This window comes from Nocardiopsis eucommiae (assembly GCF_965344335.1).
In the GTDB taxonomy this organism is placed as follows: Bacteria; Actinomycetota; Actinomycetes; order Streptosporangiales; family Streptosporangiaceae; genus Nocardiopsis; species Nocardiopsis eucommiae.
On sequence record NZ_CBDRIY010000023.1, the window covers coordinates 1 to 56,524 of the forward strand.

51 protein-coding genes, 1 other RNA gene and 1 pseudogene (1 of these 53 cut by a window edge) are annotated in these 56,524 nt (G+C 72.8%); 21 read left to right on the forward strand and 32 right to left on the reverse strand.

Annotated features, from left to right (window positions below):
• Positions 1-45: 45 nt before the first annotated feature.
• The 11 genes from ACRWK8_RS16045 to ACRWK8_RS16095 all read right to left on the reverse strand — a co-directional run bounded on the left by ACRWK8_RS16045 (position 46) and on the right by ACRWK8_RS16095 (position 13,261).
• Positions 46-1,146, reverse strand: a complete 1,101-nt coding sequence (locus tag ACRWK8_RS16045; protein ID WP_378739337.1) for a cytochrome P450 family protein — start codon at positions 1,144-1,146, stop codon at positions 46-48.
• Positions 1,128-2,459 carry a cytochrome P450 family protein gene (locus ACRWK8_RS16050; protein WP_378739339.1) on the reverse strand — a complete coding sequence of 444 codons (1,332 nt, stop codon included), beginning with the start codon at positions 2,457-2,459 and terminating at the stop codon, positions 1,128-1,130. The genes ACRWK8_RS16045 and ACRWK8_RS16050 overlap by 19 nt, the downstream gene beginning before the upstream one ends.
• Positions 2,460-3,088: 629 nt before the next feature.
• Entirely contained in the window at positions 3,089-4,159 is a 1,071-nt protein-coding gene (locus ACRWK8_RS16055; protein WP_431871216.1) for a peptidase C39 family protein, read from the reverse strand.
• A gap of 55 nt (positions 4,160-4,214) precedes the next feature.
• Entirely contained in the window at positions 4,215-6,338 is a 2,124-nt protein-coding gene (locus tag ACRWK8_RS16060; RefSeq protein ID WP_431871218.1) for an iron ABC transporter permease, read from the reverse strand.
• The gene (locus ACRWK8_RS16065) at positions 6,335-7,390 is read right to left on the reverse strand and encodes an iron-siderophore ABC transporter substrate-binding protein (RefSeq protein ID WP_431871220.1); all 1,056 of its coding nucleotides are present in this window, start codon (positions 7,388-7,390) and stop codon (positions 6,335-6,337) included. Before ACRWK8_RS16065 ends, ACRWK8_RS16060 begins: the two co-directional genes overlap by 4 nt.
• An 89-nt stretch (positions 7,391-7,479) precedes the next feature.
• On the reverse strand, positions 7,480-8,292 hold the full coding sequence (locus ACRWK8_RS16070; RefSeq protein WP_378739347.1) for an ABC transporter ATP-binding protein: 813 nt from the start codon (positions 8,290-8,292) through the stop codon (positions 7,480-7,482).
• A 165-nt stretch (positions 8,293-8,457) separates the two neighbouring features.
• A complete protein-coding gene (locus ACRWK8_RS16075) occupies positions 8,458-9,303 on the reverse strand; it encodes a helix-turn-helix domain-containing protein (RefSeq protein WP_378739349.1) in 846 nt (281 codons plus the stop codon).
• A gap of 125 nt (positions 9,304-9,428) precedes the next feature.
• Positions 9,429-10,403 (reverse strand): arsenic resistance protein, encoded by a 975-nt coding sequence (locus ACRWK8_RS16080; protein ID WP_431871223.1) that lies wholly within the window; start codon positions 10,401-10,403, stop codon positions 9,429-9,431.
• 49 nt (positions 10,404-10,452) lie between these two features.
• Positions 10,453-11,409 carry an alpha/beta fold hydrolase gene (locus ACRWK8_RS16085; protein WP_378739353.1) on the reverse strand — a complete coding sequence of 319 codons (957 nt, stop codon included), beginning with the start codon at positions 11,407-11,409 and terminating at the stop codon, positions 10,453-10,455.
• Positions 11,410-11,504: 95 nt separating this feature from the next.
• A complete protein-coding gene (locus tag ACRWK8_RS16090; protein WP_431871225.1) occupies positions 11,505-12,302 on the reverse strand; it encodes an ABC transporter permease in 798 nt (265 codons plus the stop codon).
• Positions 12,299-13,261 carry an ATP-binding cassette domain-containing protein gene (locus tag ACRWK8_RS16095; protein ID WP_431871227.1) on the reverse strand — a complete coding sequence of 321 codons (963 nt, stop codon included), beginning with the start codon at positions 13,259-13,261 and terminating at the stop codon, positions 12,299-12,301. Before ACRWK8_RS16095 ends, ACRWK8_RS16090 begins: the two co-directional genes overlap by 4 nt.
• Positions 13,262-13,373: 112 nt before the next feature.
• Here ACRWK8_RS16095 and ACRWK8_RS16100 point away from each other — a divergent pair, with 112 nt between their 5' ends.
• A complete protein-coding gene (locus tag ACRWK8_RS16100; protein ID WP_431871229.1) occupies positions 13,374-14,474 on the forward strand; it encodes a TetR/AcrR family transcriptional regulator in 1,101 nt (366 codons plus the stop codon).
• Positions 14,475-14,875: 401 nt separating this feature from the next.
• Positions 14,876-16,096, forward strand: a complete 1,221-nt coding sequence (locus ACRWK8_RS16105; RefSeq protein ID WP_431871231.1) for a PP2C family protein-serine/threonine phosphatase — start codon at positions 14,876-14,878, stop codon at positions 16,094-16,096.
• A 13-nt stretch (positions 16,097-16,109) separates the two neighbouring features.
• Here ACRWK8_RS16105 and ACRWK8_RS16110 read toward each other — a convergent pair whose 3' ends face one another.
• Both ACRWK8_RS16110 and ACRWK8_RS16115 read right to left on the reverse strand, forming a co-directional pair.
• Positions 16,110-16,910 (reverse strand): cyclase family protein, encoded by an 801-nt coding sequence (locus ACRWK8_RS16110; protein WP_431871233.1) that lies wholly within the window; start codon positions 16,908-16,910, stop codon positions 16,110-16,112.
• 156 nt (positions 16,911-17,066) lie between these two features.
• Positions 17,067-18,341: an MFS transporter gene (locus tag ACRWK8_RS16115; protein ID WP_431871235.1), complete on the reverse strand. Its 1,275-nt coding sequence runs from the start codon at positions 18,339-18,341 to the stop codon at positions 17,067-17,069.
• A gap of 183 nt (positions 18,342-18,524) precedes the next feature.
• Between ACRWK8_RS16115 and ACRWK8_RS16120 the strand changes: the two genes are divergently transcribed.
• From ACRWK8_RS16120 to ACRWK8_RS16145, 6 genes and pseudogenes are all read left to right on the forward strand, one after another.
• Positions 18,525-20,198 carry a glycoside hydrolase family 13 protein gene (locus ACRWK8_RS16120; protein WP_431871237.1) on the forward strand — a complete coding sequence of 558 codons (1,674 nt, stop codon included), beginning with the start codon at positions 18,525-18,527 and terminating at the stop codon, positions 20,196-20,198.
• A gap of 80 nt (positions 20,199-20,278) precedes the next feature.
• A complete protein-coding gene (locus tag ACRWK8_RS16125) occupies positions 20,279-21,430 on the forward strand; it encodes an FAD-dependent oxidoreductase (protein ID WP_378739369.1) in 1,152 nt (383 codons plus the stop codon).
• 412 nt (positions 21,431-21,842) lie between these two features.
• Positions 21,843-22,868, forward strand: a complete 1,026-nt coding sequence (locus tag ACRWK8_RS16130; RefSeq protein WP_431871240.1) for an iron-siderophore ABC transporter substrate-binding protein — start codon at positions 21,843-21,845, stop codon at positions 22,866-22,868.
• Positions 22,869-22,882: 14 nt separating this feature from the next.
• Positions 22,883-23,905, forward strand: coding sequence for a FecCD family ABC transporter permease (locus ACRWK8_RS16135; RefSeq protein WP_431871242.1), 1,023 nt, complete (start codon positions 22,883-22,885; stop codon positions 23,903-23,905).
• An 86-nt stretch (positions 23,906-23,991) separates the two neighbouring features.
• Positions 23,992-25,008, forward strand: coding sequence for a FecCD family ABC transporter permease (locus ACRWK8_RS16140; RefSeq protein WP_378739769.1), 1,017 nt, complete (start codon positions 23,992-23,994; stop codon positions 25,006-25,008).
• A pseudogene (locus ACRWK8_RS16145) lies at positions 24,987-25,810 on the forward strand (ABC transporter ATP-binding protein). Before ACRWK8_RS16140 ends, ACRWK8_RS16145 begins: the two are co-directional and overlap by 22 nt.
• Before the next feature lie 2 nt (positions 25,811-25,812).
• Here the strand turns inward: ACRWK8_RS16145 and ACRWK8_RS16150 are convergent.
• Together ACRWK8_RS16150 and ACRWK8_RS16155 are read right to left on the reverse strand one after the other, a co-directional pair.
• Complete coding sequence (locus ACRWK8_RS16150) at positions 25,813-26,397, reverse strand: GbsR/MarR family transcriptional regulator (protein WP_378739377.1); 585 nt, start codon at positions 26,395-26,397, stop codon at positions 25,813-25,815.
• A gap of 55 nt (positions 26,398-26,452) precedes the next feature.
• Positions 26,453-27,052, reverse strand: coding sequence for a TetR/AcrR family transcriptional regulator (locus tag ACRWK8_RS16155; protein ID WP_378739379.1), 600 nt, complete (start codon positions 27,050-27,052; stop codon positions 26,453-26,455).
• Between the two features lie 75 nt (positions 27,053-27,127).
• Here ACRWK8_RS16155 and ACRWK8_RS16160 point away from each other — a divergent pair, with 75 nt between their 5' ends.
• Both ACRWK8_RS16160 and ACRWK8_RS16165 read left to right on the forward strand, forming a co-directional pair.
• Positions 27,128-27,544 carry a VOC family protein gene (locus ACRWK8_RS16160; protein WP_378739382.1) on the forward strand — a complete coding sequence of 139 codons (417 nt, stop codon included), beginning with the start codon at positions 27,128-27,130 and terminating at the stop codon, positions 27,542-27,544.
• 145 nt (positions 27,545-27,689) lie between these two features.
• The gene (locus tag ACRWK8_RS16165; RefSeq protein WP_431871245.1) at positions 27,690-28,304 is read left to right on the forward strand and encodes a TetR/AcrR family transcriptional regulator; all 615 of its coding nucleotides are present in this window, start codon (positions 27,690-27,692) and stop codon (positions 28,302-28,304) included.
• A gap of 97 nt (positions 28,305-28,401) precedes the next feature.
• Here the strand turns inward: ACRWK8_RS16165 and ACRWK8_RS16170 are convergent, their stop codons facing one another.
• From ACRWK8_RS16170 to ACRWK8_RS16185, 4 genes are read right to left on the reverse strand one after another with little or no spacing between them, the layout of a single operon-like run.
• Positions 28,402-29,622: an acyl-CoA dehydrogenase family protein gene (locus ACRWK8_RS16170; protein ID WP_431871247.1), complete on the reverse strand. Its 1,221-nt coding sequence runs from the start codon at positions 29,620-29,622 to the stop codon at positions 28,402-28,404.
• A gap of 6 nt (positions 29,623-29,628) precedes the next feature.
• Complete coding sequence (locus tag ACRWK8_RS16175; RefSeq protein ID WP_431871249.1) at positions 29,629-30,642, reverse strand: phosphotransferase family protein; 1,014 nt, start codon at positions 30,640-30,642, stop codon at positions 29,629-29,631.
• Positions 30,639-31,421, reverse strand: coding sequence for an SDR family oxidoreductase (locus ACRWK8_RS16180; protein ID WP_378739391.1), 783 nt, complete (start codon positions 31,419-31,421; stop codon positions 30,639-30,641). Before ACRWK8_RS16180 ends, ACRWK8_RS16175 begins: the two co-directional genes overlap by 4 nt.
• A gap of 5 nt (positions 31,422-31,426) precedes the next feature.
• On the reverse strand, positions 31,427-32,182 hold the full coding sequence (locus tag ACRWK8_RS16185) for an SDR family oxidoreductase (protein WP_431871252.1): 756 nt from the start codon (positions 32,180-32,182) through the stop codon (positions 31,427-31,429).
• 147 nt (positions 32,183-32,329) lie between these two features.
• Here ACRWK8_RS16185 and ACRWK8_RS16190 point away from each other — a divergent pair, with 147 nt between their 5' ends.
• Together ACRWK8_RS16190 and ACRWK8_RS16195 are read left to right on the forward strand one after the other, a co-directional pair.
• Positions 32,330-32,611: a GNAT family N-acetyltransferase gene (locus ACRWK8_RS16190; RefSeq protein ID WP_378739396.1), complete on the forward strand. Its 282-nt coding sequence runs from the start codon at positions 32,330-32,332 to the stop codon at positions 32,609-32,611.
• Between the two features lie 28 nt (positions 32,612-32,639).
• Entirely contained in the window at positions 32,640-33,554 is a 915-nt protein-coding gene (locus ACRWK8_RS16195) for an LLM class flavin-dependent oxidoreductase (RefSeq protein WP_431871254.1), read from the forward strand.
• A 104-nt stretch (positions 33,555-33,658) separates the two neighbouring features.
• Here ACRWK8_RS16195 and ACRWK8_RS16200 read toward each other — a convergent pair whose 3' ends face one another.
• Together ACRWK8_RS16200 and ACRWK8_RS16205 are read right to left on the reverse strand one after the other, a co-directional pair.
• The gene (locus ACRWK8_RS16200) at positions 33,659-34,618 is read right to left on the reverse strand and encodes a quinone oxidoreductase family protein (RefSeq protein ID WP_378739400.1); all 960 of its coding nucleotides are present in this window, start codon (positions 34,616-34,618) and stop codon (positions 33,659-33,661) included.
• Positions 34,619-34,783: 165 nt separating this feature from the next.
• The gene (locus ACRWK8_RS16205; protein ID WP_431871257.1) at positions 34,784-36,172 is read right to left on the reverse strand and encodes an LURP-one-related/scramblase family protein; all 1,389 of its coding nucleotides are present in this window, start codon (positions 36,170-36,172) and stop codon (positions 34,784-34,786) included.
• A gap of 235 nt (positions 36,173-36,407) precedes the next feature.
• On the opposite strand from ACRWK8_RS16205, the gene ACRWK8_RS16210 reads away from it, so the two are divergent.
• Positions 36,408-37,919 (forward strand): carboxylesterase/lipase family protein, encoded by a 1,512-nt coding sequence (locus tag ACRWK8_RS16210; RefSeq protein WP_378739404.1) that lies wholly within the window; start codon positions 36,408-36,410, stop codon positions 37,917-37,919.
• 83 nt (positions 37,920-38,002) lie between these two features.
• Positions 38,003-38,746 (forward strand): GTP pyrophosphokinase, encoded by a 744-nt coding sequence (locus ACRWK8_RS16215; protein ID WP_431871259.1) that lies wholly within the window; start codon positions 38,003-38,005, stop codon positions 38,744-38,746.
• Here ACRWK8_RS16215 and ACRWK8_RS16220 read toward each other — a convergent pair.
• The 6 genes from ACRWK8_RS16220 to ACRWK8_RS16245 form a co-directional block, all read right to left on the reverse strand.
• On the reverse strand, positions 38,724-39,605 hold the full coding sequence (locus tag ACRWK8_RS16220; protein ID WP_378739408.1) for an alpha/beta fold hydrolase: 882 nt from the start codon (positions 39,603-39,605) through the stop codon (positions 38,724-38,726). The two genes, ACRWK8_RS16215 and ACRWK8_RS16220, sit on opposite strands and share 23 nt — an antisense overlap.
• 5 nt (positions 39,606-39,610) lie before the next feature.
• The gene (locus ACRWK8_RS16225) at positions 39,611-40,057 is read right to left on the reverse strand and encodes a Clp protease N-terminal domain-containing protein (protein ID WP_431871261.1); all 447 of its coding nucleotides are present in this window, start codon (positions 40,055-40,057) and stop codon (positions 39,611-39,613) included.
• A gap of 5 nt (positions 40,058-40,062) precedes the next feature.
• The gene (locus ACRWK8_RS16230; protein ID WP_378739412.1) at positions 40,063-40,266 is read right to left on the reverse strand and encodes a hypothetical protein; all 204 of its coding nucleotides are present in this window, start codon (positions 40,264-40,266) and stop codon (positions 40,063-40,065) included.
• A 183-nt stretch (positions 40,267-40,449) separates the two neighbouring features.
• Positions 40,450-42,867 (reverse strand): Tex family protein, encoded by a 2,418-nt coding sequence (locus ACRWK8_RS16235; protein ID WP_378739414.1) that lies wholly within the window; start codon positions 42,865-42,867, stop codon positions 40,450-40,452.
• 271 nt (positions 42,868-43,138) lie between these two features.
• Positions 43,139-43,669, reverse strand: a complete 531-nt coding sequence (locus ACRWK8_RS16240) for an SRPBCC family protein (RefSeq protein ID WP_431871264.1) — start codon at positions 43,667-43,669, stop codon at positions 43,139-43,141.
• Positions 43,670-43,772: 103 nt separating this feature from the next.
• Positions 43,773-44,120, reverse strand: coding sequence for a hypothetical protein (locus tag ACRWK8_RS16245; RefSeq protein WP_378739418.1), 348 nt, complete (start codon positions 44,118-44,120; stop codon positions 43,773-43,775).
• 182 nt (positions 44,121-44,302) lie between these two features.
• Here ACRWK8_RS16245 and ACRWK8_RS16250 point away from each other — a divergent pair, with 182 nt between their 5' ends.
• Both ACRWK8_RS16250 and ACRWK8_RS16255 read left to right on the forward strand, forming a co-directional pair.
• On the forward strand, positions 44,303-44,971 hold the full coding sequence (locus ACRWK8_RS16250) for an ArsR/SmtB family transcription factor (protein WP_431871266.1): 669 nt from the start codon (positions 44,303-44,305) through the stop codon (positions 44,969-44,971).
• A gap of 51 nt (positions 44,972-45,022) precedes the next feature.
• Positions 45,023-46,321 carry an MFS transporter gene (locus ACRWK8_RS16255; RefSeq protein WP_378739422.1) on the forward strand — a complete coding sequence of 433 codons (1,299 nt, stop codon included), beginning with the start codon at positions 45,023-45,025 and terminating at the stop codon, positions 46,319-46,321.
• Positions 46,322-46,494: 173 nt separating this feature from the next.
• On the opposite strand, the gene ACRWK8_RS16260 is transcribed toward ACRWK8_RS16255, so the two are convergent.
• Complete coding sequence (locus ACRWK8_RS16260; RefSeq protein WP_431871268.1) at positions 46,495-47,361, reverse strand: deoxyribonuclease IV; 867 nt, start codon at positions 47,359-47,361, stop codon at positions 46,495-46,497.
• 136 nt (positions 47,362-47,497) lie between these two features.
• Complete coding sequence (locus tag ACRWK8_RS16265; protein WP_431871270.1) at positions 47,498-48,319, reverse strand: alpha/beta fold hydrolase; 822 nt, start codon at positions 48,317-48,319, stop codon at positions 47,498-47,500.
• Positions 48,320-48,439: 120 nt separating this feature from the next.
• Here ACRWK8_RS16265 and ACRWK8_RS16270 point away from each other — a divergent pair, with 120 nt between their 5' ends.
• The 4 genes from ACRWK8_RS16270 (at position 48,440) to rnpB (ending at position 51,210) form a co-directional block, all read left to right on the forward strand.
• Positions 48,440-49,312 carry a Nif3-like dinuclear metal center hexameric protein gene (locus tag ACRWK8_RS16270; RefSeq protein WP_431871272.1) on the forward strand — a complete coding sequence of 291 codons (873 nt, stop codon included), beginning with the start codon at positions 48,440-48,442 and terminating at the stop codon, positions 49,310-49,312.
• A gap of 79 nt (positions 49,313-49,391) precedes the next feature.
• On the forward strand, positions 49,392-50,153 hold the full coding sequence (locus tag ACRWK8_RS16275) for a zinc ribbon domain-containing protein (protein WP_431871274.1): 762 nt from the start codon (positions 49,392-49,394) through the stop codon (positions 50,151-50,153).
• Positions 50,150-50,812 carry a histidine phosphatase family protein gene (locus ACRWK8_RS16280; RefSeq protein ID WP_431871276.1) on the forward strand — a complete coding sequence of 221 codons (663 nt, stop codon included), beginning with the start codon at positions 50,150-50,152 and terminating at the stop codon, positions 50,810-50,812. The genes ACRWK8_RS16275 and ACRWK8_RS16280 overlap by 4 nt, the downstream gene beginning before the upstream one ends.
• Before the next feature lie 15 nt (positions 50,813-50,827).
• An RNA gene (rnpB, locus tag ACRWK8_RS16285) (RNase P RNA component class A) lies at positions 50,828-51,210 on the forward strand.
• A 67-nt stretch (positions 51,211-51,277) separates the two neighbouring features.
• Here the strand turns inward: rnpB and ACRWK8_RS16290 are convergent.
• The gene (locus tag ACRWK8_RS16290) at positions 51,278-52,246 is read right to left on the reverse strand and encodes a peptidoglycan-binding protein (protein WP_431871278.1); all 969 of its coding nucleotides are present in this window, start codon (positions 52,244-52,246) and stop codon (positions 51,278-51,280) included.
• Between the two features lie 298 nt (positions 52,247-52,544).
• Here ACRWK8_RS16290 and ACRWK8_RS16295 point away from each other — a divergent pair, with 298 nt between their 5' ends.
• Positions 52,545-52,694: a hypothetical protein gene (locus tag ACRWK8_RS16295; protein ID WP_378739439.1), complete on the forward strand. Its 150-nt coding sequence runs from the start codon at positions 52,545-52,547 to the stop codon at positions 52,692-52,694.
• Here the strand turns inward: ACRWK8_RS16295 and ACRWK8_RS16300 are convergent.
• A complete protein-coding gene (locus ACRWK8_RS16300) occupies positions 52,643-55,000 on the reverse strand; it encodes a SulP family inorganic anion transporter (RefSeq protein WP_431871280.1) in 2,358 nt (785 codons plus the stop codon). The two genes, ACRWK8_RS16295 and ACRWK8_RS16300, sit on opposite strands and share 52 nt — an antisense overlap.
• Positions 55,001-55,316: 316 nt before the next feature.
• Positions 55,317-56,524, reverse strand: the 3' portion of a protein-coding gene (locus ACRWK8_RS16305) for a hypothetical protein (protein ID WP_431871282.1). The gene runs 1,087 nt beyond the window's last position; 1,208 of the gene's 2,295 nt are visible here — the last part of the coding sequence; its start codon lies off the right edge, out of view; its stop codon occupies positions 55,317-55,319.

The following is a 56,524-nucleotide window of genomic DNA, read 5'->3' on the forward strand; positions in this document are numbered from 1 at the left end:
CCCCCCCCCCCCCCGCCCCCCCCGGGGCCCTGTGGTGTGCCCGGATCAGCCCAGGACGACCGGCAGACGGTCCAGGCCGCTGGAGACGATCGACGCCGTCTCGGGGAACTCCTCGCCCTCAGCCAGGCGGAGGTTCGGGAACCGGGTGAACAGCTGCTCCAGCGCCGTGATCCCCTCCAGCCGGGCCAGCCCCGCGCCCAGGCAGAAGTGGGGGCCGTGCGAGAAGGCCAGGTGGGAGTTCTGGGCGCGGCGCAGGTCGAAGACGTGCGCGTCCTTCCCGTGCTGGGCCTCGTCCCGCCCGGCGGCGCCGAAGCCCATCAGCAGGGCCTCGCCCTTGGGCACGTCGACGCCGCTGAGGGTGACGTCCTCCGCCGTGTAGCGCAGCGGCAGGTACTGCACGCTCGCGTCCCAGCGCAGGGTCTCCTCCACGGCGTCGGCCCAGGTCGCCTCGCCGCCGCGGATCAGGGCGAGCTGGTCCGGGTGGGTGAGCAGGGCGTGGACCGCGTTGCCGATGAGGTTCATCGTGGTCTCGTAGCCCGCGCCGATCATGAGGATCAGGGTCCACACGAGTTCGCTCTGCGACAGCCGCTCGTCTCCCTCGGCGCGCGCCTCGAAGAGGGCGCTGGTGAGGTCGTCGCCCGGGTTCTTCGCCTTCTCCTCGGCCAGGTCGCTCAGGAAGCTCTGGAGGTCCATGTTGGTCTGGGCTGCGACCTCCGGGGTGATGGTGGCGTCGAAGACCCGGTGGATCAGCGTGTGCAGGGTGTCGCGGTACTCCTCTCCCACGCCGAAGAGCTCGGAGATCACCGTCATCGGCAGGGGCAGCGCCAGGCCCGCCCGGAGGTCGACCGGTCCCGGCCCGGCGGCCTCGGCGGCGTCCAGGAGTTCCGTGGTGATCGCCTCGACGCGCGGGCGCAGCGCCTCCACACGACGCGGGGTGAACGCCTGGGACACCAGGGCACGCAGCCGCCGGTGCTTGTCCCCGTCCGCGGTGAGCATGTTGTCCGGGGCCACCCAGGAGATGAGCGGCCAGTCCATGGGGATCTCGCCCTCGGCCCAGGGGCGCCAGTGCCGCGCCTCCTTGCGCACACCCGGGTGGGCGAGCGCCTCCATGAGCACCTCGTGCCCGGTCAGCGCCCGAACAACCACGCCACCAACGATCTCAACTTCGACGACGGGGCCTCGGGAACGGAGCTCTGTGGTCTGTCGGTGGAGGTCGTAGGGGTGGAGGACGGGGATGTCTGTTGCCATGGAGGTGTCGTGCCTTTCGGGGAGGCGGGGGTGAACGTGACCGGCAGCTGCGAGAGCGCCAGAGCGAAGGGGGCGGGTCGTCGTAGGACCTCCTCCTTGCTCGTCCTGAGGTCGGGGAGGCGCTTGGTGAGGCTCTCCACGCCGACTTGGGCGATAGCGTACGCGAACCCCTGTGCCGGGCACCGGTGCGGGCCGACCCCGAAGGCCAGGTGTGCGCGGTTGCCCGACTCGATGTCCGGACCCTCCCCGGCCATGGTGGCGTGCGCGGCCGCGTACCCGAGCAGGATCGGCTCACCGGCCCTGATCACCGTGCCGGTACTGACCCGCACGTCCTTCACCGGGTAGAGGACGGGGTAGTTGTTGACCGGGGGGTCGACCCAGAGCAGCTGGTCGATCGCCTCGCTGATCCCCACGCGGGCGCCCCGGAACGCCTGCCGGACCTCGTCGTCGACCAGCAGCGTGTGGGTGGTCCCGGAGATGAGGTTGGCGGTGGGTTCGGCCCCGGCCCCGATCGTCACCACCAGCTGGTGGAGCAGTTCCTCGTCGCTGAGCCCCGAGCGGTGCTGGAGCAGCCAGGAGGTGACGTCCTCGCCGGGCTGGGCGTGCTTGGCCGAGATCGCGTCGGACAGCGCCCGCTCGTACTCGCCGTTGGACCGGACGACGTCGATCCCGTCCCACAGGGCGCTGAGGGAGTTCAGGACGCGCTCTCCGATGTCGCGTGAGAAGCCGAAGACCTCGCACAGGACGAGGAGGGGGAGCAGGCGCGCGTACTCGGAGACGAGCTCGGCCTCACCGCGCTGGCAGAAGGCGTCGATGAGGATGTCCGCGTGCTTGCGGGTGATCTCCCCGATCCGGCTCTCCGGGACGCGGCCCAGGGAGTCGATCACCGAGCGCTTCAGGCGGGCGTGCTCGTCGCCGTCGGAGAACAGGAGGTTGGGGCGGTGCATCATCATCGCCACGACCGGGGCGTCGTCGGGGATGCGGCCCTCGCGCCAGTCGAGCCACAGGCGTGAGTCGCGGCGGAAGGTACGGGTGTCCCGGCACCACGCGGTGATCAGCGCGTAGTCGGCGACGACCCAGGCCTTGATCCCGGGGAAGATCTCGGCGGGGAACACGGGGCCGTGTTCCTTGACCATGCGCCGGTTGACCGTGTGCGGGTCGGCGGTGAATTCAGCGGAGTGCAGCTCCGCGTACGGGCATCGGGGGGCCACGGGCATCCTGTCCTGGGAGGCGACGAAGCGCCCAGTCTAATGAAACTTTGGGTTCTTTTTACACCTTGCGTCACTACTGAATCTCTTGCCCCACGGGCATTTCGGATGGCATGTCGGAGGGAGCCCTGCTCAGGGCTGCCCGGGCTCCGGGTTCGGACACCGGGTGCGAAATCGGGCGAGGGTGCGCTGACCAGCGCGGCCGCGTCCGGACACGGATCGCGTGCGGGGGTGACACCTCACGGTGATCGTTCCGCGCGGTGGCCGTCTGGCGGATCCCCGGTGACCGTGACCACCACGGGACGCGGTCGTGAAAGGCCGTCTGGTGGAGACTCGGGGCCTGTCCCGGGAGCGCCTGTTCGATCCGACGGGTGCTCCGCGCGGCGATGGCCGGGGGTGCCGGGAGCGGAGGCCGCAGTGGTCGCTCCGCTTGCTGCGGGAATCGGTCGTCCACCAGGCGGCGAACCAGACCGGTGTCGATTTCGGAGAGCTGGGGCGGGGCGGTCTCCGTCGTCGGGGCGTGGTCCTCCGCAGTCGGTGTCGAGGTTCCAGACATCCCGCCTTCGGGGGCCTCCGGGCGTGCACCGCCTTTCCGCACGGGGTGGTCGGGTCCTCGCTCCGGACCTCGAACCTCAGGGGTGCGCCACGAGCACGGCCCCGTGGAACACGTCCGGGCCCAGCGTGGACATCGCGTCGAGCGAGGGGTCCGGAACGGGCATCAGGTGCGCGTCCACCCAGGTGTCTCCCGTCGCGGCGTTGGTCCAGGGGTCCTCGACCACCACGGCCCCCGGCACCGCTCCGTGGCAGAGCACCCAGTGCGGCACGTCGAACCCCTGCATGGTGGCCAACGAGAGCAGCAGGAGGACCTGAGCGCCCCCGGTCACGGCCGCGCGCAGCTCGTCCGGGGACAGGCGGCGGGGGTCGACCGGGAGTCCGGCCCGGGCCGCGTCCGCCCGGGAACGGCGCTGGAGGACGGCGCGCCACTCCCGCTCGTCCCCGGAGTAGGAGTCGAGCAGCACGGGCTCGTCGGTGTCCAGGCGCACCGTGACGGCCGCGTCCGGCCACGCGCGGTGCACGGCCAGGCCCAGACCCACGGGTTCGCAGGCGGGGAAGTTGGTGGCGTCGCGCCACAGGGCCAACTCCTCCGCGCGGTCCAGGGACCCGGCGGGCACCGCCCCGGCCCGGACACCGGCGGTGAGCGCGGTGACGGCACCACAGGTGAAGTGGGTGGTCTGCCGGTAGTACGGGGGCTCGACCACCTCGGCGTCCGCCAGCCAGCGCACGTGCCCGGCGGGTGGCTGGCCGGGGTCGTCCACCTGACCGCGCGGGGCGTCCAGCGCGGTGAAACCGAGGTCCTCCGCCTGCTCGGGGTTCACGGTCCAGCCCTCCCACTTGACCTGGGAGAGCCCTCGCTCGCGCGCGAACGCGACGACCGCCCGGACCGTGCGGGGCCCCTCCCCGACGACGTCGACGATCTTCGCGTACGCCGCGCCGGGCCGGGACGTCACCAGGGCGGCCCCGGCCCAGGCGCCCGGTGCCGCTCCGGTGACGGCCACGACCACGGGGGAGTGGGTCGAGCGGTCGGGAGCCGCCCAGCGTTCACGCACCTGAGCGGGGAGGATCGGAGGCAGCTCCGGGGGCGGCGCGGCGGGCTCGAACGGGACGATGACACGGCCCTCGGACGGGACCTCGTGGGAGTGCATACGGTGCTCCGGGTGTTCGCGGGGGTGGACGGCACCGGTGCGGCGCCGTCGCCGTTCATGCGCGCGAGCGGCGCAGGATCCAGATCAGGTAGGGGCCGCCGACCAGGGCGATCATGAGCCCGGCCGGGACCTGTGCGGGCGCGATCAGGGTGCGGCCCAGGGTGTCGGCGACGCACACGAGGAGCCCGCCGGAGAGCATCGCGACCGGAACGCTGCGGGCGTGCCTGGCCCCGACCAGGGAACGGGCCAGGTGGGGCGCCACCAGACCGACGAAGCCGACCACCCCCACCGCGACCACGCTGACGGCGGCCAGGACGGCGGCGAGCGCCAGCAGCGCCAACCGGGTCCGGCCCACCCGCATACCCAGGATGCGCGGGGTGTCCTCGTCCACGGCCAGCAGGTCCAGGTGGCGGCTGAGCCCGAGGACCAGGGGTGTCGCCACGAGGAGGACCACGGCGACGGGCAGCACGTCGGGCAGGGTCCGGCCGTAGGTCGTCCCGGACAGCCACGTGAAGATCCGCGGCGTCTGCCAGGGGTCGGCGCGCAGCAGGAGGAACGTGGTGACCGCGGTCAGGCTGTACCCGCACCCGATGCCGACCAGGACGAAGCGGTCCGGGCGCAGACCACCTCGCCAGGCCAGGGCACAGATCAGCGCGAAGGTGGCCAGGCCCGTGAACACGGCCATGGTGGTCAGGGATCCGACCCCTCCCGCAGGGTTGGTGGTCACGACGATCACCGCGCCCAGGCCCGCGCCGGCCGTGATGCCCAGCAGTCCCGGCTCCGCGAGGGGGTTGCGCACGGTGCCCTGGACGACGCTCCCGGCCAGGGCGAGCGCCGCTCCGGCGAGGAGGGCGGCGGCGACACGGGGAACGCGATCGTCGAGGGCCCGTGCGACCAGCTCCGGGGCGGTTCCCTGGAACCAGAGCAGGAGGTCCCCGGTCCGCAGCCACAGGCTGCCAGCGAGGACCCCGACCAGCGCCGACACGACCAGCAGCACGGCGGTCACGAGCAGGACGCCGAGGAACCTCCGGGGGGAGCGCGGACCGGATCCCGTGCCCGGAGGGCGGCGGAGCGGACCCGCGTCACGCAGACGCAGCGCCAGCACGACGATGAGGAGGCCGCCCAGCAGCGCCGTGGGCACCCCCGTGGGGATGGACGCGGCTCCTTCGGCGCCCAGGAGGGCGCGCAGGGACGCGTCCGCGAGCAGGATCAGGACGGCGCCGAGCAGCCCGGAGACGGCCACCAGGAACAGGTGCCGGTGCAGGGCGGGGACGCGGGCGGCGATCAGCCGCGCCAGCACGGGGGCGCCCAGCCCGATGAACGCGATCGGTCCGGCGAGCGTCACCGACACCCCGGTGAGGACCACGGCGCAGAGCACCGCCGTGATCCGGGTGGAGCGCACCGGGACGCCGAGCGAGGACGCGGTGTCCTCGCCCAGGCCGAGCACGTCCAGGCGGCGGCTCAGCAGGAGCGCCACCACCAGCACCGCGACGATCAGCGGCAGCGCGCGCAGCGACGCGTCGATGTTGAGCTGGGCGAGGGATCCGCTGCCCCACGCGAAGAGCCCGGTGGTGTTGTCCTTGAACAGGATCAGCAGCATGCCGGTGGCCGCGTCCAGGGCCATCGCCAGCGCCGAACCGGCCAGCACCAGCCGCGTGGTGGCGGTCCCCCCGGCGCTTCCGGCGAGCGCCAGCACGAGCGCGGCGGCCAGCAGACCGCCGCCGAAGGCCACCAGCCCCGAGGCCCAGAGCGGGACGGCGAGACCGAACGCGGCGACCAGGGTGAGCGAGAAGTAGGAACCCGCCGTGACGGCGAGCGTGTCGGGGGAGGCGAGCGGGTTGCGTGTGACGGACTGGAGGAGCGCACCGGCCACGCCCAGGGCGAAGCCCACGGCCACTCCGGCGAGGAGGCGGGGGAGCCGCGAGCCCTCCAGCACGTGGCCGACCGGCACCCCGCTGACCTCCTCCCGGTCACCCGCGAGGAACCGGACGAGGTCCCACCAGCCCACGCCGGACGTGCCCTGCGTGAGGTGCCACAGTCCCAGCGCGCATATCGCGGCGGCCAGTACCGCGACCACCGCCGCCCCCGCGGCCGCACCGCGTGGGCCGGTTGCCGCGCCACGGGGGTCGGGGCCCGGCCCTGCGACCGGCCGGACCCCGGGGGAACGCGGGTCGCTCATTCCTGGGTGAGGGAGTCGACGAAGGCGTCGATCGCCTGCGCGGTGGAACGCGGGCCGCCCGCGCCCCAGACGCGCGGCGGGAAGGCGTGCGCCCGCTCCTCCTGCACGGCCGGGAGCGAGGTCCAGATCGGGTTCTTCTCCAGCTCCTCCACGTAGCCGCCGACACCCTCGTCGTTGGCGTAGAAGAGGTTGGCCTCGCCCACGGCGGTCAGGCCCTCGACGTCGGTCTGCGCGAGCCCGTAGGAGGGGTCGACGCCGCCGTCACCGTAGGCGTCGTTGATGTCGTCGGTCCAGGCGGAGGTCATCCCGAGCTCCTCGCCGAGCGCCGTGAACAGGGCGCCCTGACCGTAGGGGCGGATGGTGAGGTTGCCGCCCTGGAGCCAACCGTCGAAGAAGAGGAAGTCGGTGGTGGGCAGGTCGACGTCGGCCACCTGCTCGCGGGCCCCGGTCAGGTGGTCCTCGAACTCCCGCACCACCTGGTCGGCGCGTTCGGTGCGCCCGGTCGCTGCACCGATCTGCTCGAAGACGTCGAGCATGTTGCCGACGGGGTCGGCCGGGTCGGCGCCCCGGGTGACGAGGACGGGCACGCCGCGCTCCTCCAGCCGGGCGATGATCTCGTCGTCGGGTCCGGCGGCCTCCACGATGACCAGGTCGGGGTCCTGCGCGTAGAGGGTGTCGAGGTCGGGCTCCTCGCGGTTGCCGACGTCCGTCACGCCCTCGGGCAGTTCCTCCGCGCTCACCCAGGTGCGGTAGCCCTCGGGGTCCGCGACGGCCACCGGGGTGACGCACAGCGTGAGGGCGTCCTCGACCTGCTGCCACTCCAGGACCGCGATGCGTGCGGCGGGCTGGTCGAGTTCCACCTCGCGGCCGACCCCGTCGGTGAGCGTCACCGGGTCGGGCGAGGTGGAGGTGGTGTCCGCGGCGCAGTCCTCCGAAGGGGGCGCGGCGACAGCCTCGGGCTCGGTCTCGTCGACACTCGTGGTGCCGCACCCCGACGCGATCAGGGCGACGGCCACGGCGGTGAGGGTCGCGAGTCTGCGGGCACTGGTCATGGTGGGTTCTCTCTGCTCTGTACTGCTCTGGGGACTTCGGGGCGGGGGGCGGGGGCGAGGATCAGGGGGCGCGGTGTCCGGAGGAGGGGCTACCGGTGGGCCGGGTGGCGCCCCACGGGGTCCATGCGGAGCCGACCGGTGGCCGGGTCCGCCGTGACCTCGATCCGGATGCCGTACACCGCGCTGAGGTTGTCGGTGGTGAGCACCTCGGACGGCGGTCCGTCGGCGTGCGCCCGACCGGAGCTCAACAGCAGCACCCGGTCCGCGACGCGCGCGGCGTGGTCCAGGTCGTGCAGCACGACCCCCACCGCGACTCCGTGGTCCTCGACCAGGTCGCGGATCAGGTCGAGGGTCTCGACCTGGTACCGCAGGTCCAGGTGGTTGGTGGGTTCGTCCAGCAGGACCACGCCGGTGTCCTGGGACAGACAGGCGGCCAGCCAGACGCGCTGCATCTCCCCGCCGGACAGCCGTCCGGCGGCGCGGTCGGCCATGTCCCGCACCCCGGTGACGCGCATCGCGCGCTCGATCGCCTCCCGGTCCTCGGCGGTCGGTCCCGCGAACCCGCGCCGGTGGGGGTGTCGGCCGAAGGCGACGACCTCGCCCACGGTCAGCCCCTCCGGAGTGGGCCGGGACTGGGCGAACAGCGTGACCTCACGGGCGAACCGGCGTGCGCTGAGCAGGGACACCGGGCGGTCCGGCGAACCGTCGCGGCCACCGAGCGTCACCTCGCCGCCGTCGACCCGGTGGAGCCGCGCGAGGGCGCGCAGGAGGGTGGACTTGCCGCTGCCGTTCGGTCCCACCAGGGCGGTGACCCGTCCGGCCGTCATCGTCAGCGAGGCTCCGTGGACGACGGTGGTCCCGCCGTGGCTGAGGACGAGCCGGTCCCCGTGCAGGGAGCTCACGGGCGGCGCGGCGCTCGGCGCGCCACCCGCCCGTAGGGTGCGACGAAGCAGCCGTGAGCAGGGGTGACACCAGGGGAAGTTAGGTTAGCCTTCACTCACTCAGAATAAGTTCGGCGGCGTCCTGGCTGCAATCAGGACTTCCGGACAACCGATACGGAGAACCGGTCAGCGCCCGCGCGGGCCACCCGTGAACGCGCCCGGCGTCGTGCCCATCACGCGTCGGAAAGCGTCGATGAACGTGCTGGTCTGGGCGTATCCGAGGAGTTCGGACACCTCCTGGACCTCGTGCCCCTCACCGAGCAGCGCCAGGGCGCGGTGGACGCGCAGTGACTGTCGCCACTGCGCGAAGGACAACCCCGTGGACGCCCGGAACACACGACTGATCGTGCGCGGACTGGTGTCCAGGTCCCGGGCCCACTCCTCCAGGGAGCGGTCGTCGGAGGGGTCCTCCATCAGCGCCTCCGCGATGGTGTCCGCCCTGGTGTCGCCGGGCAGTCGCAGCGCCAGTCGTGGGGCGGTCGGCTCCAGGAGGTCGAACACCACCGCCTCCGCGCGCGCCCGTGCCCCGGCGTCGATGTCCGTACGGGCCAGGTGGATCAGCAGCGACTCAAGGGCGGGGGTCATCGTCACGGCCGTCGGTTCCCCGAACGCCAGCGGCGTGCGGTCCGGGGCGAAGAAGGCGTTGTGCAGCCCGGCCCCGGCCGTCAGCCGCCCCGCGTGCACCTCGCCCTCGGGGACCCACAGCCCGCATCCCGCCGAGACCGTGAAGAGGCGGTCGCCCACTCGGGCGGTCAGCGCCCCGTGGCTCACCCACACCAGCTCGTGCGCGGGGTGCGCGTGCGGCTCCCACTCGGTGGGTCCTCCCGGCGGGTGGGACTCCGAGACGATGACGAAGGGGGAGTCCGTGCCCTCGGGCAGCGCGGAGGCGCGGCGCAGGCGGGTCCTGGGCTCGCGCCGCCAGGCGCCCAGGCCGGCGCCCTCGAAGTCCACCGCGATCTCGGCCGCAGTCACTGGCGTTCCACCCCCCGACTCCCGGAAGCCATCGCCGACGCCCCGTGCCGACACCTCAAAATAGCTGAATCCGCCCAGGTCATCACTTGGGGGGTGGTTCTCGCTCCGGGGGTGGCGTGCCCGGGTCAGGCCGTGGTGGTGCCCCGCTCGGCGGGACGACGCACACGCACCACCTGGGCGAGCAGGGCCAGCACGGGCAGTTCCAGCAAGGGACCGACCACGAGAGCGACCGCGATCAGCGGTCGGTCGGGGAACGCGGCGACCGCGATCGCCAACGCGATGGGGGAGTTGCGGGCGGTGGTGACCATGGTGAGGGTCACCCTCTGGTCGGCGGGCAGCCGCCACATCCGGGACAGGCCGACCGCGACCAGCGGCAGGACCACGAAGAAGACCGCCAGGGGCACCAGCAGGGCCGCCAGGTCACCGAGGTGTTCCAGCACCGTACGCGCCTGCCAGGCGAACATCGCGAACACGGCCGTGTACAGCAGCGGGAGCACCAGGCGCCCGGCCGGTCCGGTCACGTGGCGCTCGCGCCAGTCCGCGTCCCCGAACCGGGCCGAGGCCCACCGCACCAGCATCGCCACGGCCAACGGCACCACCAGGACGAGCAGGACCGCCTCCGCGAGGGTGCCCGCGTCGACCATGAGGGCGGGCCCGCCCAGCAACAGCACGTACACCGGCAGCAGAGCCAGCTGGAGGACCAGGTTGACCGGCAGCAGCGCGGCGGCGATCCCGGTGTGCCCCCGTGCCATGGCGGTGAAGACCAGGTACCAGTCCGTGCAGGGGGTGACCAGCAGCAACAGCAGGCCGACGCGCAGGTCCGGCTGACCACCGAGCAGGCCCGCACCCAGGGCCCAGGCCAGCGCCGGTGTGAACACGAAGTTCAGGACCAGGCTCAGCACCACCAGTGTCCGGGCGCGGCGGACCTCACCCACGTGGGCGGCGTCCATCTGGAAGAACACCGCCGCGAGCATCACGAGCAGGGCGGGCAGCACCACGTGTTCGGCCGCCGGGCCGATCGGCAGCGACAGGCCCGCCGCCAGGCCGGTCGCGGCGGCCAGCGCCACGAACAGGCTCTGGAGTCGTTCGGCGGTCGACAACGGTCGTTCTCCTCGGAACGGCGTACGGCTCGGGGGGCCGCGGTCCCGTTCACTGTACGGCGGTCAGGAAGTCCAGGAGGGCCCGGTTGACCTCGTCGGGCCGCTCCTGCTGGGTCCAGTGGCCGCAGCCGGGCAGGGTGACGTCCGCGTGCAGCTTCGGGGCGATCCCGGACAGCACCGCGCGGAGTTCGGGGACACCCTCCAGGGTGGTGACCATGTCCCGGTCACCCACCACGTACAGCGCCGGGACCTCGACGCGCAGCCCCTGGAACGCCGCCATCAGGCCCTGGTTGCGGTCGATGTTGCGGTACCAGTCGAGGGGCCCCGTGAAGGCGTCCGGGGCCGCGTGGTCCGCCGCGAACACCTCGACGTCCTCGGCGGTGAGCCAGGCGGGCAGCTCCTCCGGCTCGGGCAGGGTGTCCAACAGACGGGCTCCCTCCGGGACGATCCAGGGACGCGGCTCGTGGGCGCCGGAGGCACCCACGAGGATCCGCCTGACGGTCGCGGCGGGGTCCGCCGACAACTCGGCGTCGGCCCGACCGGGCTCCTGGAAGTAGGCCTGGTAGTAGCCGTCACCGTAGGTGCGTCGGGAGGAGGTGACCGACGGCATCCCCACGGGCGGCACCGGCGGCACGCTCAGCCCCGCCACGGCGCGGACGAGGTCGGGGCGGAGCAGCGCCGTGGTCCAGGCGACCACCGCCCCCCAGTCGTGCCCGACCACCACGGCCTCCTCGGCGCCCAGCGCGCCGATCAGGGCGGTGACGTCACCGACCAGGTGGGGGAGGCTGTACTCCTCGGTGCTGGGCGCGCGGTCGCTGCGGGCGTAGCCGCGCTGGTCCGGGGCGACCACCCGGTACCCGGCGTCGGCGAGGACGGCGAACTGGTGCCGCCACGAGTACCAGCTCTCGGGGAACCCGTGCAGCAGCAGGACGAGCGGGCCCTCGCCCTGCTCCGCGACGTGCAGGCGGAGGCCGTTCACCTCGACGTGGTGGTGCTGGACGCTCAACGCGACTCCTCTCGTGCCCCGCCGGGGGGAGTCCCGGCGGGAACCGGACCGGAGGGGCCAGCCTAGGGGGATCGGCGACGCCGGGGGAGGCCTGCTCAGTGCTCGCGGTTGAACGCCCAGACCGACAGGGGGGCGAACACCGCCACCAGCCCCGCGGACCAGACCAGCGTGAGGGTGACCGCGTCACCCGCCGGGGTGCCGGTGAGCAGGGCGCGGACGGCGTCCATGGCGTGGGTGACCGGGTTGGTCTCGGCCCACGAGCGCAGCCAGTCGGGCAGGGTCTCGACCGGAGCGGCCATGCTGGTGCCCAGCAGCAGCGGCAGGATGGCCACGAAGGTGACGGCCATGACAGCGCCCTCGTCGCGCAGCAGCACGCCCAGGAACACCATCACCCAGCTCAGCCCGACCCCGAAGCCGATGGCCAACGCGCAGGCGGCGAGCGCGGAGCCGGGGTCGGTCTCGACCCGGAACCCCATGAGGTGGCCGATCACGAACAGGACCACCACCGTGATCACGTAGCGGACCAGGTCGGCCAGGACCGATCCGAGCAGAGGGGCGGAGCGTGCGATGGGCAGGCTCCGGAACCGGTCGTAGACCCCCTTTTTCATGTCGATGTTGATGGTCAGCCCCGAGGAGAGCATCCCGGCGATGCCCGCGCCCATGACGAGGACGCCGGGGAAGAGGTACTGGAGGTAGGCGTCGGTGGAGCCGGACACCGACCCACCGAAGAGGTACACGAACAGGACCATGAACAGGGCCGGGGTCATCACGCCGTTCACGAGCGAACCCGGGTTGCGCAGGGACTTGGCCAGCCCGCGCTGGGCGAGGACGAGGCCGTGCCGGACGAGCGGGGCCGGGCGCGGGGCGCCGGTGCGTGGCTCGGTGGTGCTCATGCGGGGGTCTCCCTCTCGGTGTCGGTGTCCCGTGGTGCTCCGGTGAGTGCGAGGAACACCTCGTCCAGGCTGGGCAGGTGCAGGGAGAACTCGGTCACCGCCACCTCCCGGTCCCGCAGTTCCAGGGCCATGTCCCAGGCCGAGGTGTCGCCCTCGACCGGCACGGACAGGGTCTGGCGGGTGCGCTCGGGCTCTCGGCCCGTGACCCGGCGCATGACCTCGGCGGCCTCCTCGGTCCGGGCGGGGTCCGTGGTGCGCAGGGACACGGCCTGCCCGCCCACCACGCGCTTGAGCTCGGCTGGCGTGCCGTCCGCGATCACGCGGCCCCGGTCGATCACCGCGATGGTGTCGGCGAGGGCGTCGGCCTCCTCCAGGTACTGCGTGGTGAGCAGCACGGTGGTGCCCTCGGCGGTGAGTTCGCGGACCATCCGCCACAGGTCCTCGCGTCGTCCGGGGTCGAGTCCCACGGAGGGCTCGTCGAGGAAGACCACACTGGGCCTCCCCACGAGGCTGGCCGCGAGGTCCAGGCGGCGCCGCATGCCTCCGGAGTAGGTGGAGAGAGGGCGCCGGGCCGCGTCGGTGAGCCCGAACCGGGCCAGGAGGTGGTCGGCGCGGGCCCGCGCCTCCTCCCGGCGCAGGTCCAGGAGCTGGCCGAGGAGCACCAGGTTGGCCCGTCCGGTGAGTTCGTCGTCGACCATCGAGTCCTGTCCGGTCAGGCCGATCAGCCGGCGTGCCCGAGGGGCCTCGCGCACCACGTCGTGGCCGCCGACCGAGGCGGTGCCCTCGTCGGGGCGGGCGAGGGTGGCCAGGACGCGGACGGCCGTCGTCTTCCCGGCGCCGTTGGGTCCCAGGACGGCGAGGACCGACCCGGGACGGGCGGCCAGGTCGACCCCGCTCAACGCGGTCGTCCGGCCGAACCGTTTGACCAGGCCCCGGGCCTGGAACGCGTACTCAGTCATGGTGCACTCCACCCTCCAACGGGTTCAAATGATGTGAGTATTCGAATGATGACAGTATCTGAGTGTCTCCGGTATCTCAACGTAGGATGGGGGGACCGAGACGAGGAGGAAGATGGTCCGGCTCAGCAGGGCACAGCAGCAGGAACGCAACCGGGCGCGGGTGCTCACGGCGGCACGTGAGGAGTTCACCGAACGCGGCTTCCGCGACGCCAGGATCGACCGCATCGCGGACCGCGCCGACCTCACCCGGGGCGCCGTCTACTCCAACTTCCCGGGCAAACGCGCCCTGTACTTCGCCGTGCTGGCCGAGGCGGCCGAGCGCGAGCCCCTGACCGGGGCGGCCGACTCCGTCGACGGCGCGGTCCGGGCCCTGGGCGCCTTCGCCCGCGCGTGGGTGGCCCGTCTGCCCCTCACCGGCACCGACGAACGGATCGGTGCCGAACTCATGGCCGAGGTGTCCGCTGACCCCCGGGTGAGCCGGGTCTTCGCCCAGCTCACGGCGGTCCAGGCGATCCTGCTCGGGCGCGCGCTGGAGAGCCTCGACACCGCGCCCGACCCCGGTCTGCGGCGGGTCCGGGTCGCGGAGGGCGTCCTGACCACCCTGCACGGTGCCGGGCAGCTGGCCGCCGCCGCGCCCGGGTTCACCGACCCCTTCACGGTCATCCGCTCCTGCGAACGCCTGGCCGGTGTGGACCTGGACGACGCCTGGCCGCTTCCGCACATCGCCCACGTCCCGCACGCCCGTCCCGTGGGCGAACCCTGGTCCGCGCCGACCGCGCTCGACTCCCTGTGCGGTGAGCGGATCGCGGTCGGGGACGGCGTCGTGGCCGTGCTGGGGCTGCACCGGCTGGAGGCCGTGGAGGAGGGCCTGCGCGCCGTCCCGGAGGGGGTGCCGGTGACGCTCGTGCCCGTCACCGCCGAGCCCGCCGAACTCCTCCCGCTGGTCCGTCTGGCCGTGGCCGAACTCCGTGCCTGCCTGTCCCCCTCCTTTCCCGCCGACGCTTGGGCGAGCCCGAGGATCGTGCTCGACCCGGGGCTGGCCGTGGCCGCCGGTGCCGTCGACCCGCACGACGACACCGAGGTCGCGATCCGTGTGCACGGCGGCCGGATCGTGGCACGCTCCGAGGAGCGCGGCGCGGCCCACGCCGTGGGAGCCTTCGTTCCGCCCGGGGGTTCCAGGAGCGTCGGGAACGGGGCCCGGGCCACCCGCTGAGCCGGGGCGGGACGGTGCACCCCGCGTGCGCGCCAGCGTTCGGCGGTGTCGGGCGGGAAGCCCGCGTCGATCCCTCCGCGCGCCTCGTCCACGGTGAAGCCGTGTGCCGCCCAGGCGCGCGGATCCCGGGGGTCGGGCGCGGGGTCGTCGAAGGTGAGGGTCATGGGTCCTCCCCGAATGGTGGGCGGGGTCGCGGACGTCGCGCACTCCCGTGAAGTCAATCTAGGTTGACCGCTGGAAAAAGTCAATCAAAGTTGACTCCCGGGGGTCGTGTGGCCGAATCCTCCGGTTTGACCTGCTCAGGGACACGCCAGCCGGAGACTGGGTGAGCGGCGCCGCCGGTGCGACACTGGTGGGCGACGCCGGGGACCCCCGACCGGCCGCGAACGGCGGGGGTGGGCATGGAAGAGGCACACGACGCGACGGGGGCGCTCGGTCAGAGCGAACTCCTGTTCCAGAACCTCGTCCGATCCGTGCACACCAGCGGCCCCGTCGAGGTCCTGGAGGCCGCCGACCGCTACGGGGCGGCGATCGGACTCGGCAAGATCACCGTTCACCTCGTGGACCTGCAACAACGTCTGCTGGTCCCGCTCACCGGCGGGCCCATCCTCGACGTCGAGTCCACCATCGCCGGAGAGGCCTACCGGTCGGACACCCTGCGGCTGGTCGAGGGCGGCGCCGACGCGCTCAGCCTCTGGCTTCCGCTCAAGGACGGTGCCGACCGCATCGGGGTCGTGCACATCCGCACCCCCGCCATCGACGAACCCAGGCTCCGCCGCTGCCAGACCCTCGCCGCGCTGCTGGCCCTGGTCATCACGTCCAAGCGCGCCTACAGCGACACCTACGTCCGCCGCACCCGCGCCCGCGACGTGCAGCTACGCACCGAGATGCTGCGCGCCTTCCTCCCGCCCCGCACCCTCGGCACCCGGCGCGGGGTCTCCACGGCCGTTCTCGAACCCGCCTACGAACTGGGCGGCGACGCCTTCGACCACTCCCTCACCCGGGACACCCTGCACGCCGTCATCCTGGACGCCATGGGGCACGACCTCGCCTCAGGCCTGACCGCGTCGGTCGCCATGGCCGGGGCCCGGAGCGCCCGCCGCAACGGGGCCGATCTCGCGGAACTCACCGAGAACGTGGAACGCGCCCTGGTCACCTGGCTTCCGGAACGCTTCTGCACGGCCATCTTCGCCACCCTGGACCTGTCCACCGGCGTGTTCTCCTGGGCCAACTGCGCCCACCCCGCACCCCTGCTCATCCGACGCCAACGCCTGGTGGAGGCCGCCCTGGAGCGCACCCCCGAACTCCCGCTCGGCCTGGACGGGGTGGTCGCCGACACCACCCCGCGCGCCGTCCACCGGGTCACCCTGGAACCCGGTGACCAGGTGCTGCTCTACACGGACGGTGTCACGGAGGCGCACGACAGCGAGGGAAGGATGTTCGGGCTGGAGCGCTTCGCCGACTTCGTCATCCGTGCCGCGTCCGCCGACGAGCCCGCCCCCGAGACTCTGCGGCGCCTGATCCACGACATCCACGAACACCAGCGCGGCACCTTCACCGACGACGCCACCATCATGCTGCTGGAGTGGACCCCCGGGGGTGCGGTCCGGGGCCACCTCTGACCCCGGACCCGGACTACCAGAGGGCGAGGACCCTGCTGGGACCGCCGGAGGCGTCCAGCCCGGGCAGCACGCCCACCGTGATCATCGCCCCGCTCGGCGGCAGCTGCTCCAGGCCGGTCAGGGACTCCAGCCCCCAGCGGTCGGCGCGCCCCACCACCTCGTGGGCGGCGAAGTCCGTGGAGCAGCCGGGGTCCGTGCTCAGCGTGTCCACCCCGGTTCCGGCGATGGCCCGCTGGGAGAACAGGAAGTCGCAGGCCTCGGGGGAGAACCCGGGGAAGTGCCAGGAGCCGTCCTCCGCGACACCGCGGACCCGGTCGTCCCCCTCGGCCCAGCGAGAGCTCCATCCCGAGCACATCAGGACCGCCGCCCCGGCGGGGACGCGTCCGTGGACGCGCTCGAAGGCGTGGACGTCGTCCACGGTCACCGTCGTGTCCGGGTCCTCGGCGGCCCGGGCCCGGATGTCGATCACGGCGGCCGGGGCGACCAGTTCGGACGGATCGATGTCCGGAACGAGACGGCCCCCGCCGATCACGTGGCCGGGCGCGTCCAGGTGCGTGCCGGTGTGCTCGGTCATGCTCCACCGTTGGAGGTAGAGCCCGAACTCCCCTGGGGCGGCGGGTGGGACGACCGTCTCCCGCGCCGGCTTCTCCTCGTCCCAGGACGGCATGGTGGGGGAGATGGTGTGGCTGAGGTCGACGACCCGGCGGAAGCCCTTCGGCCAGGGACGCGGGGAGAGTGGAGGGATCGGTGGCCCGGCGGGCGCGGTGTGCTCCGTTCGGGCCCTCACGGTCTCACCGGTTCCGTGCAAGCACATGGCGTCCCCTTCGTCGTGCGAACCCCCGGAGACGTACCCCGGGGAGGTGTCGGGTCCACCCTGTCAGGGGCGGGACGGTGAGACCAGCGAGGAACCGCTCCGATCAGGGACGCGGGCGCGACGGGGGCGACCGGCTCGCGGATCGGTCCGACCCACTCAGTGGTGTGACGGGGGAACCGCGGTGAGGTTCCGCACCGGCCGCAGGAAGAGCAGGACCAGTCCCACGGCGAGCGTCGCCACCCCGCCGACCAGCAGCACGGTCCGCGCCCCGAACAGACCGGCGGCCGGACCGGCCAGGGCCTGACCCACCGGCAGCATGGCCAACGACCCGGCCACCTCGTAGGCGTGGATGCGGCCCAGTACCGGCCCCGGAACCTGTGTCTGCACGCTGGTCATCCACATCACGCCCCAGAACCCCACGGCGGCGCCGCTCACCGCCGCGCCCAGCGCCAGCAACGGAACCCCCAACCCCAGACCGACGGCCATCGAGTACGCGCCCGCCCCGAACAGCGCGACCGCCCCCGCGCGCAGGGGGAAACGCGGCCGCACCCGCATGGCGAGCACACCGCCCAGAGCGGTGCCGCCGCCCAGCGCGGAACTCACCAGCCCGAACGCCTGGGCGCCGTGGCCGAGGATGATCTCCGTCGAGGTCAGGGGAATCTTCGGCCCCCACATGGTCACCATCAGCACCATCCACAGCAGGATCACCGACCACATCCAGGTCCGCGACCGGAACTCGCTCCACCCCTCCACGAGGTCCGCGACGTACCCCGGCCCCTCGCCGCGCCGACGGGTCGGCTCGGGGAGCCGGATCAGCGCGAGCAGCAGCGCCCCCACCGCGTAGGTCGCCGCGTGCACGACGAAGACCCCGGCCGCCGAGAACACGGCGACCAGCAGCCCCGCCAACGCCGGGCCGATCAGCGTCGCCAGTGCCTCCGCCGTGCGTATGGCCCCGTTGGCACCCTGCACGTCCCGGGCCACCCTCGGCACCACCGAGGCCACCCCCGGCTGGAACGCCCCGGCCGCGATCCCGTTGACCGCGCCGATCACACAGATCTGCCACAGCACCACGTGCCCCGTAAGGAACAGCACGGCCGCCGTTCCCTGGGTGACCACGCGCACCAGGTCGGCGGCGACCATCATGCGCCGGGCGCCCCACCGGTCCGAGAGCACCCCGCCGAAGACGACGGAACCCACGAAGAAGGCGGAGAACGCGGCCATCGCCAGCCCGACACCGCCCGCACCCATCCCGTGCGCGAGCAGTCCGGCCGCCAGGGCGACAGGGAGCATCCCGTCCCCGGTCCTGGCCACGGCGCGCGCGGCGAAGAAGAGGGCGAAGTCCCGGGACCACAGCCGGGGCCGGGGCGCGGCGTGCGGTTCCGGCCTCCGCGGTGTCCGGTCGAGTTCGTCCGTCGGTCCACCGTGCTCCATGGGGCACCCCTCCGTCACCCCCGCGCCGGTCGTGAGGGCCCGTGCACACTACCGGTCCAGACCAGTTCCCTCCAGAGGCTTCCTGCCCTGGAAACCGGCTGCCCGAAGGCGCCGCGATTCCCCTCCACAACGGGGGCCCGGAACGATTGAATGGTGAGCCGACCACGAGCCGAGAAGGAACACATGCCCGAATCCAGCGCCGACTGGTGGAAGTCCAGCGTCGTCTACCAGATCTATCCGAGCAGCTTCAGCGACAGTGACGGCGACGGCGTCGGAGACCTGCCCGGGATCATCGGGAAGCTCGACTACCTGAAGCTGCTCGGTGTGGACGTGGTGTGGCTGTCGCCCGTCTACCCCTCGCCGTGGGACGACAACGGCTACGACATCAGCGACCACACCGCCATCGACCCCCGGTTCGGCACCCTTGAGGACTGGGACCGCCTTCGGGACGGGCTGCACGAGCGCGGCATGCGCCTGGTGATGGACCTGGTCGTCAACCACACCAGCGACCGGCACCCCTGGTTCACCGCCTCCCGCGAGGGCGACCCGGACCGGCGCGACTTCTACGTCTGGCGGCCCGGCCGCGACGGCGGCCCGCCCAACAACTGGGGTTCGGTCTTCTCTGGTCCCGCCTGGACCTACGACGAGGGGCGCGGCGAGTACTACCTCCACCTGTTCAGCCCGTCGCAACCCGACCTGGACTGGGAGAACCCCAAGGTGCGCGCGGCCGTGCACGAGATCGCCCTGTGGTGGCTGGCCCGGGGCGCGGACGGGTTCCGGATGGACGTCATCAACTTCGTGTCCAAGAACCCCAAGCTCCCCGACGGGCCACGGACCGGCGACTACGGGGACTTCGCCGAACACGCGATCAACGGGCCGCGCATGCACGAGTTCCTGCACGAGATGCACGAGACCGTCTTCGCCGGACGCGACGTGCTCACCGTGGGGGAGATGCCCGGGGTGAGCGTGGAGCAGGCGCGCATCCACACCAATCCGGTCAACCGCGAGCTGGACATGGTGTTCCAGTTCGAGCACGTGGACCTGGACCACGGCCCCGGCGGCAAGTTCGATCCCCGCCCGCTGGACCTGGTCCGGCTGAAGGCCTCGCTCAACCGCTGGCAGACCGGGCTCAACGACCGGGGTTGGAACAGTCTGTACTGGAACAACCACGACCAGCCGCGCGTGGTCTCGCGGTTCGGTGACGACGGCCGGTACCGGGTGGAGTCGGCGACCGCGATCGCCACCACCCTGCACATGATGCAGGGCACCCCGTACGTCTACCAGGGCGAGGAACTGGGCATGACCAACGCCCACCTGGACGACATCGCGGACTACCGGGACCTGGAGACCCTCAACTACCACCGGACCATGGTGGAGAGCGGCCGGGTGGACGCCGCGACCGCCATGGCCGGGATCGCCCGGATGAGCCGGGACAACGCGCGCACCCCCATGCAGTGGACCGCGGGGGAGAACGCCGGGTTCACCACCGGGACACCCTGGATCGGAGTCAACCCCAACCACACGCGGATCAACGCCGAGGCCGCCGTCGCGGACCAGGGGTCGGTCTTCCACCACTACCGGCGTCTGATCGCGCTCCGCAAGAAGCACCAGGTCATCGCGCACGGACGCTTCGCTCCACTGCTGGAGGAGGACCCGCGGGTCTACGCCTACACGCGGGCGTACAACGGTCAGGTGCTGTTGGTGCTGGCCAACTGGAGCGACCACACGGTGAAAGTGGATCTGCCCGAGGACGTGGCGGGCCCCGACTCCACACTGTTGATCGGCAACCTCCCCGGCTCCGGCCCGGCTCCGGCCCCGCTGCGTCCCTGGGAGGCCCGCGTCCACCTGTTCCACTGATCCTCCCGACCGGGCCCTGCTCCCGCGTCCGATCCGTGAGTACTGTGTGGGTCAGCCGATCGAGCGGGAGTGGGGCCTTCATGAGAGTCGTCATCGTCGGAGCCGGTGTGGGAGGGCTCGCCCTGGCCCGGGGACTCGTCGGGAGGGGTCACGGGGTCGAGGTCCACGAGCGCGCGCCCGAACCGCGCCCCGGCCGCGCCGGAGTCGGCCTCTACTCCAACGGGACCGCCGCCCTGCGTGCCCTGGGGGTGGAGGTCGGGGGCATCGGGCGGCGTCTCGACGGCCTGGAGAACCGCGACCCGTCCGGGCGGACGCGTTACACGCTCGACGTGGACGCGGTGGGCGACCACTACGGGTCCGAGTCCCGTACCGTGCCCCGGCGCGCGCTCCTCGACCTCCTCGCCGACGGGCTGCCCGAGGGCACCGTGCGGTACGGGCGCGTGTGCACCCGGGTGCGGGTCAACACCGACGGCACCGTGAGCGCGCTCTTCGGGGACGGTTCCAGCGCCACCGGTGACGTGGTCGTCGGCGCGGACGGTGTGCGCTCCGCCGCACGCCGCGACCTGTGGGAGGGCGATCCGGCCCGCCCGACGGGCTGGGCCAGTTGGCAGGGGCTGACCCGGGTGCCCGCGGACCTGGCGTCGGGCACGCTCGCGGCCGTGGTCCAGGGGCGTCAGGGTGTGTGCGGGATGATGCCCGCCGGAGACGGCCTCGTGCAGTGGTGGTTCGACGTGCGCTGGCGGCCGGGCATCCCCACGCCGACCTCCCCGGCGAGTGTGCTGCGGCGGCTGTTCGAGGGCTGGACCGACCCCGACGTACGCGCGGTCCTGGAGGACCTGCGCGACGAGGACCTCGCGTTCTCCGAGCACGTGCGCCACCGGGTGCGCCGGGTCTGGGGTGAGGGCGGGGCGACGCTGCTGGGCGACGCCGCGCACGCCTTCGCGTCCTCCACCGCGCAGGGGGCGAACCAGGCCCTGGAGGACGCGTGGGCGCTGACCCTGGCCCTGTCCGACGAGGGCGCCGAGGCCGATCCCGCCGCCGCGCTGCGCCGGTACGAGGGGGTGCGGCGGGGGCCGGTGCAGCTGGCGTCGCTGGCCTCGGGCGCGGAGGCGATCACGCGGTTCTCCCCGCCCCGGTTCCTGGGCCGTGAACGGCTCGGTTCCCTGGCCACCCGCCAGTTCATCGGGTACCTGGGCGGGGTGAGCAACGTCCTCACCGACCGCCGCCCCTGACCTCACGGACAACACCCATAGCTCGCACCTCTCCAGCCGCTCGGTTCACGGAATCGGGCGGCTTTCTCCGTTGCCGCGATGGCGGCGGTCTTCTTGGGCGTGTTCCCGCGACCGGCAGACCGATGTGTCCCTCCGCGAGAGGAGGTTTCTGCGGTGACTCCGTTGGACTCCCCTCCGCCTGGATCGAGCGCCCGATAACGGACGGAGTCCCACCGGACTCGCAGGGTGGGGGAGGCTCCGTGTTCAGATTTTTTGAAATCGCATCAAGTGAGGTTAGACTAACCTTGCTTGATGTCGGGGTTCTCCCGTTTTGTTGGCTTCTTCGCGCTGCCCTCCCCTGGGCCTCCCCCTGCGCGTATCCGGCCCGCCCAGAGCGACGCGGCCGCTCCCCGTGACGAAGAAAGCAGTGAGCATGAACTCCACCCTGCGCCGCGTCGGCGGCATCGCCCTCACCTCGGCCCTCGCCCTCGGCCTCGCCTCCTGCGGGACGGACGGTGAGGACACCTCCCCGGGCGGCGACGCGGACGGGACCTTCCCCGTCACCATCGAGAGCGCCCTCGGCACCGCCGAGATCCCCGAACGCCCCGAACGCGTCGTCACCCTCGGCCAGGGCTCCGCCGAGACCGCCATCGCCCTGGGCACCGTGCCGGTCGGCATCGAGAGCTACGAGTGGGGCAGCGACGACACCGGGTACCTGCCCTGGATCCACGAGGCCGTCACCGAGTCCGGCGAGGAGCTGCCCGAGCAGTTCGCCGGGGCCGACGACATCGACTTCGAGGCGATCATCGAACTCGCCCCCGACGTCATCCTGGCCCCCTGGTCCGGGGTGACCCAGGAGCAGTACGACATCCTCACGGACATCGCCCCCACGGTCGCCTACCCGGACCTCGCCTGGAGCACCGACTGGGACGAGCAGATCGAGATCATCGGCCGGGCGCTCGGCCAGCCCGAGGAGGCCGACGGCCTCGTCGCGGACATCGAGGGCCGGTTCGAGGAGGCGGCGGCCGAGAACCCCGAGTTCGCCGACCTCACCTTCTCCTACGTCTACACCGACGGGCCCGGCACGCTCGGCGTCTTCCTCCCCGACGAACAGCGCGTCGCCATGGTGCGCGGCCTGGGGCTCCAGGTCGACCCGGTCGTGGACACCTTCCCCGAGACCGAGGGCACCGACTCCGCCCTGGTCGGCCTGGAGAACGCCGACCGGTTCGGTGACAGCGACCTCCTCTTCACCTTCTACACCGACGCCGAGACGCGGGCCGAGATCGAGTCCCAGGACCTGTACGGCTCCATCCCCGCCATCGAACGCGGCTCCGTGGTCACCAGTGACGACAACTCCTTCGTCACCGCCTCCTCCCTGATCAACCCGCTCACCGTGCCCTGGGTCATCGAACGGTACGTCCCCCTCATCCACGAGGCCGCCCGGACCCTGGACGACTGAGGCGAACCGGCGACGTGATCGTGAAGACATCCGCGGCGCCGCCCCGCACCGGCCCCGCCCGCGCCGCGCTCGTCCTGGTCGCGGCCGGGGCGGTGCTGGTCGGCGCGGTCCTGCTCAGCCTGGTGGCGGGCAGCAGGCCGACCTCGCCGGTCGAGGTGTGGCAGGTGCTCCTCGGAGAGGGCGACCCCCACGTCACCGTGGTGGTCGAGAGCCGCTTCCCGCGCACCCTGCTCGGGATCGTGGCCGGGGCCGCGCTGGCCCTGTCGGGCACCCTCATGCAGGGAGTGACCCGCAACCCGCTGGCCGACCCCGGTCTCCTGGGAGTCAACGCGGGCGCGGCCGCCGCCGTGGTCACCGCCACGGCGCTCCTCGGCCCCGCCTCCACCACCGCCACCGTCTGGTGGGCCCTGCCCGGTGCCCTGCTGGCCGGGCTGGCCGCCCACACGGTGGGCACCCGGGGCGGGGACGGCGGCATGGTCCGTCTCGTCCTGGCCGGGGCGGTGGTCTCGGCGGTGCTCATGGCCTACGTCCAGGCGGTCTCGCTGAACATGCCGGACGTGTTCGACAGCTACCGCTACTGGGTGGTGGGTTCGCTGGCGGGGCGCGGCTACGACGTGGTCCTGGCCGTGCTGCCGGTGGTCGGTGCGGGCACGCTGCTGGCCCTGCTGGTCATGGGCTCGCTCAACGCTCTGGCCCTGGGGGAGGAGGCGGCCGTGGCCACCGGCGCCAACGTGTTCCTGGCGCGCTCCGGAGGGCTGCTCGCGGGCACCGTGCTCGCGGCGGGGGCCACCGCCGCGGTCGGACCGATCGCCTTCGTGGGCCTGGCGGTCCCGCACGTGGTGCGCGGGCTGGTCGGGGTGGACTTCCGCCTCCAGGTGCCCTTCGCCCTGCTGGTCGGCCCCTCCCTGCTGCTGGTCGCCGACGTCGTGGGCCGCACCCTGGTGCGGCCCATGGAACTCATGGTGGGCGTCGTCACCGCCTTCGTGGGCGCGCCGGTGCTGTTGTACGTGGTCCGGAAGTCGAGGACGGGAACGTGAGCCACCAGATCCGATCCGGGGCGGACCGGGCGGGCCCCGGCACGGCGCCTGAACCCGCCACCGCCCCGCGACCCCCCTTCCCGGTCCTGCGACTCGGCCGCCACGTCGCGCTGCCGCTGCACCGACGCTCCCTGGCGGTGGGACTCCTGCTGTCGGTGCTCCTGCTCGCGGCGGCCGCCGCCACCCTGAGCCTGGGCCGCCTGGGCGTGCCCCTCACCCAGCTGCCCGCCGTCCTGTCCGGCCAGGGGGAGGCCACCCACCTGTTCGCCCTCGAACGGCTGCGCGGCCCCCGGCTGTCCGTGGCCGTGGGCACGGGCGTCGCCCTGGGCCTGGCCGGTGCGCTCTTCCAGTCCGTGACCCGCAACCCGCTGGGCAGCCCCGACGTGATCGGGCTGGGCGCGGGGGCCGGGGCGGGTGCGGCCCTCGTCGCGCTCGTGTTCCCCGGAATCGTGCCCGTCCCCTTGGGAGCGCTGGCCGGAGCGGCCCTGGCCGTGACGGTCGTGGCCGCCGTGACCGGAACCGGGCTGCGCGACCCGGGGCGGCTGATCGTCGCGGGCATCGGCGTGGCCGCCATGGCCCAGGCCTTCACGCACTTCGTGGTCTCGGTAATGGCCCGCGACAAGGCCAGTGTCCTGGCCGCGTACGTCAACGGCAGCCTCGGGGCCCGCTCCTGGGAGCACTCCACCACGATCTGGCTCACCCTGGCGCTCGCGGTCCCGATGGTCGTGGCCCTGGCCGGTCCCATCACCGTCAACGAGATGGGCGACGAGCTCGCTGACTCCCTCGGGGCCCGGGCCGCCAGCAGCCGCACCGCCGCGGTCGTCCTCTCCGTGGTGCTGTCGGCGGCGGCGGTGAGCGTGGCCGGGCCGATCGCGTTCGTGTCCCTCACCGCTCCGCAGATCGCCCGCAGGCTCAGCGGGGCGCCCGGCCCCAACCTGGCGCTGTCCGGTCTCGTGGGGGCGTTCCTGCTGGTCACGGCCGATCTGGCCGTCCAGCACGCGCCGATCGCCGAGGGCCTGCCGGTCGGCGTCCTCACCCTGGCGTTCGGCGGTGTGTACCTGGGCTACCTGCTCATCCGTGAATGGCGAAAGGGAAGACTGTGAGCCGAGAGACCGTCCCGGTCCTGGCCGCCGAGGGCCTCACCCTGGGCTACGGCGCGGACCCGGTCGTGCGCGACCTGGACCTGACCATCGCCCGGGGCGAGTTCACCGTGATCGTCGGCCCCAACGGCTGCGGCAAGTCCACCCTGCTCAAGGCGTTGGGGAGGGTCAACAAGCCGGGCTCCGGGCGGGTGCTGCTGCACGGGCGCGACGTGCGTTCACAGCGCCCCAAGGCGGTCGCCCGCCAACTGGCGCTGCTGCCGCAGAGCCCCCTCGCCCCCGAGGGCATCACCGTCCGCGCCCTCGCGGCGCGCGGACGCTTCCCGCACCACACCCTGCTGCGGCAGTGGAGCCCGGAGGACGAGACCGCCGTGGCGCGGGCCCTGGAGCTGGCCGGGCTCACCGACCTCGCACACGTCCAGGTGGGGTCGCTCTCGGGAGGACAGCGCCAGCGCGCCTGGGTGGCGATGGTCCTGGCCCAGGACAGCGGCACGCTGCTGCTGGACGAGCCCACCACCTACCTCGACATCGCGCACCAGTACGACCTGTTGGAGCTCTTCGCCGACCTGCACCGCGGCGGGCGCACCGTGGTCGCGGTCCTGCACGACCTCGCCCAGGCGGCCCGGTTCGCCACGCGTGTGGTGATGATGGACGGAGGAGCGGTGGTCGCGGACGGCCCCCGGAGGAGGTCGTCACGGCCGAGCGGGTGGCGTCGGTGTTCGGGCTGGCCTGCGACGTGGTGCCGGATCCTCGAACCGGGACGCCGCTGGTGATCCCGCACGAGCGGGCGCCCGCGACCCCCTGACCTCAGGTGCCCGGCCGGGGCCTCGGCGTCGTGGCCCCGGGGCCCGGCGGGGTTCGCTCACCCCGGGCGGCCTTGTACTCCTCCCAGCGTTCCAGCAGCACGTCGTGGTAGCCGTCCAGCCAGGTCATGTAGTCGTACATGTTGTGCAGCCGGGCGCGGGAGGACTCACCCAGGTCGGGGAGGCGTTCCAGCGCGGAGGCGGCGAGGTCGCGCTGCTGACGCAGGTAGGAGCGCTCGTTGCGCAGGAACCCGCCCCAGACGTCCTCGTCCATGCTGATCAGCCGGGAACGGCTGTCGGGGGCGTCCACGAGGGTCACGAACCCCAGCTCGCGCAGACGGCGCACCGCCTGGGAGACCGAACCCCGGCTCACCCCGGCGCCCTCGGCGACGGCCTCGGCGCTGACCGCGTCCCGGTCGGCCACCAGCAGGTAGCCCACGATGCGGCCCTCGGCCTTGGGGCGCCCCTGGGACTGCCAGTAGGCGGCGAAGCGCCCGACGAAGTCGTCACGGAACTCCTCCGTCCCGCCCTCCGGCCCCCGCGCCGCACCCGCGTCCCACGCCCGTTCCCCTCGTGCCCCCTGCGTCATGGGGGCCACGATATCGCCCGTGCGGTCGGCCTTCCGCCGGTTTCGGGAGAAGCGCTCAGGGGGCGGCGCGCAACGACTCCAGCAGGTGCGCGAGCGCTGACCACACGTCCTCCAGGTCGCGTTCGGTGCCCGTGTCGGCCAGCCAGAGCGCGGCCTCGTTCATGGCTCCGGACAGCAGGTGGGAGAGCGGGGCGACCGGCCGCGGCGCGATGACGCCCGCCTCCACGAGTGAGGCGAGCTCCTCGGCCAGGTGGTGCGCGGAGGAGGTCTCGTCGAGGGCGCGCCACTCGCTCCACCCCAGGACGGCGGGCCCGTCCACCAGCATGACGCGACGGACGTCGGGGGCGGTGCTGGCGGTGAGGAAGGCGCGGCACCCGGTGGTCAGCCGTTCCCACGGGTCCTCGTGGGCGTCGGCGGCCTCGGCCACGGCGGCGCCCACCTCCGCCTGGGCCTGCTCCAGGACCGCCCGGAACAGGTCCGTCTTGCCCCTGAAGTGGTGGTAGAGCGCGCCCTTGGTTACCTGGGCGGCGGCCACGATCTCGGCCAGGCCCACCCCGCCGTACCCGCGCTCGGTGAACAGGCGGCGGCCCTCCCGGACCAGGGCGCGTCTGGTGCGCTCCCGTTGTTCGGCCCTGGCTCCGGTGTCCCTGGTCACGGATCCTCCTGTTGACATACCGACGGTACGTGAATAGCGTACTCGACATACCGTTGGTATGCGAAAGGAGCGCTCATGCGCCTCAACGGCTTCTACCCCGTGCTGTGCACCCCCCGCCTCCAGGAGAGCCACGCCTTCTACACGCGGTGGTTCGGCTTCGAGGACACCTTCGTGGCGGACTGGTACGTGAGCCTGCGCCGTCCCGGCCCGCCGGACCACGAACTCGCCCTGCTCGCGGCCGGTCACCCGACCCTGCCCGAGGGCCACCGGGCCTCCACCGCCCAGGGCGTGCTGCTCAACCTCGAGGTGGCGGACGTGGACGCCGAGTGGCGTCGCCTGGTGGTCGAGGGCGGGCTGGAGCCCGTGCTCACCCTGCGCAGCGAGGGATTCGGGCAGCGGCACTTCATCGTGGCCGACCCGGCCGGGGTCCTGATCGACGTCATCACCCCGATCGAGCCCTCCGACGAGTACGCGGAGCGGTTCCTCGACTGAGGCGCCCGGCCGCCGCCCCCGCGTCGCCGTGCTCCCCGGCCCGCCCCGTGCGCGACGCGCGAGGTACCAGCCGGTCGGTATGCTGTCGGGGTCGGTGGTCGACACTCCCGCCGGGGAACCGCGGGGGCACGAGGTGAGGCGGGACATGGCGCGAGGACGGCGGACGGCCGAGGCGGGAGCCGGGCACGGAACCGTGCCCGAACGCCTGCTGGAGGCGGCCACGAGGCTCTTCGCTGAGCAGGGGTTCGAGAGCACCTCGGTCCAGGAGGTCGTGGCCGCGGCGGGCGTGACCAAGGGGGCCATGTACCACTACTTCGGCTCCAAGGACGACCTGCTCCACGAGGTCTACGCGCGCGTGCTGCGGATGCAGACCGAACACCTCGTGGAGATCTCCGCCCGCGAGGCGCCCGTGGCCGAACGCGTCCACGCCGCCGCCGCCGACGTCATCGTCACCAGCGTCGCCAACATGGACGACACCAAGATCTTCTTCCGGTCCATGCACCAGCTCGCCCCGGAGAAGCAGCGCAGCGTGCGGGCCGAACGCCGTGCCTACCACGAGATCTTCCGCGCGATGATCGAGCAGGGCCAGAGCGAGGGGGTCTTCCGCTCAGACGTCCCCGCCGACCTGGTCGTGGACTACTTCTTCGGTTCCGTGCACCACCTGGGCACCTGGTACCGGCACGACGGCGAACTCACCGGCGACGACGTCGGCCGCCACTTCGCGGACCTGCTCGTCGCGGGGCTGCGCCCGCAGACCTGAGGACCGACCGGCGCCACGGGAGGCGGACGGCCGAGGGCCGGGGGCGCGTTCCGCCCCCGGCCCTCACCCTCGGCGCCGCCCCACGGCGGCGCGAGGCTCAGTTCCCCGACGCGTACCTGCGCAGCTCCGCCCGGGCCAGCGAACGCAGGTGCACCTCGTCCGGGCCGTCGGCCAGCCGCAGCGAGCGCACCCCCGCCTGCCACCCGGCCAGCGGAGTGTCCTGACTGACCCCGGCCGCGCCGTGCGCCTGCACGCACCGGTCCAGGATCCACTCCACCGTGCGCGGGGTGGCGATCTTGATCGCCTGGATCTCGGTGTGCGCCCCCTTGTTGCCCACGGTGTCCATCAGGTAGGCCGTCTTGAGCACCAGCAGGCGCAGCTGCTCGATCGCCACCCGGGCCTCCGCGATCCACTCACGGACCACGCCCTGCTCAGCCAGCGGCCGACCGAACGCGACCCGCTCCAGCACCCGCCTGCAGGTCAGCTCCAGGGCGCGCTCGGCGATGCCGATCGACCTCATGCAGTGGTGGATGCGCCCCGGTCCCAACCGGGCCTGGGCGATCGCGAACCCCTCGCCCTCGCCCCCCACCAGGTTCCCGACCGGCACGCGGACGTCCTCGAAGAACACCTCCGCGTGACCGCCGTGGTCGCTGTCGTCGTAGCCGAACACGCTCATGCCGCGCTCGATCCGCAGCCCCGGGGTGTTCCTCGGCACCAGCACCATGCTCTGCTGGCGGTGCCGCTCGGCGCCGGGGTCGGTCCGGCCCATCACGATGAGGACCTCGCAGGCCGGGTTGAGCGCCCCGGTGATGAACCACTTGTGTCCGTTCACCACGTACTCGTCGCCCTCCCGGACGATCCTGGTGGTGATGTTGGTGGCGTCGGAGGAGGCCACCCCCGGCTCCGTCATCGCGAAGGCGGAGCGGATCCGCCCGTCCAGCAGGGGCTCCAGCCACCGCTCCCTCTGCGCCGGGGTGCCGAACATCGTCAGCACCTCCATGTTCCCGGTGTCCGGGGCCGAGCAGTTGAGCGCCACCGGGGCCAGTTGGGGGCTGCGCCCGGTGATCTCGGCCAGCGGGGCGTACTGGAGGTTGGGCAGCCCCCCGTGTTCGGGGTGCCCGGCCAGGAAGAGGTTCCACAGCCCGCGCCGCCGGGCCTCGGTCTTGAGCTCCTCGACCACGGGCGGGACGGTCCAGTGGTCCGCGCGCTCGGCCAGCTGGGCGGCGAACACGGGCTCGGCGGGGTGGACGTGCTCGTCCATGAAGGCCAGCAGCCGGGCCCGCAGCTCCTCGGTCCGGGCGTCGAATGCGAAGTCCATCGGTCCTCAGTCCTCCTTGAGTACGGAGTGGGCGCGCTGGACCAGGGGTACGACCACGTCCCCGATCCCGTCGAAACCCGCCCCCACGGTCAGGCCCCGCGCGTGCCGGTAGTGGATGCCCTCGGCGATCACCGCGAGCTTGAAGCAGCCGAAGGCCACGTACCAGCCGAGCCGGGACACGTCGCGGCCGGTCGCGGCCGCGTACATCCGGGCGAGTTCGGGGGAGGAGGGGAACCCCCTGGCGGAGGTGGCCGGGCTCCGGCCGCCGGTCACGGGCTGCTCCCGGTAGACCAGCATCAGACCCAGGTCGACGAGGGGGTCCCCGAGGGTGGCCATCTCCCAGTCGAGGACGGCGGTGAGCCGACCGTCCTCGGTGACCAGCACGTTGTCGAGCCGGTAGTCACCGTGCACGATCGCTGGCGCGCCCTGTTCGGGGAGGGTGGCGGCGAGGCGGTCCCGGAGCTCGTCGATTCCGGGGAGGTCGCGGCTGCGGGAGGCCTCCAGCTGCCTGCTCCACCGCCGCACCTGGCGCTCCAGGAAGCCGACCGGGCGGCCGAAGTCGGCCAGGCCCACCTCTTCGGGGTCCACCGCGTGCAGCTCGCCCAGCGTGGTGACGAGGGCGTCCGCGAGCGCGCGCACCCCCGTGGAACCGAACGGGGCGATCTCGTCCAGGGTGCGCAGCGGGGTGCCCACCACGTGTTCCATGACGTAGAACGGCGCGCCCAGCACCTCGGTGTCCTCGCACAGCAGGTGGGTGTGCGGCACCGGCACGGCCGTCCCGCTCAGCGCGGTCATCACGCGGTACTCGCGGGGCATGTCGTGGGCGGTGGCGAGCACGTGCCCCAGCGGCGGGCGGCGCACCACCCACGATCCGGCGCCGTCGGTGACCGTGTAGGTCAGGTTGGACTTCCCCCCGGTGATCACCCGGCCCGCGAGCGGCCCCGAGACCAGGCCGGGCACTTCGCGGTCCAGGTGCGCGCGCAGCCGTTCCAGGTCCAGGCCGGGCAGTGCCTCGCTCATGCTCGCTCCTCGCTGGTGAACACCCGTGCCTGGAGACGGCGCATCCCGGCCAGCCAGGCGTCGGTGTCGGTGGCCCGGGCGGCGTAGTAGTCGGCGACCCGGGGGTGGGGCAGGATCAGGAAGCGCCCGTCCGCCAGCCCGGCCATCACGGCCTCGGCGACCTCCTCCGCGCTGATGGCCTCACCGGCGAGGATGGCGCGGCCCTCCGGCCCGGTGGAGTCGAGCATGCCGGTGCGCACACCGAGGGGGCACAGGCACTGGGTGGTGATGCCCCGGTCCCCGTAGGTGGCCGACATCCACTCACCGAAGGCCAGCGCCGCGTGCTTGGTCACCGAGTACGGGGCGCTGCCCAGCATGCTGAGCAGGCCGGCGGCGGACACGGTGGTGAGCAGGCGGCCACGGCCGCGCTCCAGCCACCCCGGGACCAGCGCTCGGGCCGCGCGCACGTGCGCCATCACGTTGACCTGCCAGGACAGGTCCCAGTCGGCCTCCAGGGCCTCGGGTCCGCCGTGGACGGCGACCCCGGCGTTGGCCACGTACAGGTCGATCCCGCCCAGACGCTCCCCGGCCTCGCCGACCAGGGCGGCCACGCCCTCCTCGCTCGCGGCGTCCCCGGGGACGGCGGTCCCGCCGATCTCCCGGGCCACCGCCCGCGCCGCGTCCGCGTCCAGGTCGTTGACCACGACGCGTGCTCCGGCCCCGGCGAGGCGGCGGGCGAGGGCCGCGCCGATCCCGTTCCCGCCGCCGGTGACCACGGCTCCGATGCCGTCGGGATCCATGCCGTTCACACCCCTCCGGTCAGGGTGACGCCGCCGTCCAGCACCAGGGTGCGGCCGGTGACCCACGCGGCGTCCTCGGAGAGCAGGAAGGCGACCGCGCCCGCGACGTCCTCGGGCACGCCGAGGCGGCCCAGAGGGTACTGGGCGGCCACCTCCGCCTCGCGCCCCTCGTACAGGGCCTCCGCGAAGCGGGTCTTGACCACGGCGGGGGCGACCCCGTTCACACGGACCCCGGGGCCCAGCTCGACCGCGAGTTCCTCGGTGATGTGGCTGAGCATGGCCTTACTGGCGCCGTAGAAGCCGATTCCGGGGGCGGGTTTGGTTCCGGCCACGGAGGAGACGTTGACGATGGCGCCGCCGTGCTCGGCCATTCCGGCGCGGTACACCCTCTGGACCCAGGAGATCGCGGAGAGCACGTTGACCTCGAAGATCTTGCGGGCGGCGTCGAGGTCGAGGTCGACCATGCGGCCGTAGACCGGGTTGATCCCGGTGTTGTTGACAAGCAGGTCGACGCCGCCGAAGGCGTCGACGGTGGCGGCGATCGCGGCGTCCTGGTGCTCGGGGTCGTGGGCCCGGCCGGGGATCCCGATGGCGTGCTCGGGGCCGCCCAGGGCCTCGACCGCCTCCTTGAGGGGTTCGGGCTTGCGCGCGGTGACGCACACGCGTGCGCCCTCGGAGACGAGTCGCTGGGCGACGGCCAGGCCGATGCCGCGACTGGCACCGGTGATGATGGCGGTGCGCCCGCCGAACCGCGATGTCATGCGTACTCCCTAGACCGACTGGTCGGTATGTCACGGAGACTCTATGTCGGTGAGGGCGCGTGCCGCAAGGGGCCGGTGGGCAGGCCAGGGGACAATGACGCGGACGCGGGCGCGGTCGCCCGTGCCACGCACACAGGAGGTTCCACCATGGCCACCGAGGTCACCGACGTTCCCGAGCGCCGCCGCTACGAGGTCACCACCGACGGCGAGGTCGCCGGATTCGCGGAGTACATCCTCACCGACGAGCTCATCACCTTCACCCACACCGAGATCGACCCCGCTTACGAGGGGCGGGGGCTGGGCAGCATCCTGGTCCGCGCGGCCCTGGACGACGTCCGTACCCGCGAGCTCGCCGTCCTCCCTCTCTGCCCCTTCGTCAAGGAGTGGATCGGACGCCACCGCGAATACGCCGACCTCGTGTACCGCTGACGGATCCGCGTGGAAAGGAGCCACGAGCGTGAGTACTGACTACGGGCGCGAGATCGCCTTCGGTGTCTTCCCCTCCCCGGACGCCGACCCGGACACCCTGCGGCGGACCTGGGCGGTGATCGAGGCGGCGGAGCGCGGAGGTCTCGACTTCGCCGGGTTCCAGGACCACCCCTACCAGCGGCGCCACCTGGACACCTGGAGCCTGATGGCCACGGTGCTGGCCCGCACCGAGCGCCTGCGGGTCTTCCCCGACGTCGCCAACCTCCCCTTGCGGCCACCGGCGGTCCTGGCCAAGAACGCGGCCTCCCTGGACGTGCTCTCCGGGGGACGGTTCGAGCTCGGCCTGGGTGCCGGGGCGTTCTGGGAGGCGATCGAGGCCATGGGCGGCGAGCGCCGGACCCCGCGCGAGGCCGCGGACTCCCTCCTGGAGGCGATGGAGGTGATCCGGCTGATGTGGTCCGACCAGCGTTCGGTGCGCTTCGCGGGGGAGTACCACCGGCTCGCGGGGGTCAGGCCGGGACCCGCCCCCGTGCACGACATGGGTATCTGGCTCGGGGTGGGCGGTCCGCGCATGCTGCGGGCCGTGGGCCGGAGCGCCGACGGCTGGGTGGTCTCCCACGCGAACCTGGGGCCGGAGCGGCTGGCGGAGGCGCACGCCCGGATCGACGCGGGAGCGGCCGAGGCCGGGCGGGGCCCGGCGTCCGTGCGCCGCGTGTACAACCTGTGGGGCACGATCACCGGACGTGGCGTCGAGGGCGCCCCGGGGGACCCTCTGCGCGGACCGGTGGAGGCGTGGGTCGAGGCGGTGACCGGGTTCGTGCTGGAGCACGGCATGGACACGTTCGTGCTCGGCCCGGCGGAGAACGCGGCCACGCAGGTGGAGCTGTTCGCCGCCGAGGTGGTGCCCGCCGTCCGGGAGGCCGTGCGCGCGGCCCGGGCCTGACGCCGAAAGCCGTTTCCTCCGTTCCGGGTGCCACCCGGAACGGAGAAAAACGGACAATAGTGAATCTACTTCGTAAAGGTGGGCGTTCCGAGAGGTGCGTCCCGCTACGCCGAGGGGTCGAGCGTCAGCTTGCCCACGGTGCCGCGGGCCCGCAGGTCCTGGTGGGCGCGCCGGGCCTCGGTCAGGGGGTAGATGGTCCCCAGCACCGGGCGGAGGGCGCCCTCCGAGACCAGGGCGAAGAGCTCGCGCATGGCCTGGCCGACCACGTCGCCCGGAAGCAGGTAGGCGTGTGGCAGCCACATGCCGCCGACCGTGGCCGAGTGGCGCATCAGGTTGGGCAGCTTCACGGGGGAGGGCTGTTCGCGCGAGGCCATCCCGTAGAAGCCCAGACGCCCGAACGGGGCCAGGGCCCGGACGCTCTCGTCGGTGATCCGGCCGCCGACCATGTCCAGGACGATGTCCACCCGCCTGCCCTCGTTGGCGTCGATCAGCGCGGTGGTCATGTCCGGGGCGGAGGAGTCCACGACGGCGTCGGCGCCCAGCTCCAGGGCGAGGTCGCGCTTGTCCCCGGTGCTGGCCACGGCGATGACCCGACCGGCGCCGAACCGCCGGGCCAGTTGCACGGCGAGGGTGCCCACGCCGCCGCCGGCGGCGTGCACCACGACCGACTCCCCGGGTTCGATCCGGGTGGTCCGGCGCAGCAGCAGCCAGGCCGAGGCGCCCTGCACGACCAGGGCGAGCGCCGCCGCGTCCGTCACGTCGTCCGGGATGTCGTACGCCAGGTTGGGGTCGACCACCGCCCGTTGGGCGTAGCCTCCACCGCCGTTGAGCAGGCCCACCACCCGGCGGCCGTCCCCGGTGCGCCCGGCGACCTCGCTGCCCGGGACCATGGGCAGGTCGGAGGGGGACAGGTAGCTGTTCTCCGCCTGGTGGGTGTCGGCGAAGTTCACCCCGCTGAGGGCGACGTCGACCAGGAGCTGACCGGGGCCCGGCTCCGGGTCCGGCAGCTCCGTGGGCACGAGGACCTCGGGTCCGCCGAACTCGGTGATCTGGATGGCGCGCATGCTGGGCCCTTCCTGATGGTGGAGCGGTGTCGGCGCACATCATACCGACCAGATGGTATGTATCGCGGGCCCGACCGCTCACGGGCGTGTGGCGTCCGGACGCGGACGGGCCCCTCGCCACGGTGTGTCACCGAGGGGCGAGGGGCCCGGACACAGGTGCCGGGGCTACCTGCGGCGGGAGGAGCCGCCGCTGGAACGGCCGCCTCCCGAGCGGCCTCCGCCGGACCTGCGACTGGAGCTCGAACGGCTGGAGCTCGAACGGCCCGCTCCCGAACCGCTGGACCGGCTGGAGGTGGCCCTGCCGAAGCCACGGCCACCACCGGAGAGACGGCTCGACCCGCTCCGGGAGGCGCTCCCGCGTGACGAGGACGAGGTCCCGCGTGATGACGAGGCGCTGCGTGAGGAGGTACCGCGGGACGAGGAGGCGCTCCGGGACGCCGGGGTCCCGCGCGAGGTGGACGCCTTGCGGGAGGGGGCGCCCAGGGAACGGGGGATCCCCGGGGACGGGCTCGACGAGGAGCGGTCGGCGCTTCCGGTCGTCCCGTCCGAGGCCCGACCGGCCGTCCTGTTCCCCGACACCTCGCGCTTGACCCGGGCGGCCCGCGAGGTCCCGCCGCCCCCCTGGGCGCGTCCGCGGCGTTCACGGCGCGAGGTCCAGCCGCTGGCGGGGGCCTCCGAACGCGAGGCGAACCCCGCTCCGCCCCGGCGCTCCACGCGTGGGGCGCGGGCGGCCCTCGGTGCGGGGGCCTCGGACCGTGCGGAGACCGGGCGGTAGTCGCGTCGGGAGACCGCCGCGTGCTCGCCGGAGGCCACGCGGGGCCGACGACGGACCGGCACGAAGGCGTGTGCCACCAGGGGGCGGCGTCGGCGCCGGTCGACGACGTATCCGCGCCGGGGGTGGTGCCAGTGGTGGCGCGGCTCGTATCCGTACTCGGGATGGCGGTGGAAGTCCGCGTAGTGCGAGTGGTAGAACTCCGGCTCGCGCTCGTGCAGCAGCACGTCGACGGTGATCGCGGCGCCGATCACCAGGCGTCGCAGCGGCCAGGGCAGGTCGTAGGCGAACTCCAGCGCGTAGCGGTCCTCCGTGGTGAAGAACCCACCGCCCAGCCCGGGGTGCTCCTTGCCGATCCGGGCGATCTCGATCCCGGCGTGGTCCAGGACGGTGAAGTCCCAGCCGCTCCAGTCGCCCCGGATCTCGGCGACGGTGTGGCCCCGGGGGTCGTTGAGGCGGAACCGCGAGCCGAGGAAGGAGCGGTCCTGGACGATGGTGCCGTAGGGCTCGTGGTGCGGGCCGCTCACGTGGATGTAGGGGCGGCCGCGGTCCCAGGGCTTGTCCAGGGTCAGGAGCGGGTGGCCGTCGGGGGCGTAGATCGTGAACCGGTGCGGGAGCTGGGAGGCGCGTCGGTGCGTCCGCGTCCACGCGGTCATGTGTTCGTTCACGTACGCGAGCGGCTGGCCCCGGTCGCTGAGGACCTCGTAGTGTCCTTCGGCGGCGAACAGACGGCGGGGTTGTTCGACCAGCAGCACGGGCGCGGTGAACAGGGGAGCGTGCATGGGGTGGGGCCTTTCCGGCGCTGTCGCCCCGGTGGGGCGGCGGGTCGGTGGGGTGCGAGGCGGGGGGATCCACGTCGGGAGGATCCGGGAGGATCCAGCCGAAACCTATCGCTGGTTTCGACGGACGAGCGTCCTCCAGGGTTCCGTCTCCCGTGCTTCGTGCGGCTCCGCAGGTCTTGCGCACGCAAACCTAACGGTGTTAGGTGGAACCGGCACCGACCCCCAGGAGGCACCCGTGGACGCCGAGCACATCGTGGAGACCGCGAACGGACGCGTGCGCGGCACCGTGTCGCCCCGCTCCGAGGACGGGCGGATCACCCTGCACCGGGGCATCCCCTACGCCGCCGCGCCCTTCGGGGAACACCGTTTCGCCGCCCCCGCGCCCGCCCCGGCCTGGGACGGCGTCCGCGACTGCTCCGAGCCGGGACCGCCCGCGCCGCAGAGCGCCCAGTTCATCGGCACCGAGCCCTGGGACGCGCACACCTCCCTGGACTGCCTCGTCCTCAACGTGTGGTCCCCACGGGACGGGGCCGGGCCGGGTTCCGGCGTTCCGGTCATGGTGTGGATCCACGGCGGCGCCTACATCGTCGGCTCCGGTTCGGAGGCCACCTACGACGGCACGCGCCTGGCCGAGACCGGCATCGTCGTGGTGACCGTCAACTACCGGCTGGGGTTCGAGGGCTTCGGCCACGTCCCCGGCCGGCCCGACAACCGGGGACTGCTCGACCAGATCGCGGCGCTGCGCTGGGTCCGGGACAACATCGCCGCGTTCGGCGGGGACCCCGGAGACGTCACCGTGGCGGGGGAGTCCGCCGGAGCCGGAGCCGTGGTCTGCCTCATGGCCTCACCCGAGGCGCGCGGGCTCTTCCACCGTGCTGTCGCGCACAGTGTCCCGGGGGACATGGTCACCGTCGAGACCGCGCGCCTGGTCGCTGAGGGTGTGGCCGGGGAGGTCGGGGTGCGGTTGGAGGCCGACGCCCTGGCCGAGGTGGCGCCGGAGCGGCTCCTGGCCGCCACGGACGCGATCCTGTCCGGTACCGGCAGGACCAGCAGAGGGGTCCGGTCCAAGGCGTTCACCTGTTACGCGCCCGTGGTGGGCGGCCCCGAACTCCCCGAGCCGCCGCTGGCGGCGATCGCGCGGGGCGCCGCCCGCGACGTGGCGCTGCTGGTGGGCCACAACACCGACGAGTTCACGCTCTTCACCGGGCTCGGCCAGAAGGTCGAGATCGAGGACGCGTCGGCCCTCGCGGTCACCGCCACCCGCCTCGGCCTGGGGGAGGAGGCGGTGGAGGTCTACCGCGCGGTCCACCCCGGGGCCTCGCTCGCCGACCTCTACTGCGAGATCCGTGGCGACGCCATGTTCTGTGAGTACTCCACCCGGGTGGCGGAGGCACAGGCGGCCGCGGGTGGTAGCGCGCACCTCTTCCGGTTCGCCGCGCGCAGCCGTGTGCTGGACGGGGCTCTGGGGGCCTGCCACGCTTTCGATCTCCCCTTCGCGTTCGGCAACATGGACTGTGACCTGGCGCGGTTCCTGTGCGACGGTCCGCCGGACGCGGCGTACCTGGGGTTGTCCGAGCGGATGCTGGCCGCCTGGAGCGCCTTCGTGTCCGGTGGCGACCCGGGGTGGGGCCCGGTCCGGCCGGGATCGACCGTGGCCCGGGTGTGGGACCTCACGGACTCCCTGAGCGAGGCCGACGACTCGCCGTTGCGCGCCCTGTGGTCCGACGTGGGCTTCGCGCCGAGGTAGCGCCCGCCCCCACCCCCCGGGGGCTCCGGTGGTCGATAACATTTGTCCACGGGGTTTGGTACTGGTGTGACGGGGGTCGATTCGTGGTGGAAGACGTACCGGAGGCGTTGCTGGCCGCTCGCGACGACGTCGCGCGCTTCCTCCTGTCGTACAAGTTCGCGATCGACACCGTGATGGCGAAGGTCAACATCCTCAACGAGGAGTTCCGCTACACCCACGACCACAACCCGATCGAGCACGTGAGCTCCCGGCTCAAGACGCCGGCCAGCATCATGGAGAAGGCGCGGCGTCGCGGGGTGCCCTACGACCTCAACGAGATTCGCGGGTCCATCCTCGACATCGCCGGTATCCGTGTGACGTGCAGTTTCGTCTCGGACACCTACACGATCCGGGACATGCTGGCCGGGCACGAGGACATCCGGGTGATGGAGGAGCGCGACTACGTCCGCTCCCCGAAGCCCAACGGGTACCGGAGCCTGCACCTGCTGGTGGAGACGCCGGTGCGGATGTCGGACCGGACCGAGGACGTGCCGGTGGAGATCCAGATCCGCACCATCGCGATGGACTTCTGGGCCAGCCTGGAACACAAGATCTACTACAAGTACGGCAAGTCGGTTCCGGACGGGCTGCTCGACGAGATCCGTGAGGCGGCCGAGACCGCCCACCGGCTGGACGAGACCATGGAGCGTCTGCACGGGGAGGTCCGGGAACAGGGGGACCGGGCCAGGGGTTCGCTCCCCGGGCCCGAGGAGCTGCGCAAGCTGCCCCTGGCCGACGAACTGCTGCGGGCGCTGGCCGAGCGGGTCAACTCCGAGCGCTCCGACTGACGCGCGGCCCGAAGAAGTCCGCCAGAGCCCGCGCGACCAGGTCGGGGCGACCGCCGTTGTCCGCCGCCAGGTGGCCGAGGCGTTCGAACTCCACCCGCCGGGCGTACGGCAGGGCGGCGTCGAGGGCGTCCAGGCCCCGGCGCAGGTATCCGGGACTCCGGGAACCGCCGAGCAGCAGGACGTCGGAGCGCACCCGCGTGGCGGCCCGGGTGAGGTCGGTGGCCTCCCGCACCACCCGGGCGTCGGGGCCCATGGTGGGCAACAGGTCCCGCAGCGTGAGGCCGCCCTCGGCCCGCCGCGCCTGGGCGCGCAGGCCCAGGCCCATGAGCGGGACCAGCACGGCCCGGGGTACGCGACGCGTCCACGGCGGGTCCTGGGTGCCGCGCATGACGGTGACCACGGCCGAGGCGGCGCGCCCGCGACGGAGTTCGCGCTCGTAGCGGGGCAGCCACGCCGTCGGAGAGAAGTCGCGCAGGGGCAGCGGAGGTTCGTAGAGGGCGATCCGGTACCCCGCGGGTGCGTCCAGGGCCCATCGCAGGAGGGGGACGGCACCGCCGCTGAGACCGAAGATCCGGTGGGCCCCGGTGTGCTCCATGACGGCGGCCACGTCCCGGGCGGCGTTCTCCAGGGTGTGGTCGGGCCCGTACGCGCCGCTGAGTCCTCGCCCGCGCAGGTCGGGGAGGTAGACGGTGTACTCGCCGCTGAGGGCGGCGCCCAGGAGCAGGAGGTCGTGGGAGCTCATCAGGGAGCCGTGGGTGAGGACGACGGCCGGGCCGGACCCCAGGCGTCGGTACCCCAGGGCGGTGCCGTCGTGCGAGGTGAGCGTGCCGGTCGTGTGGTCGGGAAGCGCGTGGGGCACCGTGTTCAGCCCCCCAGGCGGGCGCGGACCGCGTCCCGGTCCGTGCCGAGGGCGTCCAGGAGTGCGGCGGCGGGGTCGGGGGCGGTGCGCCCGAGCAGGCCGAGGAGGACGTGCTCCAGGCCGATGCGCTCCCGCCCGGCCTCGGCGCGCAGGCCCTTGAAGACCGCCTTGGCGGCGGGGGTCAGTGGAAGGCGGTCCCCGGCCCGGCTGGGCAGGACCGGGCCGGGGGAGGGCGGGGCGATGCCCAGCTGGTTCAGGGCGCGCTGGTCCAGGAGTTCCAGGGCCCGGTGGGCGCTGGTCAGGTCGGTGTCCAGGGCGCGGGTGGACGCGTCGTCGTGCAGGAGCGCCAGGAGCACGTGTTCGGTGCCGACCCTGCGGTCACCCCTGAGCAGGGCCTCGGTGTTGGCGTCCAGGTAGGTCCGGCCGAGGCCGGTGCGCGTTCCGGTGCCCATGGGGCTCACTTCCCGTACTTGGTGTGGATGGACTGCCGGGTGACCCCGAGGGCGTCGCCGATCTGCTGCCAGGACCATCCGGCGCGGCGGGCGGCGGCCACCTGGTTGGCCTCGACGCGTTCGGCGAGACGGCGCAGGGCCAGGACGGCGCGCAGCCCGGTTTCGGGGTCCGCGGAGTCGTGGGCGGTGGGTGCGGAAGCCTGGTTCATGGTGTCAGTCTGTACTGACGCACCCGGGTATGTCAATACAGACTGACGTTCTCTGCGCGTGGCCCGGCGGACCGCGACCGACGCTTCACCCACCCCGCGCACGGAGAAGGGGTCCCGGCCAGCGGGAACCCCTTCGTCACACCTCACCGGCCCGGCCGGACCACACGTCCGGCCGGGAACGGGCTACTTGCCCAGGCCCGCGCGGCGGAGCGCGTCGGCCATGGCGCCCGAGGGCGCCGGGGCGGCGTCCCTGCCGCCGTTGCCGCGACCGCCGCCGTTCTGTCGACCACCGCTCCGGCGCTGCTCTCCGCCGCGACCGCCACCCCGGGGCTGGCCGCCGCCGTTGCCGCCACGGCTGCCGCGCTCCCCGCGACCGCCGCCCTGACCGCCGGGGGCCGGGGCCTCGTCGTCCAGGCGCATGGTCAGCGAGATGCGCTTGCGGGGGATGTCGACCTCGCGGACCCTGACCTTGACGATGTCACCGGGCTTGACGATCTCGCGCGGGTCCTCGACGAACCTGTTGGAGAGCGCGGACACGTGGACCAGTCCGTCCTGGTGCACGCCCACGTCCACGAACGCGCCGAAGGCGGCCACGTTGGTGACCACCCCCTCCAGGAGCATCCCCGGCTCCAGGTCGTCCAGCGTCTCCACACCCTCCTTGAAGGTGGCGGTGGTGAAGGCGGGTCGCGGGTCGCGGCCGGGCTTCTCCAGCTCGCTGAGGATGTCGGTGACGGTCGGCAGACCGAACTTCTCGTCCACGAAGTCCTCGGGGCGGACCCCCGACAGCGCCTTCCTGTCCCCGATCAGGGACGGCAGGTCGGTTCCGGCCCGGTCCAGGATGCGTCGCACCACCGGGTAGGCCTCGGGGTGCACCGCCGACGCGTCCAACGGGTCGTCGCCGCCCGGCACCCGGAGGAAGCCCGCGCACTGCTCGAAGGCCTTGGGGCCCAGTCGGGGCACCGAACGCAGGGCGTCGCGGGTCCGGAACGGGCCGTTGGCGTCACGGTGGGACACGATGTTGCGGGCCAGGGTGGAGGTCACGCCCGACACCCGGGTCAGCAGCGGCACGGAGGCGGTGTTGACGTCCACGCCCACGCCGTTCACGCAGTCCTCGACCACGGCGTCGAGGGAGCGTGAGAGCTTCGCCTCCGCGAGGTCGTGCTGGTACTGGCCCACGCCGATGGACTTGGGGTCGATCTTGACCAGCTCGGCCAGGGGGTCCTGGAGGCGCCGGGCGATGGAGGCGGCGCCGCGCAGGGACACGTCCAGGTCCGGCAGCTCCTCGGAGGCGTAGGCCGAGGCCGAGTACACCGAAGCGCCCGCCTCCGACACCATCACCTTGGTGAGCCTCAGCTCGGGGTGGCGCTTGATCAGGTCGCCCGCCAGCTTGTCGGTCTCCCGTGAGGCGGTGCCGTTGCCGATCGCGACCAGTTCCACGTCGTGGGCGGCGCACAGCTTGGCCAGCCGGTCGATGGAGCCGTCCCAGTCGCGGCGCGGCACGTGCGGGAAGACCGTGTCGGTGGCCACGACCTTGCCCGTGGGGTCGGTGACGGCGACCTTCACACCGGTGCGCAGGCCCGGGTCCAGGCCCAGGGTGGAGCGGCTTCCGGCGGGAGCGGCCAGCAGCAGGTCGCGCAGGTTCGCGGCGAACACGTTGACGCCGTCGTCCTCGGCCCGCTGCCACAGGCGCATGCGGACGTCGATGTCGAGTCGGACCAGGATCCGGGTGCGCCAGGCCCAGCGCACGGTGTCCTGGAGCCAGCGGTCGGCGGGGCGGCCGCGGTCCACGATCGCGAAGTGCGACGCGATGGCGTTCTCGTAGGAGCTGCGGGGGACGGTGCCGTCCGGGCCCGCTTCGGGGGTCTCCTCGGGCTCCAGGTTGAGCGTGAGGACCTCCTCCTTCTCACCGCGGTACATCGCCAGGACACGGTGGGAGGGGAGCGCGGTGAGCGGCTCGGAGAAGTCGAAGTAGTCCGCGAACTTGGCGCCGTCCTCCTCCTTGCCCTCGCGGACCGTCGATCCCAGTCGGCCCTTCTCCCACAGGCGCTCGCGCAGTGTGCCGGTGAGGTCGGCGTCCTCCGCGAACCGCTCGACCAGGATCGAGCGGGCCCCGTCCAGGGCGGCCTTGACGTCGGCCACGCCCTTGTCGGCGTCCACGTAGGCGGCGGCCACCTCCTGCGGGTCCTGGTTCGGGTCACCGATCAGACCCTCGGCGAGCGGTTCGAGCCCGGCCTCGCGGGCGATCTGGGCCTTGGTGCGGCGCTTGGGCTTGTAGGGGAGGTAGATGTCCTCCAGACGGGCCTTGGAGTCGGCCTCGTTGATCCGGGCCTCCAGCGCGTCGTCCAACTTGCCCTGGGAACGGATCGACTCCAGGATCGCGCTCCGGCGTTCGGCCAGCTCACGCAGGTAGCGCAGGCGCTCCTCCAGCGCGCGCAACTGGGCGTCGTCCAGCGCTCCGGTCGCCTCCTTGCGGTACCGGGCGATGAAGGGCACGGTCGACCCGCCGTCGAGCATGTCGACGGCGGCACTGACCTGGTGCGCGCCCACGCCGAGCTCCTCGGCGATGCGCTGGTCGATCGTGGGTGTCACAGGGGTCGTCACGAGTAAACGTCCACTCTCTGGCTGTTCGGTGCGCGGACATTCTCGCGGTGCGCGGGGGCTGTTGTCATCCCGGCGCGTCGCCGTCCGCACTCCCAGGTTCCCGCACGATCACCCCTGCCCGGACCCGGGGTCGCGCGGGGGAGTGCGGCGGTGTGGGCGGGATCGGGTGGTTCGGTGGGGTTCGGCTCAGCCGGTGGGGGAGGGGCGGGGTCGTCCCGTGCCGGTGACGGGTCCGGGGCCGGGCCTTGGGGAGGCGAACGCTGGTCGCGGGTCAGCCCCGCGCTGCGCGGACGTCCTCTCCCCGCTCGGCGAAGGCCCGGAAGTCCCGCATGTGCTGGAGTGACTGCTTGCGGAAGGCTCCGGGCATCAGGAACCCCACCAGCCTCATCATCACGCCGCTGAAGCGGTACTCGTTCTCGCTGACCCAGAGGGTCCTTCCAGGACCGGCTTCGGTCAGCCGGTCGCGCACCGCGCTCCACATACCCTCGGTGACGATCTCGCGCTCGTAGTGGACGACGTCCTCCGCCGGGATCCCGTGCGGGTCCGCAGGTTCCCGGCGCGTGATGGTCTCGGTGCACTCCATCTCCTGCCGTCCCGTCCGCAGCACGACCCGCGACACCGTGCCGACCTGCCCGTGGACCCCGTTCCGGGGCTCGTGCAGCACCAGTCCCCGCAGCCACTTCGGCAGGTGTTCCGGGTCGGAGAGCAACCGCGCCACCCTCTCCCGGGGCAGGGCGATCTCGATGGAGACGGTGTACTTCATGGCGGTGCGCTCCGGGTTCCCGAGTGGTGCGGCGGGCACGTGCCGCCTCGCCCCAGGGTAGTCGGCGAGCCGGGAGAGGCGTCGCTGACCTGCGTGTTCGTGCCGTTCTCGGGCGACCGAACGGCTCCGCCGAGGGGGCGGGTCAGGGTCCGGTGCCGTCGAGGTAGTCGGGGGCGTAGTACTCGTCGACCGGCGTCGGGCCCCGGTAGCCCTGGCACATGCACTGTCTGTAGGTGGAGTTGGCCTGGCCGGTCCAGCGGCCGGGGATGACCACCTGGGTCTGGCAGCGCTTGGTCTCGTGGTCGTGGAAGACCAGGTTGTGGCCGCAGCCGCAGACCGGCTGGGGGGTGCGTTGGCCACGGTCCGGGATCTGCGGGGTGCCGTGGTGCCGCTGGAGTTCGCGCCGGGCCTCACGGCGGGCGGTGCGACGCCCCGCGAGGTATCCGGCGGCCGCGATCGCCGCGCCGATGACCATGAAGAACGGTTCCATGAGGTGACGGCCTCCTCGGTTCCCGGGGCCCGTCCCGCCACGGGCCTTCGCCCATTGTCGCCCATGCGGGTGCTTTTCGGGGGGTGGGGTGCCCCGGTAGGTCGGCCCCTGGATCGGAAATTTCGCAAAGAAAATTCTGCAAAAGTATTTTTGCAAAGATCTCTTTGGAGTACGGTTCGGGCATGGACACAGAAGAGCCCACGGGGGCGAGGGACTCCGGCCACACGTCCCTGGAGGTCGGCGCCGAGGCCCTGCGCGGCCTGGCCCATCCCCTGCGCGCCCGCATCCTGGACGAACTCACCGTCCAGGGCGCCGCGACCGCGACCATCCTCGCCGAACGGTTGGGGGAGAGCAGCGGCTCCACCAGCTACCACCTGCGCCAACTCTCCCGGTACGGGTTCGTCGAGGCCGACCCCGGCCACGCCAGCCGCCGGGACCGGTGGTGGCGCGTCCGCCCCGGCGGCTGGCGCATGAGCGGGATCGACCACCTGCGCGACCCGGCCACACGAGCGGCCGCCGAGATCGTCCTGGACCGCTACTACGGCGGTCGCAGGGAACGCCTCGAACGGTGGCGGGACCTGGTCAGGACCAGCCCCGACGCCCCGGCGGTCCGTCGTTGGCAGGCGGGCGCGCAGGACTCCCTGGCCCACGCGCGGATGACCCCGGAGGAGACCGAGGAGTTCGGCGAGGCTCTCCAGGAGTTCATCCGCTCCTGGACCCGCCGGTACGAGGGACGCACCGCCCGAAGCCATCCCGACACCGAGTCGGTGGAACTGCACACCGACCTGTTCCCCCACCTCGCGCCGACGGACGCGAGCGAGGGCCACGACCCCGGCCCCACGCCCCCCTGACCCCCACACGTCACAGGGTCACCTGAACACCACCCCCCCTTCAGGAGCCGCATGTCCACCCCACCCCCCACCCCGACCGCACCCCGCTCCGAACGCCTCAGCGCGGACTTCCACCGCTTCTGGGGCGCCGGGGTGTTCACCAACCTGGCGGACGGCATGCTCACTGTGGCGCTGCCGCTGATCGCCGTCTCCCTCACCCAGGACCCGCTCCTCGTCGCCGGTCTCACCGCCGTGCGCTTCCTGCCCTGGCTGTTGCTCGCCCCGCTGTCGGGCGTCCTCATCGACCGGGTGCACCGGATGCGCGCCATGGTCGTGTCCAACACCGTGGCCGTCCTGGTCATGCTCGGACTGATCCTGACCCTGGTCACCGGGAACCTGTCCGTGTGGGCGCTCTACGCGGCGATGTTCGCGCTGATCTGCTGCGAGACGGTGACCGACCCGGCGAGCCGGATCGCGGTGGTCCAACTGGTCCCCGCCCGGCTCCTGGACCGGGCCAACAGCCGGGTGGAGGGCGGCCGTCTGGTCGCCCAGGAGTGCCTGGGCCGCCCGGTCGCCGGATTCCTGTTCGCCGCGGGGGCCGTCGCGCCCCTGGCGGGCATCGCCGGGTCCTACGCGCTGTGCGTGCTGCTGCTGTGCGCGATCCCGCTCGTGTGGCGCCGATCGGTGCCCGGGGACGGGACCGCCTCGCGGACCGAGGGGTTCTGGCGCTCCACCGGCGCGGGCTTCCGGCAGGTCCTCGGTGACCCGATCCTGCGCGGCAACACGCTCTGCAACGCCGGGATGATGGTCGGGGGCAACATGGGCGGCGCCGTGCTGGTGCTCCACGCGCAGGACGGCCTCGGGGTCTCCAGCGCTCTCTTCGGGGTGTTCATGACCTCCGCCGCGGTCGGCGGCGTCCTCGCCAGCCTGACCGCCGACCGGGCGATCAGCCGGTTCGGGCGGCGCGCGGTGGTGATCCGGGGCTACCTGGGGATCGCCGTCGCCTACCTGGGCGTGGCCCTCACCGGTGACCCCTTCGTGGCCTTCGTCCTGCTCACGGTGTCCGGCTACAGCATGGTCGTGTCCAACATCGCCGCGAGCCCCTACTACCAGACCGTGATCCCCGACGCCGTGCGCGGCCGCGTCGCGGGTGTCAGCCGGATGATCGGCTGGGGCGTCACGCCGCTCGGCGCCATGGCGGGCGGGCTGCTCGGCCGGATCGACCTCGCGCTGCCCTTCCTGCTGGGGGCCGTGATCATGACGGTCACCGTCGTCCTCGCCCGGCGGGTGATCTCCGAGACGGCTCGTCGCGCGGACCTGGCCCTGCACGAGGCCGCCACGCGCCCCGTGACCGAGGAGGAGAGCCGGTGACCGCCACCCCGTCGGCCCCAGAGCTCCCGGGGCTCCGGACCGGGACGGCTGAGCGGCACCTTCCACCGGTTCCGGGCGGGGAGGGGCCCGTCCCAGGGGCCGCCGGAACGGGACTGACCGCCCTCCCGCCGCGCCCCGGCCCCGCCCGGTGACGCGGGCGGGGGCACGAAGGATCAGGCCTCGGCGCGGAGCCTCTTCAGGGTCGCCACGTCCTCGGCGTGCGGACCCTCGGGACCGGGTGTCTCCAGGGTGATCGGGACGCCGGCGGTCACCGGGTGGCGGAACAGCTCCGCGAACGGTTCGGCGCCGATGTGGCCCAGACCGATGTTCTCGTGCCGGTCCCTGTTGCTGCCGCACGGCGCCTTGGAGTCGTTGCCGTGGATCAGCTTGAGGCGGTCGGCGCCGACCACCTCCCCGAAGCGGTCCATCGTCTCGCGCATGCCCTCGACGGTCGAGATGTCGTGCCCGGCCGCGAACAGGTGCGCGGTGTCCAGGCACACGCCCACGTTGGGGTGCCAGTCCAGGGCCTCCAGGTAGGTGACGAGGTCGTCGACGGTGGCGCACAGGACCTGGCCCTGTCCGGCCATCGGTTCCAGCAGCACCGGCGGGACGTCGTCCCCGAGCCGTTCCAGGAGCGGGAGGACACGGGCACGGACCCGCTCCAGTCCGGCCTCGCGACCGCCGGAGACGGCCGAGCCGGTGTGCATCACCACCCCCAGGGCGTTGATCTCCGCGCCCCGGCGCAGGGCGTGCTCCAGGGAGACCATCGACTTCTCGGCGGTCTCCTCCTTGGGCGCACCCGGGTTGATCAGGTACGGGGAGTGCACGAACAGGGGGAGGTCCGTGCGCTCGCGCATCATCGCGTCCTGCGCGGGATCGCCCGCGTTGGTCGCCCAGCCGCGCGGGTTGGAGACGAAGACCTGGACGGTCTCCGCGCCGATCTGCCCGGCGTACGCCAGGCCCTTGGTCGCCATGCCGCCCGCCACGGGCACGTGTGCGCCGATCGGGGACTGGGGCCGCTTCTGCTCAGTGTCGTTCATCGCCAACCAACTCTAGGCCCGATCCGACGGGAGGGGTGTGCGGCTCCCCACCCGGCGTGCCGTGCCGTGGTGGCCCGGACGGGAGGGGCCGGGCGGCGGGCGGTCGGCAGGCGCGGACGGGCGGGCACGGGCGGTGTCAGGCGCGGGCGCGCACCTCGGTGAGCAGGGCGGGTAGTTCCCAGAGCACGGTCACGTGGCCGTGGCCGGGCAGCACGCGGAGCTCGGCCCCGGGGACCAGGTCGGCGTTGTGCCGGGAGTGGGCGATGGGCACCACGGTGTCCCGGTCGCCGTGCACCACCAGGAACGGGGCGCGGACGGCCGCCGGGTCGAAGGTCCAGGGGCGCCCCTGCACCCAGGAGTCCTGGGTGTAGCCGCCCACCCCCTGGGTGAACGCCTCCTTGGCGGCGGCCGTCAGGTGCGGGACGTGTCGGGTCGCGAACAGCTCCCGGTCGGGGTCGGGCCACTCGGTTGGGGAGCCGCCCAGGTGGCGCTCGCCCCACTCCCGGGCGGCCCGTTCGTCCGGCAGGCGCATCATGGCCCGCTCGTCCTCGGAGTAGCCCTCCCAGCCCGGCTCCCACGAGAAGTCGGTGACCCCGCCCAGGACCACGGCGCCGAGCACGCGTTCGGGCAGCAGGGCGGAGACGGCCACCCCGTAGGGTCCGCCGGAGGAGTGCGCCGCCACCAGGAAGCGGTCGATCCCGAGGGAGTCGGCGAGCGCGGCCGTGTCGTCGGCCCAGTCGGTGAGCGTGCGGCCGGGTGCGGGGGAGGAGCCGCCGTAGCCCGGGCGGTCGGCGGTGATCACCCTCAGCCCGGCGGCGGCGAACTCCTCGTGCTGGTCGCCCAGGTTCCGGCGACTCATCGGCGCGCCGTGCGCGTACAGCACAGGTGTGCCGTCGGGGTCGCCGACGTCGGTGTAGGCGACGGTGCGCCCGTGGAGTTCGACCGTGGTGTCCCGCATCGCACGTACCCGCTTCCCTCGACGTCACCGCACGCTAGACGTCCTCCGCCGACGCGCGCAAGGAGGGGACCGGACGGTGGGACCGAGGTTGCGCGCCCGCTCGGGCGGACCGTTAGTCTCGTGCCCGTGAGCACCTCGACCGCGCAGCCCGTCACCCTGTCCGACGTCACCGCCGCCTTCGAGGAGGTCTACCCACCCCAGTGGGCCGCCTCCTGGGACGCGGTCGGGTTGGTCTGCGGGGACCCCGCGCAGCCGGTGGAGCGCGTCCTGTTCGCGGTCGACCCCGTCGACGCGGTGGTCGACGAGGCCGTGACCTGGGGCGCGGACCTGATCATCACGCACCACCCGCTGATGCTGCGCGGCGTCACCAGCGTCGCCGCGAACACCCCCAAGGGCCGGATCGTACACCGGCTGATCCGCTCCGGGGTGGCCCTGTACACCGCGCACACCAACGCCGACACGGCCTCGCCCGGGGTGTCCGACGCCCTGGCCCGCGCGGTGGGCCTGACCGGAGCGCTGCGACCGCTCGACCCCGACACCACCGACCCCGAGGGACGGCGCGGGATCGGCCGTGTCGGGGAGCTGGACGAGCCGATGGTCCTGCGTGACTTCGCGACCCGGGTCGCCCAGGGTCTGCCCGCCACCGCCGGAGGCGTGCGCGTGGCCGGTGACCTGGACCGACTCGTCACCACCGTCGCCGTCTCCGGTGGGGCGGGCGACTCCCTGCTCGGCGCGGCCCGCGCCGCCGGGGTCGACGCCTACGTCACCTCCGACCTGCGCCACCACCCGGCCTCGGAGTTCGTCGGGGAACCGGGCGGCCCCGCGCTCGTGGACACCGCGCACTTCGCCAGCGAATGGCCGTGGCTGGCCGACGGTGCCGCCCATCTGGCGGACGCGCTCCGGCGCACGGGTGGTCCGAATGGGGCTAACGTGGAGACCCGCGTGTCCACCATCGTGACGGATGCCTGGTCACGGACCTTCCCACACGCGTGACACCCCCTCGACGACCACAACTGCACAGGGCGCGGGCGGCCTCCCCGGCCTCCCAACCGCGATTCCCAGGAGACCCCACGTGAAAGCCGAACCCGCCGCTCAGGCCAGACTGCTCGACCTCCAGGAGCTCGACACCGCGCTCCAGCGCCTGGACCACCGTCTCCGGAGCCTGCCCGAGATCGTCGAGGCGGCCCGGCTGAAGGAGCGGGTCGACGCGATCGACGCCGAGCTCATCACGGCCCAGACCCGGGCCTCCGACATCGAGCGCCACCAGCGCAAGGCCGAGGCCGACGTCGACCAGGTGCGCTCCCGCGCCGATCGTGACACCAAGCGGCTGGAGTCCGGGCAGATCACCAACGCCAAGGAGCTCCAGAACCTCCAGTCGGAGATCGCCTCGCTGGGCCGCCGCCAGGCCGAACTGGAGGAGGTCGTGCTGGAGGTCATGGAGGAGGCCGAGTCCGTCAACTCCGACGTCACGCGCCTGACCGGGGAGCGCGAGGAAGCGGTCGCGAAGTTCACGGAGGTCACCGCCCGCCGGGACACCGCCGCCGCCGAGATCCAGTGGGACCGCACCCGCGTCACCCAGGACCGTGAGCGGGTCAGCGCGGACATCCCCGCGGACCTCCTGGCGCTGTACGACAAGCTGCGCTCCCAGTACGACGGTGTGGCCGCCGCCCCGCTGCGGTACGGCCGTTGCAACGGCTGCAAGCTGGCGCTGAGCACCGTCGAGCTCAACGAGATCCGTGCGACCGCCGCCGACGAGGTCGTCCGCTGTGAGGACTGCCGCCGGATCCTGGTGCGCACCGAGGAGTCGGGGCTCAACGCTCCCGTCGCCGAATGAGCTGGGGCGCTCCGGACACCGAGCCGACCCGTCTGGTGCTGCTCCGCCACGGGCAGACACCGTTGTCCGTCGAGCGCCGTTTCGCCGGTCGCGGGGACGTCCCCCTCACGGAGGAGGGGCACGCTCAGGCGAGGTCGGCCGCGCGGCGCCTGTCCGGGTGGGGGATCGACGTGGTGGTCTCCTCCCCGTTGTCGCATGCCCGGCGGACCGCCGGGCACGCGGCGGAGCTCCTCGGCCTCCCGGTGGAGACCGACGAGGGGTTCGTGGAGACCGACTTCGGCGCCTGGGAGGGGCTGACCTTCGCGGAGGCGCACCAGCGCGATCCCGAGGGGGTGGCGCGGTGGCTGGCGGACCCGGAGGCCGGTCCGCCCGGCGGGGAGAGCTTCGCCGAGGTGGCGCGTCGCGTGGGTGCGGCCCGGGACGCCCTGCTGGAACGCCACCGGGGCCGCCGGGTCCTGGTGGTCACCCACGTCACCCCGATCAAGGTCGTCGTCCAGCAGGCGATGCTCGCGCCGATCACCGCGCTGTACCGGATGCACCTGGACACCGCCTGCCTGACCGAGGTGGACTGCTACGCGGACGGACCCCAGGTGGTGCGTTCGCTCAACGACACCGCACACCTGGAGCAGCAGGGATCCGGACCCTCCCGGGGCCGCTAGACTGGGCTCAGAGGGGGAGTCGGCCAGACGGTCGCGGACCCGCGCCCGGCGCGGGTTCGAGGAAAGTCCGGACTCCACAGGGCAGGGTGGTCGGTAACGCCGACCCGGGGTGACCCGCGGGACAGTGCCACAGAAAACAGACCGCCACCGCTCGCGGTGGTAAGGGTGAAACGGTGGTGTAAGAGACCACCAGCGGCCGGAGCGATCCGGCTGGCTAGGTAAACCCCACCCGGAGCAAGGTCAAAAAGGGAACCTTCGGGTTCCCGCGCGGATGTTCGAGGGCGGCCCGCCCGAGTTCGCGGGTAGACCGCACCGAGGTCGTTGGCAACGACGGCCCCAGATGGATGACCGTCCGGTCCCAGGACCGACAGAATCCGGCTTACCGGCCGACTCCCTCTCCTTCTTCTCTCCGGATCGACCGTGGGGTGCTCGGCCCCGGGTCCGGGCCGGGGCCGAGCGGCGTGCTCAGCCCACCAGGGCCCGCCAGGTGAGGGGACCGGCCTCGCCGTCCACGACCAGCCGGTTGACGCGCTGGAACTCCCGGACCGCCGTGTTCATGACCGGGCCGAAGTTGCCGTCGACCGCCAGGCCCGCGCTGCGCTTGTTCATCGCGGTCTGGAGCCCGCGCACGTGCGAGCCGTCGCGGACCCCCTGCCTGAGCTCGTACACCAGGTGGGGCCAGGTCTTCGGGCCGACCTGACCGTCCGCGACCAGCCCCTTGGACCGTTGGAACGCCTTCACCGCGTTGACCGACGTCGGGCCGTAGTACCCGTCGGTCACGAGTGAGGTGCCGCGCTGGGTCATCAGGTGCTGGATGACGGAGACCGTCACCCCTCTGGCCTCGGGGTCGACACTCGGCCAGCCACCGCCCAGGTCCACCCCGCGGGACCGCATGAACGGCACCGGGTTGGTGATGCCCCCGAGACGTCCCGTGTGGGTCTCGAAGTGCAGGTGGGGGCCGGTCACGTTGCCGGTGGCCCCCATGTCGGCGATGCGCTGGCCCGCGCTGACCCGGGCGTTGAGGGCGACCCGGTAGACGCTCAGGTGACCGTAGTAGGTGTACACGTTGTTGCCGTGGGAGATGACGATGGCCTCGCCGGTCCGGCCGGTGAGACCGCCTCCCCAGGAGCGGCCGACCACGGTTCCGGCGGCCGCCGCGTACACGGCGGTGCCGGTGCTGTTGGTGACGTCCTGACCGGCGTGGGTGCTGCCGCCCCGGGGCGCACCGAAGTGCCCGCCCGAAGGGAAGTAGCCCAGGGCCGGGTTGCACCAGGAGGCGTTCATCGCGGACGCGGCGTGCGCGGTGGTGCCGCCCAGACCGGTCAGGGCCACGGCCGCTCCCAGTCCGGCGCCGAACAGCAGGCGGCGCGACCAGGGGGAGGAGGGTTCACAGGCGCGGGGGTCAGAGACGGGCGCCGTGCAGGACTCGCACATCTTGTCTCCTGTGAAGGAAAACGCCGAAGGAGGGGGCTCGATTGGATGGTTTCCTTCGGTCCCCTGGAGAGTAGGACGCCCGCTCCGATTCGTACAGGGGGGTTCGAGGTGCTTTCGGCCGGGCGGGAAGGCTTCGGGGACACATTCCTGAATCGTCATGGTGATGGTCGGATCGCCCTGTGGGACGGTAGATTGGCCCGTGCGCTCCGTACCCCGGGAGCTCCGGAGCGCGAACGCCCGTGGGCCGACCGGGGTCGACGGCCCGACGGGCATCCGCGTTCACGGGAATGGGTGACTCTTGTTCGACTCCACCGCCTTCTGGGTGCTGCTCTTCGCCCTGCCGATCCTGGCGATCGTGGCGATCATCCTGCTCGCCACGTACCAGGCCTCAGGTGTTCAGCAGGACGGACGGGACGACGCGCCCGACGATGACCCGTCCGACGGCTGAACCACCTCCGGGCGAGGGTGCGGCACGGGCTCGGGCACGTCCTGGACGCCCTGAACGGGGGAGAACTCCCCGGTCTCGGCGTCCAGCAGGTGCACCTTGGCGGTCTCCAGGTCGTAGTACATCCCGGACAGCGTGAGCTCCCCCGACTCCACGCGCTCCCGCACGACCGGGTACCCCATCAGGTTGCCGAGTTGCTCGACCACGTTGGCCTGGGCCAGACGCCGCAGCGCCTCTGAGGCGGGCAGCCCCGCCAGTTCACCGTGGTCCGCCCCGGCACGGCGCAGGCTCCCCTCCCCGTTGGCCAGCCACCGGCGGATGTGGGTGCTCTCCTCCTCGACCGGCCCCTGGTGCGCCCCCTCGGCCAGGGCCCGCATCGCTCCGCAGTGGGAGTGTCCGCACACCACGATCGAGGGCACCCGCAGGACGTTGACCGCGTATTCCACCGCCGCACCGGCCGACCCGTCGGAGCTCCCGTGCGGTGGCACCAGGTTCCCCACGTTGCGCAGGGTGAACAGGTCGCCCGGGCCGCTGGCGGTGATGAGGTTCGGCACGACCCGTGAGTCCGCGCAGGTGACGAACAGTGCGGTCGGGTTGTGGCGGTGCGAGAGGCGGCTCATCACCGATCGCATCCGGTCCGCCGTGCTGGCGTGGTACTCGCGGGCCCCCGCGGTGAGCAGGCCCAGCGGGTTCACCGCGGGGACCGCACCGGACTCACGGCGCATGTCCCACGGGGCCCACCAGCGGCCCTTGGGAATGGTCTTGGCCGCCGGAGCCGACCTCGCGGAGCTGCGCGCGTACCAGTTCTCGTGGACCTCGTCGATGTCGACGCTGCCACCGGTGCGCTCGTGGTCCACCCGCCAGGCGTGGATGGCCTCGAAGGCCGCGTGGTCCATGAAGTCCACGTGCAGGTCCAGGTCGACGCTGGACCCCGCGGGGATGGTCCGCAGCACGTGCGCCAGCCGGGGCACGCCCAGGAAGGTGAGGGACCCGTGCACGGTCACGTGCACCCGCCCGGCGCGCTCCTCGGTGACCACGGTGAGCTTGGTCAGGCGGCGCAGCGACACGATCATCGCCAGCGCGAAGCCGATGAACACCCCCTCCAGCAGTCCGATGAACACCACACTGAGCAGGGTCACCAGGTAGACGCTGGCCTCGTGGTGCTTGCGCAGGTCGCGCAGGTGGGCCAGGGACACCATCTGCACGCCGATGAAGACGAGCAGCGCGGCCAGGGCCGCCATCGGGATGAGCTCGACCACGTGCGCGAAGAACGCGACGAACAACAGGATCCACACGCCGTGCAGGATCGTGGAGAGCGGCGAGCGGGCCCCGGCGCGCACGTTCGCGGTGCTGCGCACGATGACACCGGCGATGGGCAGGCCGCCCAGGGCGCCGCTGACGGTGTTGGCCGCTCCCTGACCGCAGAGCTCACGGTTGAGCTGGACCCGGCGTCCGCTGTGGAGGCGGTCCACCGCGATCGCGGCCAGCAGCGACTCCACGCTGGCGACCATGGCGACGGCCGCCACGGCCAGGGCGATCCCGTGCCACTGGCCGGACTCGGGCAGCATGGGTCCGTTCCAGGCGTCGGCGAGGGAACCGGGCAGGGCCACGGTCTCCACCTCCCAGCGCCCGAGGGTGGCGATGACGGTGGCGGTACCCACCGCGACCAGCGCGGCGGGGATCATCCCCGGCCGTACCTTGCCGATGGCCGGGAGCCGGTTCCAGCCGAACATGATCGCGATGGTGATGACGCCGACCGCGACGGCGGCGGTGTGGTTGTTCGCGATCTGGTGCGGCAGGTCCGCGATGTTGGCCAGGGCCGAGCTCTGCGGGGCCCCGCCGAGGACCACGTGCAGCTGGGCCAGGGCGATGGTGACGCCGACCCCCGCGAGCATGCCGTGCACGACGGCGGGGGAGACGGCGAGGGCGGCCCGCGCGATGCGGAACGCCCCGAGGGCGAGCTGGACCAGCCCCGCCAGCAGGGTGATCAGGCAGGTGACCCGCCAGCCGTAGGTCATGATCAGATCGGCGACGATGATGGTCAGTCCTGCGGCCGGGCCGCTGACCTGCACCACCGAACCGCCGACGAGGCCGGCGACGATGCCGCCGACGACGGCGGCGATGATTCCGGCGATCAGGGGCGCGCCGGAGGCGACGGCGATCCCCAGGGACAGGGGGACGGCGACCAGGAAGACCACGAGGGAGGCGCCGACGTCGGCGGCGACCCCCTTGCGATCCGTGTGGGTCCCGGGCCGATCGGAGGTGGTCTCCTGTCGGCCGGGTGGTGCTCCCTGGGCGTCGTTGCGCATGGTTACTCCGTTCGGGTTGGACCAGGCAAAGGCGTATGCGTAGGCGCACGGGGACGGCAGAGTCCGCAACGGGGGGCACGTGGCTGAACGCGTGACGACGATGAGACCGCGAAGGGTGCATCGCCATTAACTAATTGTAGTCAATCAGGATGACTCTGTGTTACGGGCTGTTGTGCTCCCGGTGACCTTTTTCCAGACTTCACATGTTCGGACGGACAAACCAGGACAGAGAAAAACCGAGGTGGCGGGGGTTCCCCGCCACCTCGGTGATGTGAAGTGGTGATGATGGCGCGCCGCGCGCGCGGAGGTCCGTGACCTAGCGGAAACGGCCGTCCTCGTAGCCGCCCTCGTAGTGCTCGCCAGGGGCGGGGCGACCGTAGGGCGCCTGCCCGTAGGGCCCCGGGCCCTGCTGCTGGCCGGGCCCTCCCTGGCCGTCCCCAACCGCCGGGTGCGGCGGCTGCCAGCCCTCCACGGGGGGGTACCCGTAGTCGGGCTCGGGGCGCTGCGGGACGTATCCGCCCCTGAGGGGGTCGGCGTGCTCACCCGGTCCGCCGAATCCGCCCTGACCGCCCGGGTGGGGCTGCTGGCCGTAGGGGTCGCTCTGCTGGGTGTGGCCCGGGAAGGTGGTCGGGAGCTCACCGCGGAGCTGGTCCGCCGAGTAGGCGCCGGTCGCGTAGCCGGCACCGGGGTACCCGGGGACGCCCGGACCGCCGACCGGGCTGCCCGGACCCGGAGGAACGGCGGGACCCTGGCCGAACGGCGAGGGTTGCCCCGGCTGGCCGCCCGGGACCGTCGGCTGGCTCGCCTGGCCGAAGCCGCCCGTGTCGTCCTGCCCGCCCCAGAGCGGAGCGTTGCCTCCGGGACCGCCGGGCAGGTTCCGCCCCGGACCGTTCTGACCGCCGGGTCCGCCGTGGTGGGGCGTGCTGGACGTGTAGTCGCGGGTGTGGGCGCCGGTGTCGTAGGGGCTGCGCTGGTGCGTGCCGGTGTCGTATTCCGAGCGGGTGAAGGAGTCGGTGTCGTAGGCGGGGCGGTGGTGGGTTCCGGTGTCGTATTCGGTTCCGCTGGGTCCGCCGTGGTGGGGCGTGCCGGTCGTGTAGTCGCGGGTGTGGGCGCCGGTGTCGTAGGGGCTGCGCTGGTGCGTGCCGGTGTCGTACTCCGAACGCGAGAAGGCCCCGCTGTCGTAGGACCCGCCGTCGTAGGAGGCACCGGACGTGAACGCACCCGTCGCGTACCCGCCGGTCAGGGGATCGGAGGAACCGGGGAACTGGTGCCCGGGCACGGTGGGCCCGCCCATCGGCTGCCCCGGTGCGGGCTGGGCGCCCGGACCGGGGGCCGCGTGGCTGCCGCTCGGGCCGCCGTGGCCGCCGCCGAACCCGCCCAGCGAGGACAGGTCGGGGCGCTGATGGGCGCCGGTGTCCATGCTCGACCAGATCGGTGAGCTCAGGTCGTCACCGCCGGAGGAGTGCGGCCGGAACCCGGGGTCCAAGGGGTCGGAGGAGGCGGGGAGAGTCCCACCGCCGCCGG

Coding starts and splice junctions, on each gene's coding strand:
- ACRWK8_RS16100 (WP_431871229.1), top strand. CDS start 13,374: ATGGTCCGGCTCAGCAGGGCACAGCAGCAGGAACGCAACCGGGCGCGG.
- ACRWK8_RS16125 (WP_378739369.1), top strand. CDS start 20,279: ATGAGAGTCGTCATCGTCGGAGCCGGTGTGGGAGGGCTCGCCCTGGCC.
- ACRWK8_RS16055 (WP_431871216.1), bottom strand. CDS start 4,159: ATGCACTCCCACGAGGTCCCGTCCGAGGGCCGTGTCATCGTCCCGTTC.
- ACRWK8_RS16300 (WP_431871280.1), bottom strand. CDS start 55,000: ATGCGCAACGACGCCCAGGGAGCACCACCCGGCCGACAGGAGACCACC.
- ACRWK8_RS16105 (WP_431871231.1), top strand. CDS start 14,876: ATGGAAGAGGCACACGACGCGACGGGGGCGCTCGGTCAGAGCGAACTC.
- ACRWK8_RS16225 (WP_431871261.1), bottom strand. CDS start 40,057: ATGGGCACCGGAACGCGCACCGGCCTCGGCCGGACCTACCTGGACGCC.
- ACRWK8_RS16250 (WP_431871266.1), top strand. CDS start 44,303: ATGGACACAGAAGAGCCCACGGGGGCGAGGGACTCCGGCCACACGTCC.
- ACRWK8_RS16280 (WP_431871276.1), top strand. CDS start 50,150: ATGAGCTGGGGCGCTCCGGACACCGAGCCGACCCGTCTGGTGCTGCTC.
- ACRWK8_RS16180 (WP_378739391.1), bottom strand. CDS start 31,421: ATGGATCCCGACGGCATCGGAGCCGTGGTCACCGGCGGCGGGAACGGG.
- ACRWK8_RS16260 (WP_431871268.1), bottom strand. CDS start 47,361: ATGAACGACACTGAGCAGAAGCGGCCCCAGTCCCCGATCGGCGCACAC.
- ACRWK8_RS16230 (WP_378739412.1), bottom strand. CDS start 40,266: ATGAACCAGGCTTCCGCACCCACCGCCCACGACTCCGCGGACCCCGAA.
- ACRWK8_RS16290 (WP_431871278.1), bottom strand. CDS start 52,246: ATGTGCGAGTCCTGCACGGCGCCCGTCTCTGACCCCCGCGCCTGTGAA.
- ACRWK8_RS16175 (WP_431871249.1), bottom strand. CDS start 30,642: ATGAGCGAGGCACTGCCCGGCCTGGACCTGGAACGGCTGCGCGCGCAC.
- ACRWK8_RS16265 (WP_431871270.1), bottom strand. CDS start 48,319: ATGCGGGACACCACGGTCGAACTCCACGGGCGCACCGTCGCCTACACC.
- ACRWK8_RS16110 (WP_431871233.1), bottom strand. CDS start 16,910: ATGTGCTTGCACGGAACCGGTGAGACCGTGAGGGCCCGAACGGAGCAC.
- ACRWK8_RS16065 (WP_431871220.1), bottom strand. CDS start 7,390: ATGACCAGTGCCCGCAGACTCGCGACCCTCACCGCCGTGGCCGTCGCC.
- ACRWK8_RS16185 (WP_431871252.1), bottom strand. CDS start 32,182: ATGACATCGCGGTTCGGCGGGCGCACCGCCATCATCACCGGTGCCAGT.
- ACRWK8_RS16095 (WP_431871227.1), bottom strand. CDS start 13,261: ATGACTGAGTACGCGTTCCAGGCCCGGGGCCTGGTCAAACGGTTCGGC.
- ACRWK8_RS16115 (WP_431871235.1), bottom strand. CDS start 18,341: ATGGAGCACGGTGGACCGACGGACGAACTCGACCGGACACCGCGGAGG.
- ACRWK8_RS16200 (WP_378739400.1), bottom strand. CDS start 34,618: ATGCGCGCCATCCAGATCACCGAGTTCGGCGGACCCGAGGTCCTCGTG.
- ACRWK8_RS16205 (WP_431871257.1), bottom strand. CDS start 36,172: ATGCACGCTCCCCTGTTCACCGCGCCCGTGCTGCTGGTCGAACAACCC.
- ACRWK8_RS16090 (WP_431871225.1), bottom strand. CDS start 12,302: ATGAGCACCACCGAGCCACGCACCGGCGCCCCGCGCCCGGCCCCGCTC.
- ACRWK8_RS16060 (WP_431871218.1), bottom strand. CDS start 6,338: ATGAGCGACCCGCGTTCCCCCGGGGTCCGGCCGGTCGCAGGGCCGGGC.
- ACRWK8_RS16130 (WP_431871240.1), top strand. CDS start 21,843: ATGAACTCCACCCTGCGCCGCGTCGGCGGCATCGCCCTCACCTCGGCC.
- ACRWK8_RS16165 (WP_431871245.1), top strand. CDS start 27,690: ATGGCGCGAGGACGGCGGACGGCCGAGGCGGGAGCCGGGCACGGAACC.
- ACRWK8_RS16245 (WP_378739418.1), bottom strand. CDS start 44,120: ATGGAACCGTTCTTCATGGTCATCGGCGCGGCGATCGCGGCCGCCGGA.
- ACRWK8_RS16255 (WP_378739422.1), top strand. CDS start 45,023: ATGTCCACCCCACCCCCCACCCCGACCGCACCCCGCTCCGAACGCCTC.
- ACRWK8_RS16120 (WP_431871237.1), top strand. CDS start 18,525: ATGCCCGAATCCAGCGCCGACTGGTGGAAGTCCAGCGTCGTCTACCAG.
- ACRWK8_RS16190 (WP_378739396.1), top strand. CDS start 32,330: ATGGCCACCGAGGTCACCGACGTTCCCGAGCGCCGCCGCTACGAGGTC.
- ACRWK8_RS16170 (WP_431871247.1), bottom strand. CDS start 29,622: ATGGACTTCGCATTCGACGCCCGGACCGAGGAGCTGCGGGCCCGGCTG.
- ACRWK8_RS16150 (WP_378739377.1), bottom strand. CDS start 26,397: ATGACGCAGGGGGCACGAGGGGAACGGGCGTGGGACGCGGGTGCGGCG.
- ACRWK8_RS16160 (WP_378739382.1), top strand. CDS start 27,128: ATGCGCCTCAACGGCTTCTACCCCGTGCTGTGCACCCCCCGCCTCCAG.